The 57,671-nt window shown below is 50.6% G+C and carries 42 protein-coding genes, 1 tRNA gene and 1 riboswitch (1 of these 44 cut by a window edge); of the genes, 38 read left to right on the top strand and 5 right to left on the bottom strand.

Annotation, left to right across the window (positions count from 1 at the left end):
* The first annotated feature begins 176 nt into the window (after positions 1–176).
* The 5 genes from murI to ACLUXO_RS01320 all read left to right on the top strand — a co-directional run bounded on the left by murI (position 177) and on the right by ACLUXO_RS01320 (position 4,578).
* Positions 177–962, top strand: coding sequence for a glutamate racemase (murI, locus tag ACLUXO_RS01340; protein ID WP_412136010.1), 786 nt, complete (start codon positions 177–179; stop codon positions 960–962).
* Positions 963–1,039: 77 nt separating this feature from the next.
* Positions 1,040–2,461 (top strand): C69 family dipeptidase, encoded by a 1,422-nt coding sequence (locus ACLUXO_RS01335; RefSeq protein ID WP_412136009.1) that lies wholly within the window; start codon positions 1,040–1,042, stop codon positions 2,459–2,461.
* A 13-nt stretch (positions 2,462–2,474) separates the two neighbouring features.
* Positions 2,475–3,560, top strand: coding sequence for a M42 family metallopeptidase (locus ACLUXO_RS01330; RefSeq protein WP_003617119.1), 1,086 nt, complete (start codon positions 2,475–2,477; stop codon positions 3,558–3,560).
* Positions 3,561–3,626: 66 nt separating this feature from the next.
* A riboswitch (TPP riboswitch) is annotated at positions 3,627–3,723 on the top strand.
* Between the two features lie 43 nt (positions 3,724–3,766).
* Positions 3,767–4,336, top strand: coding sequence for an ECF transporter S component (locus ACLUXO_RS01325; protein WP_270447387.1), 570 nt, complete (start codon positions 3,767–3,769; stop codon positions 4,334–4,336).
* Positions 4,337–4,446: 110 nt separating this feature from the next.
* Entirely contained in the window at positions 4,447–4,578 is a 132-nt protein-coding gene (locus ACLUXO_RS01320) for a hypothetical protein (RefSeq protein WP_412136008.1), read from the top strand.
* Positions 4,579–4,664: 86 nt separating this feature from the next.
* Here ACLUXO_RS01320 and udk (ACLUXO_RS01315) read toward each other — a convergent pair whose 3' ends face one another.
* Positions 4,665–5,291 carry a uridine kinase gene (udk, locus tag ACLUXO_RS01315; RefSeq protein ID WP_016395746.1) on the bottom strand — a complete coding sequence of 209 codons (627 nt, stop codon included), beginning with the start codon at positions 5,289–5,291 and terminating at the stop codon, positions 4,665–4,667.
* Positions 5,291–5,947, bottom strand: a complete 657-nt coding sequence (gene udk / locus ACLUXO_RS01310; RefSeq protein ID WP_285021383.1) for a uridine kinase — start codon at positions 5,945–5,947, stop codon at positions 5,291–5,293. Before udk (ACLUXO_RS01310) ends, udk (ACLUXO_RS01315) begins: the two co-directional genes overlap by 1 nt.
* Before the next feature lie 544 nt (positions 5,948–6,491).
* Between udk (ACLUXO_RS01310) and ACLUXO_RS01305 the strand changes: the two genes are divergently transcribed.
* From ACLUXO_RS01305 to hpt, 25 genes are all read left to right on the top strand, one after another.
* Entirely contained in the window at positions 6,492–7,232 is a 741-nt protein-coding gene (locus ACLUXO_RS01305) for an amino acid ABC transporter ATP-binding protein (RefSeq protein WP_300616217.1), read from the top strand.
* A gap of 21 nt (positions 7,233–7,253) precedes the next feature.
* Positions 7,254–8,093 carry a transporter substrate-binding domain-containing protein gene (locus tag ACLUXO_RS01300; RefSeq protein ID WP_412136007.1) on the top strand — a complete coding sequence of 280 codons (840 nt, stop codon included), beginning with the start codon at positions 7,254–7,256 and terminating at the stop codon, positions 8,091–8,093.
* Positions 8,093–8,734, top strand: coding sequence for an amino acid ABC transporter permease (locus ACLUXO_RS01295; protein ID WP_412136006.1), 642 nt, complete (start codon positions 8,093–8,095; stop codon positions 8,732–8,734). The genes ACLUXO_RS01300 and ACLUXO_RS01295 overlap by 1 nt, the downstream gene beginning before the upstream one ends.
* 11 nt (positions 8,735–8,745) lie before the next feature.
* The gene (locus ACLUXO_RS01290) at positions 8,746–9,414 is read left to right on the top strand and encodes an amino acid ABC transporter permease (RefSeq protein ID WP_412136005.1); all 669 of its coding nucleotides are present in this window, start codon (positions 8,746–8,748) and stop codon (positions 9,412–9,414) included.
* A gap of 41 nt (positions 9,415–9,455) precedes the next feature.
* Positions 9,456–10,301, top strand: a complete 846-nt coding sequence (locus ACLUXO_RS01285; RefSeq protein WP_412136004.1) for a transporter substrate-binding domain-containing protein — start codon at positions 9,456–9,458, stop codon at positions 10,299–10,301.
* Between the two features lie 207 nt (positions 10,302–10,508).
* A complete protein-coding gene (locus ACLUXO_RS01280; protein ID WP_412136003.1) occupies positions 10,509–12,020 on the top strand; it encodes an exopolyphosphatase in 1,512 nt (503 codons plus the stop codon).
* Positions 12,021–12,023: 3 nt separating this feature from the next.
* Entirely contained in the window at positions 12,024–14,186 is a 2,163-nt protein-coding gene (locus ACLUXO_RS01275; protein WP_412136002.1) for an RNA degradosome polyphosphate kinase, read from the top strand.
* Positions 14,183–15,103 carry an alpha/beta hydrolase family protein gene (locus ACLUXO_RS01270; protein ID WP_412136001.1) on the top strand — a complete coding sequence of 307 codons (921 nt, stop codon included), beginning with the start codon at positions 14,183–14,185 and terminating at the stop codon, positions 15,101–15,103. Before ACLUXO_RS01275 ends, ACLUXO_RS01270 begins: the two co-directional genes overlap by 4 nt.
* 124 nt (positions 15,104–15,227) lie before the next feature.
* On the top strand, positions 15,228–15,473 hold the full coding sequence (locus ACLUXO_RS01265; RefSeq protein WP_412136000.1) for a hypothetical protein: 246 nt from the start codon (positions 15,228–15,230) through the stop codon (positions 15,471–15,473).
* 145 nt (positions 15,474–15,618) lie between these two features.
* On the top strand, positions 15,619–16,116 hold the full coding sequence (locus tag ACLUXO_RS01260) for a hypothetical protein (protein ID WP_412135999.1): 498 nt from the start codon (positions 15,619–15,621) through the stop codon (positions 16,114–16,116).
* A gap of 402 nt (positions 16,117–16,518) precedes the next feature.
* The gene (iscB, locus tag ACLUXO_RS01255; protein ID WP_412135998.1) at positions 16,519–17,847 is read left to right on the top strand and encodes an RNA-guided endonuclease IscB; all 1,329 of its coding nucleotides are present in this window, start codon (positions 16,519–16,521) and stop codon (positions 17,845–17,847) included.
* A gap of 97 nt (positions 17,848–17,944) precedes the next feature.
* Positions 17,945–18,865 (top strand): ribokinase, encoded by a 921-nt coding sequence (gene rbsK, locus ACLUXO_RS01250; protein WP_412135997.1) that lies wholly within the window; start codon positions 17,945–17,947, stop codon positions 18,863–18,865.
* Between the two features lie 15 nt (positions 18,866–18,880).
* Positions 18,881–19,531, top strand: coding sequence for a ribulose-phosphate 3-epimerase (rpe, locus tag ACLUXO_RS01245; protein WP_412135996.1), 651 nt, complete (start codon positions 18,881–18,883; stop codon positions 19,529–19,531).
* 12 nt (positions 19,532–19,543) lie between these two features.
* A complete protein-coding gene (rpiA, locus tag ACLUXO_RS01240; protein WP_003618787.1) occupies positions 19,544–20,236 on the top strand; it encodes a ribose-5-phosphate isomerase RpiA in 693 nt (230 codons plus the stop codon).
* Between the two features lie 95 nt (positions 20,237–20,331).
* Positions 20,332–21,267: a nucleoside hydrolase gene (locus tag ACLUXO_RS01235; protein WP_260265010.1), complete on the top strand. Its 936-nt coding sequence runs from the start codon at positions 20,332–20,334 to the stop codon at positions 21,265–21,267.
* Positions 21,268–21,275: 8 nt separating this feature from the next.
* Positions 21,276–21,998: a GntR family transcriptional regulator gene (locus tag ACLUXO_RS01230; RefSeq protein WP_412135995.1), complete on the top strand. Its 723-nt coding sequence runs from the start codon at positions 21,276–21,278 to the stop codon at positions 21,996–21,998.
* Between the two features lie 194 nt (positions 21,999–22,192).
* Positions 22,193–24,595, top strand: a complete 2,403-nt coding sequence (locus ACLUXO_RS01225) for a phosphoketolase family protein (protein WP_412135994.1) — start codon at positions 22,193–22,195, stop codon at positions 24,593–24,595.
* A 236-nt stretch (positions 24,596–24,831) separates the two neighbouring features.
* Complete coding sequence (locus tag ACLUXO_RS01220) at positions 24,832–29,154, top strand: prealbumin-like fold domain-containing protein (RefSeq protein WP_412135993.1); 4,323 nt, start codon at positions 24,832–24,834, stop codon at positions 29,152–29,154.
* A 293-nt stretch (positions 29,155–29,447) separates the two neighbouring features.
* Complete coding sequence (locus ACLUXO_RS01215; RefSeq protein WP_412135992.1) at positions 29,448–33,968, top strand: SpaA isopeptide-forming pilin-related protein; 4,521 nt, start codon at positions 29,448–29,450, stop codon at positions 33,966–33,968.
* A gap of 290 nt (positions 33,969–34,258) precedes the next feature.
* Positions 34,259–38,524 carry a prealbumin-like fold domain-containing protein gene (locus ACLUXO_RS01210; RefSeq protein WP_412135991.1) on the top strand — a complete coding sequence of 1,422 codons (4,266 nt, stop codon included), beginning with the start codon at positions 34,259–34,261 and terminating at the stop codon, positions 38,522–38,524.
* Between the two features lie 384 nt (positions 38,525–38,908).
* Positions 38,909–40,510, top strand: a complete 1,602-nt coding sequence (locus ACLUXO_RS01205; RefSeq protein WP_412135990.1) for a SpaH/EbpB family LPXTG-anchored major pilin — start codon at positions 38,909–38,911, stop codon at positions 40,508–40,510.
* Positions 40,511–40,712: 202 nt separating this feature from the next.
* Positions 40,713–41,714, top strand: a complete 1,002-nt coding sequence (locus ACLUXO_RS01200; protein ID WP_412135989.1) for an MSCRAMM family protein — start codon at positions 40,713–40,715, stop codon at positions 41,712–41,714.
* A gap of 11 nt (positions 41,715–41,725) precedes the next feature.
* Positions 41,726–42,634 (top strand): class C sortase, encoded by a 909-nt coding sequence (locus tag ACLUXO_RS01195; protein WP_412135988.1) that lies wholly within the window; start codon positions 41,726–41,728, stop codon positions 42,632–42,634.
* A 139-nt stretch (positions 42,635–42,773) separates the two neighbouring features.
* The gene (locus ACLUXO_RS01190) at positions 42,774–44,120 is read left to right on the top strand and encodes a hemolysin family protein (protein WP_412135987.1); all 1,347 of its coding nucleotides are present in this window, start codon (positions 42,774–42,776) and stop codon (positions 44,118–44,120) included.
* A 108-nt stretch (positions 44,121–44,228) separates the two neighbouring features.
* Positions 44,229–44,801 carry a hypoxanthine phosphoribosyltransferase gene (gene hpt / locus ACLUXO_RS01185; RefSeq protein WP_002877987.1) on the top strand — a complete coding sequence of 191 codons (573 nt, stop codon included), beginning with the start codon at positions 44,229–44,231 and terminating at the stop codon, positions 44,799–44,801.
* Between the two features lie 83 nt (positions 44,802–44,884).
* On the opposite strand, the gene ACLUXO_RS01180 is transcribed toward hpt, so the two are convergent.
* Positions 44,885–46,177 carry an APC family permease gene (locus tag ACLUXO_RS01180; RefSeq protein WP_412135986.1) on the bottom strand — a complete coding sequence of 431 codons (1,293 nt, stop codon included), beginning with the start codon at positions 46,175–46,177 and terminating at the stop codon, positions 44,885–44,887.
* A 106-nt stretch (positions 46,178–46,283) separates the two neighbouring features.
* Between ACLUXO_RS01180 and ACLUXO_RS01175 the strand changes: the two genes are divergently transcribed.
* From ACLUXO_RS01175 to ACLUXO_RS01145, 7 genes are all read left to right on the top strand, one after another.
* A complete protein-coding gene (locus ACLUXO_RS01175) occupies positions 46,284–46,970 on the top strand; it encodes a glycoside hydrolase family 25 domain-containing protein (RefSeq protein ID WP_412135985.1) in 687 nt (228 codons plus the stop codon).
* Positions 46,967–48,211, top strand: coding sequence for a DEAD/DEAH box helicase (locus tag ACLUXO_RS01170; protein WP_412135984.1), 1,245 nt, complete (start codon positions 46,967–46,969; stop codon positions 48,209–48,211). Before ACLUXO_RS01175 ends, ACLUXO_RS01170 begins: the two co-directional genes overlap by 4 nt.
* On the top strand, positions 48,204–49,523 hold the full coding sequence (locus tag ACLUXO_RS01165) for a PTS sugar transporter subunit IIC (RefSeq protein WP_412135983.1): 1,320 nt from the start codon (positions 48,204–48,206) through the stop codon (positions 49,521–49,523). The genes ACLUXO_RS01170 and ACLUXO_RS01165 overlap by 8 nt, the downstream gene beginning before the upstream one ends.
* Positions 49,524–49,584: 61 nt before the next feature.
* Positions 49,585–49,659 (top strand) — tRNA-Arg (locus tag ACLUXO_RS01160).
* Between the two features lie 340 nt (positions 49,660–49,999).
* Positions 50,000–51,073 carry a PTS sugar transporter subunit IIC gene (locus tag ACLUXO_RS01155; protein ID WP_412135982.1) on the top strand — a complete coding sequence of 358 codons (1,074 nt, stop codon included), beginning with the start codon at positions 50,000–50,002 and terminating at the stop codon, positions 51,071–51,073.
* A 232-nt stretch (positions 51,074–51,305) separates the two neighbouring features.
* On the top strand, positions 51,306–52,589 hold the full coding sequence (locus tag ACLUXO_RS01150; protein WP_412135981.1) for a uracil-xanthine permease family protein: 1,284 nt from the start codon (positions 51,306–51,308) through the stop codon (positions 52,587–52,589).
* A 112-nt stretch (positions 52,590–52,701) separates the two neighbouring features.
* On the top strand, positions 52,702–53,952 hold the full coding sequence (locus tag ACLUXO_RS01145) for a methionine gamma-lyase family protein (protein ID WP_412135980.1): 1,251 nt from the start codon (positions 52,702–52,704) through the stop codon (positions 53,950–53,952).
* Positions 53,953–54,035: 83 nt separating this feature from the next.
* Here ACLUXO_RS01145 and ACLUXO_RS01140 read toward each other — a convergent pair whose 3' ends face one another.
* Positions 54,036–56,123: a putative ornithine decarboxylase gene (locus tag ACLUXO_RS01140; RefSeq protein WP_412135979.1), complete on the bottom strand. Its 2,088-nt coding sequence runs from the start codon at positions 56,121–56,123 to the stop codon at positions 54,036–54,038.
* A gap of 39 nt (positions 56,124–56,162) precedes the next feature.
* Positions 56,163–56,315, bottom strand: a complete 153-nt coding sequence (locus tag ACLUXO_RS01135; protein WP_412135978.1) for a hypothetical protein — start codon at positions 56,313–56,315, stop codon at positions 56,163–56,165.
* A 546-nt stretch (positions 56,316–56,861) separates the two neighbouring features.
* Here ACLUXO_RS01135 and ACLUXO_RS01130 point away from each other — a divergent pair.
* On the top strand, positions 56,862–57,671 hold the 5' portion of the coding sequence (locus ACLUXO_RS01130) for an APC family permease (RefSeq protein ID WP_412135977.1). It continues 645 nt past the right edge of the window; only the first 810 of its 1,455 coding nucleotides appear in the window; its start codon is at positions 56,862–56,864; its stop codon lies off the right edge, out of view.

The raw sequence follows: 57,671 nt of genomic DNA, 5'->3' as shown, positions 1-57,671 counted from the left end.
CCAGGGTTTAGATATAACAATAACATAGCCCCTAAAAAAAGCAAGCCGGACGGTTTTCCCGCTAAAAAACTAAAGAAAAAATCAAGAAAGTCCGGCTTGCAGGAAAAATATCGGAGTCAATCGATTGAAGAAAGCGGATAAAAGGTTCAAAATTAATAGCTAGAGGAGGTCAAAATATGTCAAAAGAATATGCTGATCGGCCAATCGGCGTTTTTGATTCCGGCCAGGGGGGCCTCACGGTCCTCAGCCGCCTGGTTGATCTGATGCCAAACGAAGACTATGTCTTCTATGGCGACTCAGCCAATGCTCCTTACGGGGTAAAGAGCAAGGAAGAAGTCTACCAGCTGGCCAAGCGGGTAGTTGATGAACTGATTGACAAACACCAGGTCAAGGCCGTCATGATTGCCTGCAACACGGCAACCAGCGCGGCGGCTGACCGCCTGCGCCGGGAATACTCCCTGCCGATCATCGGGATCGAACCGGCTGTCAAGCCGGCAGCTGAAGAAAATCCCGGCCAGCAGGTTGTTGCCATGGCCACTCCCTTGACCCTGGAGCAGGATAAGTTCAACCGGCTGGTTGCCGAATGTGCTGAGCCTGGCCAAGTGGTCAAAGTGCCAGCCCCGAAACTGGTTGAATTGATCGAAAAAGGGCAAACTGACAGCCCGGCCATTTACCAGTACCTGGAAGAATTGCTGGCCCCATATGCCGGCAAGGCGGCAGGAGTGGTTCTGGGCTGCACCCACTTTCCTTTTGCCAAGCAGGCCATCCAGGAGATCTTAGGCCCCCAGGCCAAGGTCTATGACGGAGCCATCGGGGCCGCTGCTGAAGTCAAGCGGCAACTGGCCAGCCGGGATGAACTGAATGCCAGCAGCCAGCCTGGCCAGATCCTGTTTGAAAACAGTGCCCCAGCCGGCGCCGATTTGAGCAAGCGCCTCTATGCCCTTTACCGGCAAAAGCAGTAGCTGGCAAAAGGCGTTTTTTCAGCTAGAATAATAGTAAGAAAGCAGATAATTAGTTTTAGATTATTAGAGGAGGACTTATGCAAAAGCCAGCAGAATGCACGACCATTTTAGTCGGCAAGGACGCCACCATTGATGGCTCCACGATGATTGCCCGCAGTGAAGACGGCGGCAGCACCATTATCCCTGAAGCCTTTATCGCGGTTAACCCGGAAGAGCAGCCAAAGCACTACAAGGCAGTGATCAGCGGCCAGGAAATCGATGATGAAGACCTGCTGCCAAACCCGCTGCGCTACACCAGCGCTCCAGACGCTTCCGGCAAGAACGGGATCTGGGCTGCTGCCGGGATCAACGACGCTACGGTAGCCATGACGGCCACGGAAACCATCACCACCAACAGCCGGATCCAAGGGATCGACCCCTTAGTTGAAGAAGGGGGCCTGGGCGAAGAAGACTTTGTCACTTTGACTTTGCCATACATCCATTCAGCCAGAGAAGGGGTCAAGCGCCTGGGCTACCTGGTGGAAAAGTACGGGACCTACGAAATGAACGGGTCAGCCTTTGCCGACCATGACGAAGTCTGGTACATCGAAACCATCGGCGGCCACCACTGGGCTGCCCGCCGGATTCCGGACGATGCCTATGTGGCAGCGCCAAACCGCTTGAACATCGACTTCTTTGACTTTAACGACGAAGAAAACTTCATGTGCTCAAGCGACTTGCTGGACATCATCAATGAATACCACTTGAACCCGGACTACCAAGGCTACAACCTCCGTCACATCTTTGGTTCATCCACCATCAAGGACGCCCACTACAACAACCCGCGGGCCTGGTACATCCACCGCTACTTCGACCCTGAATGGGAAGGCGAGCCAGGGGACCAGGACCAGCCTTTCATCACTTACGCCAAGAAGAAGATCAGCCCGGAAGACATCAAGTTCCTGGAAAGCTCTCACTACCAGGACACCAAGTACGATGTCTACAGCACGACCAACACTGAAGCGGAAAAGAAGCTCTTCCGACCAATCGGGATCAACCGGAACTTCGAAACCCACATCCTGCAGATCAGAAATGACGTTGAAGAAGGTATCGCCGGCGTGCAATGGCTGGCCTTTGGCCCGAACACTTTTAACTGCTTCGTGCCTTTCTATACCAACGTTACGACTACTCCGGCCAGCTTCCAGACCGGTCCGGACTTTGACTTGACCAAGATCTTCTGGCTCAACAAGCTGAACGCCCAGCTCGGCGACACCAACTACAAGGTTTACAGCGCTTTGGAGCAGGCTTTTGAAGAAAAGACCATGGCTAAATTGCGCCAGATCGAAAACGAAACTGACCGGGCTGTTAAGGGCTTGACTGGCCGCGACTTGCAAGAGAAGCTGGAAGAAGCCAACCAGAAGATGGCTGACCTGACTTACAAGCAGACCGCAGCCTTGACCGGGGAAATGGTCAAGGACGGCCACAGCTTGATGAAACTGAAGTACGACCTATTGGATTAATTGGAGATTATTGATGGAAAAAGCCGCTGAAATTCAAATGCTGAAGGACTTTTCAAATGCCAACGCCACTTCCGGCTTTGAAAATGAATTCGTTGACCTTTTTACCAAGACGGTCAAGGACTACGCCGACCTTGAAGTCGACGGGATGCTGAACGTCTACGCTTCCAAGAAGCAGAACACCGGCAAGCGGCCGGTGATCCAGCTGGACGCCCACTCAGACGCCGTGGGCTTCTTGACCCAGGCTATCCGGCCAAACGGCTTGATCAAGTTCGTGACCCTGGGCGGCTGGAACAATGTGGTTCTGCCGGCCCTCAAGGTCAAGGTCAGAAACCGGGACGGGGAATACATCCCCGGCGTTGTAGCTTTAAAGCCGCCCCACTTTATGTCGGAAGCTGAAAGAAAGTCGGTCCCGCAGGTCGCTGATTTGTCTATTGACGTCGGCTCCTCCAGCCGGGAAGAAACGATCAATGACTACAAGATCGACACTGGCTGCCCGATTTTCGTTGACGTGGACTGTGAATACAATGAAAAGACCGGCCTCTTCTTCGGTAAGGACTTTGACGACCGCTTCGGCGCCGCTGCCATGGCTGACATCCTGGAAAACCTGAAGGATGAAGAAGTCAACTTTGACCTGGTTGCCGCTTTGTCCAGCCAGGAAGAAGTCGGCCTGCGGGGTGCCTATGTCACGGCCCGCAAGATCAAGCCGGACCTCTGCCTGGTTCTGGAAAGCTGCCCGGCTGATGATACTTTTGAACCGGACTGGCTGTCTCAGACTGGCCTTAAGCGGGGACCAATGCTGCGGGACATGGACGTCACTTTCCTGCCAAACCCTAAGTTCCAGCAATACGCCTGCGACTTGGCTGATAAAAACGGGATTCCTTACACCCGGTCAGTCAGAACTGGTGGCGGGCAAGACGGGGCGGCCATTTACTACGAAAACGGGGCCCCGACCATCGTGATCGGGATTCCGGTCCGCTATGAGCACTCCCCATACTGCTTCAGCAGCTACAAGGACTACAAGGCGGCCGTTGACCTGGCCTTGGCGATTATTAGAGATATCGATAAGGAAAAGCTGGAATCCTTTAAAAGCTTTAATTAATTAAGGGAACTTTTTGCCTTGTTAACGCTTTAAGGATCTGCTAGACTAAATTAAGTCAAATTGAATAAATGCCACTAGGGGAGCGAAAGCTGAGATGACGAAAGTCGACCCTTTGAACCTGACCAAGGTAATTCTTGCGCAAGGGAAGTGTTTCTTAAACATGATTTCAAACTCCTAGCCGGCAATTGTTGGATAGGAGTTTTTTTATGCTTAAAAGAGAGAGCAAGTGGAATGTGAAAGCCATTATCTTGATGGCTTTGATTGGGATTATCATGGGGGTTATCTACACCTACGTCTTCAACCCCCTTTACAACTCGACCAAGTTTGCCTTGAACTTCGTCGGCCTGGGGCCCCTGGCTGATGAAATCTATTCTGGCCTTTGGTACATGGCCGCGCCTTTGGCCATGTACTTCGTGCCGACCTTCGGCTCCGGGACTGTCGGTGAAACCCTGGCCGCCACGGTTGAAATGGCCTTTGGCGGTCAGTGGGGGGCAATGACCATCCTGCAAGGGCTGGTGCAAGGGGCCTTCAACGAAATCGGCTTCTTCCCGAAGAAGGAAAACTATGACCGCTTCGGTTGGGGCAGCCTGATCATCGGGGCCATCTGCTGCCATGTGGCTGCTTTTGTAATGTGCTACTTTACTTATGGCTGGAGCGCCTACAAGCCGGCCCTCTTGATTGAAATGTTCATTGCCGGTTTGATCTCATCTGTTGTCTTTGACGCGGTTTTGGTTAAGCTGATCACCAAGCTCTTTGACCGGGTTATGGCCAAGTAGTTTAGTAAAGTTATCATTTTTTTGATAAAAATAATCAAAATGCGTGACAAGCCCTCCTTAAAGTTGTATGATTAAAAACATTATTAGTTATCTTTCAAGGGGGGAGCAAAATGACGCACTTAGTTTTAAGCAGACCAACGAAGATGAACCGGGCTTACTGGAGCACGGTCGGCCTCTTGCTGGCCTTGATGCTGCTGACTGCCTGGATTGGCCTGCATACCTTTGCTTACCTGAATCTCTAAAATTAAAATTTGCCAGAAAAAACGCGTGAACCTGCAAGTTCACGCGTTTTTGTTTTCTTCAAAATATTGAGGTTATTTTGTTCCTCTTAGCCGTTGATAATGGACAAGAGCTTGGAGGAGACCATGTCGATGGCCACTTGGTTTTCCCCGCCCTGGGGGATGATGATGTCAGCATACTTCTTGCTTGGCTCAACGAACTGGTTGTAGCTTGGCTTAACCGTGGCCAGGTACTGGGAGATGATCCAGTCGATTGACCGGCCCCGTTCCTGGGTGTCCCGCTGCAAGCGGCGGATGAAGCGGATGTCGTCGTCAGCGTCGACAAAAAGCTTGATGTCCATGAACTTCCGCAATTCTTCTGAAGCCAAAACCAGGATCCCTTCCAGGATGATGATGTCGGCTGGCTCAACATGAATAGTGTCCTTGGCCCGGGAGAGGATGTTGAAGTTGTAGGTCGGCATTTCAATTGCCTTGCCGTCCAGCAGGTCCTGCAGCTGCTCAATCAAGAGGTCAGTGTCGTAAGCATTGGGATGGTCGTAGTTGATCTTCTTGCGTTCATCCATGCTGAGGGCTGAATTGTCGTTGTAGTAGGCATCTTCAGTCAGAATGAGCACCCGGTCAGCTGGCAGGCGCTTGCTGATTTCCTTGGAGACTGTCGTCTTGCCTGAGCCTGACCCCCCGGCAATCCCAATGACGAGTGGTTTCTGCTTAGCCATTATTCCGCCTCTTTTTCTGCTAAATCATTGCGGCGGAGGATGTCGCGGACTTTCGTGGTCAGCATGTCCAAAGCGACATCGTTGGCCCCGCCTTCTGGCACGATGATGTTGGCGTAGCGCTTGCTTGGCTCAACAAACTGGTGGTAGCTTGGCTTAACCGTGGCCAGGTACTGGTCGATGATTGAGTCAAAGGACCGGCCTCGTTCAGCCATGTCCCGGCGCTGGCGGCGGATCAGGCGGATGTCGTCGTCAGTGTCGACGAAGATCTTGATGTCCATCAAGTTCCGTAATTCTTCTGAGGCCAGAACCAGGATCCCTTCCAGGATGATGATATCAGCTGGCTCAACGTGGACCGTTTCCGGGCTGCGCAGGTGGGTAGTGAAGTCATAGATCGGCATCTCGATCGCCTTGCCATTCAGCAGGTCCTGCAGCTGGCTGATCAAGAGCTCGGTATCAAAAGCATCCGGATGGTCGAAATTAATTTTATTTCTTTCAGCCATGGACATTTCCGGGTGGTTCTTATAATAAGAGTCTTCCGTGATGATCCGGATCCGGTCGTTTTTGAACTGGTCATATAATTCGTGGGCAATGGTCGTCTTCCCCGACCCGCTGCCGCCGGCGATACCAATAATGATGGGGTGTTGCTTTTTTGACATTGTAAAACTCCTTTAGTTATTAATTATAGAGGCCAGCCGGGGCCGGGTCTAGTCAAACTGTGAAAAAACGGGCTTTAAAGCGGTTGCGCGTTTCTAATATAGAAACAGTTGTTGCTAAACTGGGTGAAATCTAATATAATTAAGAATATCTCAGAAGAGGCAAAATAAAATTAATAATATTTGGGAAAGAAGTTAAGATAAGTAAGCAAGTTTTCCGGCTTTTTATTAAAAAAAGCTAAAAAGCTGAAGTGGAACTGACAAAAGACTTGCACGAAAGCCCACTTTCTGGTAAATTTAATAAAAAATTAATCATGCTTAAATAAAAACAACCGCTTACAAAAGCAGAAGGGCAAGTTCACATTCCAGATGATTCGGCTCCTGCTTTTAAAAAGGACCGAAAGATCTGGCTGCTTTGCTAAAACAGAGCAAATAAACGAACTTTTACCAAAGGAGCCGCCTGTTTGATCAATACGGCTTAAGCCAAGAAGGCTGAGCCAAACCAACGGTGATTTAATTAAGCGTTAATAAAACGAGGAGGACCACTATGGCAGCAATTATCGAATTCAAGAAAGTCAACAAGTTCTACGGTGACTACCATGCCTTAAAAGACGTCAACTTAAGCATTGACGAAGGCGAAGTCGTTTCCATCATCGGCCCTTCTGGCGCGGGCAAGAGTACCTTGATCAGAACCATGAACGGCTTGGAAGGCATTTCTTCCGGCGTCTTGGACGTGGACGGCTATGACCTGGGGGACAAGAAGACTGACTTGAACAAGATCCGCCGGGACGTCGGCATGGTTTTCCAGCACTTCAACCTCTACGAAAACCACACCGTCCTGGAAAATGTCATGCTGGCCCCAAGAATCGTTTTGCACCGGGACGAAAAGGAAAACCGGGAAATCGCTGAAAAGCTGCTCAAGCAAGTTGGCCTTTTGGACAAGGAAGACTCTTACCCAAGACAGCTGTCCGGCGGGCAAAAGCAGCGGGTAGCCATCGCCAGATCTTTGGCCATGAAGCCCAAGGTGCTCTTGTTTGACGAACCAACCAGTGCCCTTGACCCGGAAATGATCCAGGACGTTTTGGACGTTATGCAATCTATCGCCGCTGAAGGGATGACCATGGTGGTCGTGACCCACGAAATGGGCTTTGCCAGAGAAGTGAGCGACCGGGTCATCTTCTTTGACCAGGGGCAAGTCCTGGAAGACTCCCACAACCCGAAGGACTTCTTTGAACACCCGCGTAACCTGCGGGCCCAGGAATTCCTCAGCAAGGTAATTGACCACTAATAAAAGGAAGGGAGCGGTTACATGAAACGCACGAAACTATTCCGCAAAGTTGCCGCCCTGCTTTTTCTGCTGCTGACCACTGTTTCACTTTCCGCCTGCGCTGTTGAAAGTGACAACTCAGTGCGTGTCTACAACCACGTCAAGAGCAGCAAGACGATTACCTGGGGCGTCAAATTTGATACGGCTTTGTTTGGGATCAAGAGCGTCAAGACCAACAAGCTGGAAGGCTTTGAAATCGACCTGGCCCGCCTTTTGACCAAGGAGATCCTGGGCAAGGACGGCAAGGCAAAATTCATTGAAGTTACAGCCCAAACCAAGATCCCGCAGCTTAAGAACAACAACCTGGACGCGGTTCTGGCCACCATGACCATCACGGATGAGAGAAAGAAGTCGGTTGACTTCTCCACTCCTTACTTCAAGGCGGGGACATCCCTCATGACCAAAACCAGCAGTCCAGTCAAGTCGATCAAGGACTTAAACCACAAGGGCCGGGTGGTCATCGTGGTTAAGGGGACAACGGCCGCGGACGATATTGCCCGCCTGGCCCCCAAGGCCAAGATCCGCCAGTACAATGACTACGGTGCCTGCACCAATGCCCTCTTAGCCGGGCAAGGGGACGCGGTCGCCACTGACAACGGGATTTTGGCCGGGATTGCTAAGCAGCACAAGAGCCTGCACCTGGTTGGCGGCACAGTTGCCGTTGAACCTTACGGGATTGCCGTTGAAAAGGGGCAGACCAAGATGCTGGAAGCTATCAACAAGGCTTTGAAGGAAGCTAAGGCAGACGGCAGCTACCACAAGCTTGTCAAGAAATGGTTTGGCAACATCCCAGGATTCAGTGTTAAGGAGGCTGAATATTAATGTTGAGTTTACTTGGAGCAAACTGGTCCACCTTTTTGCTCGGTTTTTGGAATACGATTCTCTGCAGTCTGATTTCCTTGTTTTTCAGTTTGATCATCGGATCCGGCTTTGCCATCCTGGAAACCGTGCCTAACAAGTTCTGGCGCGGGGTAGCCAAGGTCTATGTCGAAATCTTCCGGAACATTCCCTTGCTGGTTGTCACCATGGTCTTTTACCTGGTTTTGCCAACTTACACGCCACTGAAGCTGACTGGCTTCCAGGCCGGGACAATCGGCTTGTCCATTTACTCGTCAGCCTTCATCGCTGAAACTGTCCGCTCCGGGATCCAGTCCGTCGGGACCGGCCAGATGGAAGGGGCCCGGTCAAACGGGATGACCTACTGGCAGGCCATGCGCTACGTTATCCTGCCCCAGGCCTTCAGAATCGTGATTCCGCCATTGGGCAACCAGTTTGTCAACTTGATCAAGAACTCCAGCATTTTGGCTTTCGTAGCCGGCTTTGACTTGATGTACCAAGGGGACATCGTGGCATCCAATACATTCCAGACCATCCCAAGCTATGTCTTGGTCGGCCTGTTCTACCTGGTTTTGACCCTGCCGCTCAGCTACTACATGCAGTATCTGGAAAAGAAGGGCGTTTAGGAGGCACATAAATGGAAAATCTTACAGAAGCATTATCCTGGATCAACCTCCGCTTTTTGCTGCAGGGTTTCTGGGTTACGATCGAAGTTTCAGTGATTTCAATCATCTTGAGCTTTGTGATCGGCCTGGCCCTGGGTCTGATCCGCTTTACCAGAATCGACGTCAAGACCACCCGGATTTCCAGAGTGGTCGGGGTGATCATCGACATCATCAGAAACCTGCCGCTTTTGCTGATCATCTTCTTCTCCTACTTTGGCCTGCCGGTCATGGGGATCAGAGTTGATGCCTTCCAGGCTTCAGTAATTGCCATGGTGGTCTTTGAATCAGCCATGATCGCGGAAGTTGTCCGTTCAGGGATCATGGCCGTCGACCCTGGCCAGATGGAAGGGGCCCGGTCAAACGGGATGACCTACATGCAGGCCATGACCCACGTGGTTTTGCCCCAGGCCCTGACCAAAATGATTCCGGCCCTTTTGTCCCAGTTCGTGTCCTTGATCAAGGATACTTCCCTGGCCACGATCATCGTTTTGCCGGAACTGCTCTACCACGCTGAAATTATTTACAACCAAAACACCAATTACATGATTCCGATGTACCTGGCCGTGGCAGTAATGTACTTTATCATCTGCTTTGCCCTGTCCAGCTTTGCCAACTACTTGAGCAAGCGCATCAAGTACTAAGCACGAAGGAAGTAAACCGCGTTTATTGCCGAGGAGGAAAAATGGCACGTAAACTGAGGGAGCTGACCGCCTTTATGGCGGTCTTGCTGTTATCATTAGTTTTTACCGCTTGTTCACACAGTCAATCTAGCAGCAGCTATGACCGGGTTAAGCAAACAAACACCATCACCTGGGGGATGCGGGCCGACACCCGCCTGTTCAGCATGATGGACGTGGACAGCGGCAAGGCCACCGGCTTTGAAGTCGACCTGGCCCGGGCCATTACCAAGCAGATCCTTGGCCCTAAAGGCAAGATGAAAATTGAATACATCAGTGAAAAGTCCCGGATCATGGAACTCAAGATCGGCAACGTCGATGCTGTCATGGCTACCATGACCAACACACCCGACCGGCGCAAGATCATCAATTTTTCCGACACTTACTTCATGGCTGGGGAAACCTTGATCGTGCCGAAAAAGAGCAAGCTGAACTCCATCAAGGATTTCAACAACTCCAAGTACTCCATTGCTGCTGTTAAGGGGTCAACCGCCGACAGCGACGTCCACAAGTACGCCCCGAAGGCCCGGGTCATCTTCTATGATGACTATGGCTCTTGCTACAATGCCTTAAAGGCCGGCAAAGCCAACGCCATGGTCAGCGACAATGCCGTTTTGGCCGGCTTGATTTCTAATGACAAGGACAAGTTCAAGATGCTGCCCGATACCTTTACGGTTGAACCATACGGGATCGGCATCAAGAAGGGGGAAGACAAGTTTACGGCTGAGGTCAACCAGGCCTTGAAAGTGCTCCGGAAGAACGGGACTTACGCCCGCTTGATGAAGAAGTGGTTCAATGGCGTGCCTGGCTTCAACATCAAGTCCTCTTCCCGCTTGAAGGCAAGCGAATAATTTTTATCGATTTAAGCAGCAAGTTCGTTTTTGAACCGGCTGCTTTTTTAGTTCCAAGTAAAATTGTGTTAAAAAATGGATTTTTGCCTGTAAAAAGAAGCCGAAGGGGCAGATTTTTTGTACAATTGAAATAGGTGACTCAGCGCTTACAGCTGAGCTTTAAGGCTCATTTTTAACTATGTGAGAACAACCAGAGGAGAGACATATATGAGCAAAAGACAATTTGGTCTAATTTACATATCATCATATCAAGCCCGCCTGTTCATCGTTGACTTGAAGAAACTGTCAATCATTGAGCAGCTGAGCTCGGCCCAATTTGTACAGGGCGGCAAGAAATTTGAAGTTTATGAAAACGAACTGCCCCGCTTGACTGATGCCTTGATCGGCTTCAAGCGGAAAATCGCGGAATACGGGATCGACAACTACAAGGTTTACGGCAACCGGCAGCTTTTGGACAAGATTTCTGCCCGCTACCTGGCCGACCAGATCAAGGTCAGAACCGGCCTGGAAATCGAATGGCTGAACGGGGCCCAGATTGCCTACTACAAGATCATTGCCGGGATGGCCCTGCCGCAGTTCTCAGAATTGACTGATGATGAATTTACTTACCTGCTCAGCATGGGCAGTGCCATGCTCAACCTCACCTTGTTCAAGGGCCAGCACTACCTGTCAACCTGGAACTTTGCCCTGGGCCCGGAAGAAATTGAAGAAATGGCCGCTATGACCCGGGACACCCCAAGCGATCCGATCGACATCATCGGCGACTACATCTCCCGCAAGCTGGTCAGCTTCAAAACCATTGAGAAGCCGACTGGCAAGGCCCGGATCATCATCCAGCACGTCTCCGGCCGGGGCGAGCAGAGCCTGCGGCCCCAGGAAAAGGCCCGGGTTATCGACCTCAAGCAGTTTGCCGGCGTTTACTCTGACTTCAGAGAAGCCCCGGACCAGTACCTGATGGAAAAATACGAGCTGGATACCGACTCTTTGGCCCGGATGAAGCCGACCATTGTTTTGATCAACCAGCTGGTTAAGATTATCAAGCCGCACATGATGACTTTGACCCAGTCTTCAGCCATCACTGGTTTGATGATCCAGGAAGCCGCCAGATTGAAGTACCGGCCAGATGAATACTCAACCATCGTTTTGACGGCGACCAAGAACATTGCCCGCCGCTACGAATCAGGCGGCAAGCACAGCAACCTGTCCAACAAGTTTGCCCTGCATATTTTTGACCGCCTGGCCCATGCCGGCATGGTTGACCGCCGCGACCGGCAATTGCTGGAAATCGCGGCCCGCCTGCACGACATCGGCAACTTCGTCAATTTCCACAACCACTACGAGCACGCTGCCTACATCGTGGGGGCCAACCAGATCATCGGCCTGTCTGACCGGGAAAACGAAATGCTCTTGAGCATTTTGAAGCACCAGGACATCACCAACTTGAACGCTGATGAACGTGAATACCGCCACCTTGACCCGGCCCTGCAGGTCCGGGTAGCTAAGCTGGCTGCCATCCTGCGCCTGGCCAACAGCCTGGATGCTTCCCGCAAGCAGAAGATCAGCAAGATCGTGGTTTCCATCAAGGATGAGCAAATGCTGATCACGGTGACCAGCAAGCGGGACCTGACCTTGGAACGCTGGGTTTTTGAAAAGAATGTCAATTTGGCTGAAGCCGTCTTCGGCATGAAGATTGCCATGAAGCAGAAGAGGGGAAAGTAAAAAATGCCAATTACCAAGAACAAAAACAAGTTTACCGATCCTAGTTATTACGCCAACCGGGAACTGAGCTGGCTGGACTTCAACGACCGCTGCCTGGACGAAGCCAGAAACCCGGATGAGCCGCTTTTGGAAAGAGCCAACTTCCTGGGGATCACCCAGTCCAACGTTGACGAATTCTACATGGTCCGGGTGGCTTCCTTGAGCAAGCTGGTAGCCGCCGGGGTTAAGAGCCACGATGCCAGCGGCCTTACGCCGCTTGAACAATTGACGGCCATCAACCATAAGGAACACGAAGTGGTTGAAAAGCGTTACTCAACTTACTCCCGGTCATTGCTGCCGCTTTTACGGAAGAACGGGATCAACATTTTGGAAAGCGACGAACTGTCTGAAGACCAGGAAGAATACATCCGCCGCTACTTCTCAAACGAACTCTACCCGGTTTTGACCCCAATGGCTGACGACCAGTCCCGGCCATTCCCGTTCATCAACAATGACTCCTTGAACATTGCTCTCCGTCTCAAGGACCGGGAAAGCGGCGAGCACAAGTTTGCCACGGTCAGAGTGCCGAACATCTTCCCGCGCCTGGTTAAATTGCCAGATGGCGACAATGACTTTATCATGCTGGAAGACATTATCAAAGTCTTTGCTGACCGCCTCTTTGACGGCTACGAAATCCGCCAGGCAGCCTGCTACCGGGTAACCCGGGACATGGACTTGGATGTTTCTGAAAGCGACACTTCCGACTTCCTTTTGGCGGTAAAAAAGCAGCTGGAAGACCGGGAACACGGGCACGTGACCCGGCTGGAAGTGGAAAGCAGCATGAACACCAAGCTGCTCAAGCACTTGATGAAGCGGCTGAACGTCGAAGAAAGCAGCGTCTTCAGCATCAACGGCCCAATCGACTTGACTTTCCTTAAGAAGCTGCCAGGAATGGTGGAAGGCCATGAAGACCTCCGCTACAAGCCAATGCAGGCCTTCATTGACCCGGCTTTGAGAAGCGATCACAATATTTTTGACTCAATCCGGGAAAAGGACTACCTGGTTCAACACCCTTACGACAGCTTTGACGCTGTTTTGAACTTCGTCAAGCAGGCAGCCAAGGACCCAGATGTTCTGGCCATCAAGATGACCCTGTACCGGGTTTCCGGCAACTCCCCGATCATCAAGTACCTGGGCCAGGCGGCTAAAGCCGGCAAACAGGTGACGGTTCTGGTGGAAGTCAAGGCCCGCTTTGATGAATCAAACAACGTCCACTGGGCCAGAACCCTGGAACAGATGGGCTGCCACGTTATCTACGGGCTGGTGGGCCTGAAGACCCACACCAAGGTAACCCTGGTTATCCGCCGCGATGAAGACGGGATCCGCCGCTACCTGCACCTGGGGACTGGTAACTACAACGACGTTACTGCCCACTTCTACACTGACTTGGGCCTCTTCACCTGTGACCGGGACCTGGGCGTTGACGCGACTAACCTCTTCAACATGCTGTCCGGCTACTCCAAGCCGCCATACTTCAGCAAGCTGCGGATTTCACCAAAACTGATCCGCCAGTTCATCTACGAAAAGATCAACAATGAAATTGCCATCGCCAAGGCTGGCCGGCATGCTGAGATCCACATGAAGATGAACTCCCTGTCTGACCCGGACGTGATCGCCAAGCTCTATGAAGCTTCCGCGGCCGGGGTCAAGATCCACTTGATTGTCCGGGGGATCTGCTGCTTGAAGACGGAAATCCCAGGCGTCAGCGACAATATCGAAGTACACTCAATCGTCGGCCGCTTCCTGGAACACAGCCGGATCTACTACTTCTACAATGACGGCAAGGAAGAAGTCTACCTGGCCAGCGCCGACATGATGCGGCGAAACTTGAACCGGCGGGTGGAAACCCTCTTCCCGGTTCTGCAAGAAGACTTGCGGGAAAGAGTTTTGGACATTTTTGCCAAGATGTGGCAGGACAATGTCCAGGCCCGGATCCTGCACAAGACCGAATGGGTGCACGCTGACCGGCGGGGCCAGACCCCATTCAACTGCCAGGAATACTTCATCGCTGAAGCTGCTGAAAAGGTGCGGATCGTTGAAGAAGAGGAAGAAGAAGAGAAGGCGAAGAAGAAGGACGCTTTTGAAGCCATGAAGCCGCAAGAAAGCGAACTGGAAGATGACGAATGAGCAATAAAGAGCTGAGTGACCTGGACCGGGTTGAACTGACCAAGTTGTCTTATGAGGCGCTGAATGTTGGCGAGACAGTCAAAGTTGCCGGCAAAACGATCGGGCAATTGACCCGGGACGTTTATGCCGAGGACGGGATGCAGGCTTTTTTGATCGAAAACAACAATGAGATTACAGTCTTGTTCAAGGGCTCTTACGGCTTTAAGAAGGGCAACGCGACAACCTGGCGGGACGAGTGGCTGAACACCAACTGGCCGATTTTTCTGGCCATGCTGACTAATCAAAGGCAGGTGCCCAGCGCCTTGGTTACGGCCAGCCGCTATCTTAACCGCTGGCTAGAGGAATTCCCGGATGGCCATTTTTACATCTACGGGCATTCCCTGGGGGCGATTAATGCTGAATACGCCCTGGCTAATTGCCGCTTTCCAGATCAGATCGCTGCTGCCTATCTCTATGAGGGCACCAATATCTGGCGCCTCTTGACTCATAAAGAGCGGCAGCTGGTGGCTCAGCTGCGGGGCAGAATCAACACTTATGTTGATATCTATGACCCGGTGACTTTGGGCTATACGGCCAGTAAGCGGATGGTGGGCAAGCTGCACTATGTCGACAGCCTGCCCATGAACCCGGTCAAGCAGCACATGTGGGGCGGCTACCGCTTTGATGGAAACGGGAATTTGCTGGAAAAAGAAGTGGACCAGCGTTTTCTGGACTCCAGCAAAATGCAGCAGGCTTTTTTGAGCCGGACCGGGCGGATGGCCAATTACTTGAGGTATCGCCGGAATCTGCAAGCCGACTGGCAGAAGGAGTCTGACCAGCGGGCGGAACAGATCAGAGAAGAATTGTTCAACCACAGCTTTTTGCAGGATTTCAATGACCGAGACAAAAATGCAAAAGATGGTAAAGGCGGGTCCTAGGGCCTGCCTTTTTCTGTATAATTTTTCTTAGATGACTATAAATACGGTAAATTATGATTGACAGCTTAGTTTTATGATTATATTATTATTAATATCTTAATGTAAAAATAAGGGAGAGATTTGAATGAGTAAAAAGTTGACTTTGTACCTGCTGCCACCGGTACTTTTAGTAGCAATATTCATGATTATTGATTTTGCGAGCGGCCAGCACAATTTGTGGATGTCAGCCGTTGCGACATTAGCTTGGTGGCTGTTTTCCTTTGCAAGTGACCACTTGGCTAAAGGCTGGCAAAAGGCGGTTTTTCTGACCTGTGTTGGCTTTTTGCTCTTGGTTGCCGGCTTATGCATCTACATTAAGTTAAATTCATAAAATAGTTGTTCAAAAAGACGCGTCAGTTGACGCGCTTTTTTGTTAAGAAATTGGAACTACATTTCAAGCAGCAGCCCAGGTATAATTTTCTTAGACGACTGTAAACATAGCAGGAAGAAGAGAAAAATTAGATGAGGAGCATGAAATGAAGATTGAAGAAGTGCTGGCAAAGCAGCTGCTGGCGGAAGATCCCAGCATCGAACGTTTTGAGGAAGATTTTTACGGGGACTTTTACGACTATTTTGTCAACTTTCTGAAGTTTAAGTGCCTCAGTCAGGGTAAGGACCTGGCCAGCCTGGCAAAGCAGAAACTGGTTTTGTACCTGGATTTGTTCAACTCCCAGGACTTCCCGGGCCGGAAGGCTTACCGTTACAAGTTAGTCTTTGACAGCCAGCTCAACTTTTTAGCGGCGGAGTCAGACTTCACCCTCAGCGCCCTTTGCCGGGACTTGCGGGGGCGGGTGGACCAGCTGAGCGACTACGAGGCTGTCAGAAGCCAGGCCTTAGCTTCTTTGGCAGAACGTTTTGATTCCAAGAATCCAGACCCAAATACCAGGATCCAGAACTTTAATGTTGTCCTGGCCGACCTTTACGACCGCTATAATCTCAGCCGCTTCAAGACGGCCTACCAGCTGGTTGGCTAAAGCGCTTTTTTAAAAGACCGGGAATAGTTATAATTGACTTAGGAAGTCAATGGTAACCCCTTACTGAAGTAAGGGGCTTGAAGCGCAAGCTTCAGGTCTCTTATCTTTAGCAGGGAGGCTGGAGAAATCCAGCTTTCATTGTCTAGACTAAGCTATCCATTCGGCTTCGGCTGACTGGATAGAGGAACTACGTTATCCATGTCATCACACCCAAGGATGATGCCCAAGTCTTTGGCTCTGTGGCAGCTCTGTAAACAGTCATGAGGTTAACGTGACAGTCAACTGCGCCTACAAGCATGGATAACATTGTCGATGGGCAGCAACGCAAATCCGGATTGGGTCTCCTGGTTTGGACGAGTGGCAGGAATCACTGTTTCCTGCATTACGGAAAAGGAGAAAAACATGAAGCATGAAAATGCTAATCGGGTGTTTCTTCTCAACAGGGACGGCAAGCCACTAATGCCATGTCGTCCAAGAAAGGCCAGACTGCTGCTGAAAAGCGGCAAGGCTTTTGTGGTCAAGAAATATCCATTCACCATCCAGCTGAAATATGGCTCGTATGGCTATAAACAGAAGGTAAGCCTTGGCGTAGACACTGGGCAGAGACACATTGGCTTTGCCATTGTCAGTCAAAACAAGGTGCTGTATCAAAGCGAGGTAGATCTTCGCCAAGACGTGCACAAAAATCTGTACACCCGCAAGATCTACCGCAGAAGCAAAAGAAACCGCAAGACTCGCTATCGCCAAGCTCGCTTTTTAAACAGAGTGCACGGCAAGCGAGACGGCTTATGGCTTCCGCCGTCAATAAAAGGCAAGGTAAGCCATAACATTGCTTGGATCAAACGCTATCTGGCTGTGTTGCCAAGTCCCGATCTTCACATCGAAGTAGGCAAGTTTGACATGGCCAAAATGGTTAACCCAGAAATTTCGGGCAAGCAGTATCAAGAAGGCTCACTGAAGGACTGGAAGAACTATGAGTATTACGTGCTGGCACGTGACGAGTACACCTGTCAGCTCTGCCATAAACATGGCGAAGGCGTAAAGCTTGTTGTCCACCACATTGTCTACCGCTCACAAGGCGGGACAAACCGGGTGGACAATCTAATAACACTTTGCACGGACTGCCATACCACGAAGAACCACCAGCCAGGTGGCAAGCTCTACAAGTGGATGAAGGCAAAGAAGAAAGTGACAAAGCAGCTGAAGGGTGCAACGTTCATGAACATTCTGCGCAAGCGGATTATGGCTGTCTTCCCAGAAGCAAGCTTTCAGTATGGTTCGCAAACCTATGTAGATCGTAAGAATCTTCTTTTGCCAAAAGGTCACTTTATGGATGCAATCGCAATCAGCGGGATCAAGTCAGTGGGTCAGATGCCAGATACGGTTACGCTGATCAGCCAGTTCCGCAAGAAGAAGCGATCGCTTCACGAAGCAACTGCAAGAAAAGGCAGAAAGCAGCCAAATACGTCATCCAAGCGTAATGAGAAGAATACGAAGCATGCACGTGGCTTGTGGCTAAATGACTACGTTCGTGTGATAGGAAATCATGCCAAGGGCTATGTAAAAGGCTTTATGTCCAATGGATATTACGTTTATCTGACAGATGGCTTAGGCAATTACGTGCTGAACAATGGCAGAAAGTACAGCAACTTAAAGCAGTGTCAGTTGATTACGCATAATAGCAACTGGCAAAAGATAGAACAAAAACTTTCGCTTTACGAATTTAAGTAAAAAGAGGCTGGCAAACCCTATCCCTCCACCCATTGAAATAGGTGGAATTCCGGGCTTGCTAGCCATTGATAATCATTAAAGTTAAGGAGAAAATGCTATGAAAAAGATCGTAGTAATCGGGTCCAGCAACGTGGACACGACCCTGCATGTAGAAAACTTCCCCAAGCCAGGCGAAACCATCAACGCCCACAAGGTCAGCGAGGCTGGCGGCGGCAAGGGGGCCAACCAGGCAGTCGCGGCTGCTAAGAGCGGGGCTGAGACCATCTTCATCTCTAGAGTCGGCGAAGACTCCTATGGGAGCTGGATGAAAGAGCAACTGGCCGGCTACGGGGTCAAGACTGACTATGTCTTGCCAACCGCTGGCGTTAAGACTGGCCATGCCTACATCACCTTGAACGCGGAAGGGCAAAACGACATTATCATTGACCACGGAGCCAACTACAGCTTGACTGAAGCCGATGTTTTGGCGGCTAAAGACGTCATTGAAGCTGCTGACTGCGTCATCGCCCAGCTGGAAACCCCGCTGGAAGCAACTACAGCCGCCTTCAAGCTGGCTAAGGCTGCCGGCAAGGTAACTATCTTGAACCCGGCTCCTGCCATCAAGGACCTGCCAGCTGACCTTTTGGCCGTGACTGACTTGATCACGCCAAACGAAACGGAAAGTGCCCTGTTGACTTCACTGCCAGTTGCAGAAGAGGCTGACCTGGAAAAGAATGCGGCCAAGCTGCACGAACTGGGCGTTAAGCATGTGATCATCACCTACGGCAGCAAGGGGGCCTACCTGTCTTCCCCAGTCTTTACCGGTCTTGTACCAGCCTTTAAGGTCAAGGCGGTGGACACGACAGCGGCTGGCGACACCTTCTTAGGCTTTTTGGCCGGATCTTTAGCCAGCGACTTCAGCAACCTGCATGAGGCTGCCCGCTTTGCCAACCGGGCATCGTCTTTAGCCGTGCAGAAGATGGGGGCCCAGCCTTCCATCCCGGACCGGGCCAGCGTTGCGGCAGCTTTAGCTGAGTAAAGGATGGGTGACTAGATGATTATTGCACCCTCAATTCTCAACGCGGACAACCTGCATTTAGGCCTGCAGATCCAGGAAGCAGCTGCCAGCAGAATCCGCCGCTTCCACATCGACGTGATGGACGGGCATTTCGTGCCCAACCTGTCATATGGTCCCCAGCTGGTCAGTGATTTTAAAAAGCAGTTCCCGGACCTGACCGCGGAAGTTCACCTTATGAGCAACAACCTGCCTGACCTTTTGCCAGCTTTTGTTAAAGCGGGCAGCGACTTGATTGAAATTCACTATGAAGCCGACTACCCAAACCGAATTGACCACTGGCTGGACTACTTAAAGGAAAATGGCGTCTCCCGCGGGTTAGTCCTTAGTCCAGATACTGACATTAAGGTGCTGGAGCGCTACAAGGATAAGGTCGACCAGGTTCTCTTGATGACGGTTTATCCAGGCTTTGGCGGGCAGAAGTTCATGGAAGAAGCAGCAGACCGGATCAAGGCCGCCCGGGCAATTCTGCCAGATCTTCCAATCGAAGTCGACGGCGGGATCAATGCACAGACGGCGGAAATCGCCAAAGATGCCGGAGCTGATGTTTTTGTGGCCGGCTCTTATATCTTCGGCCGTGACTCAGTGGCTAAGCAGGTAGCTGAGCTGACAAGCATTTTGGAAAAATAGCGGAGGCAAAAAATGGACCAAGCAAAGCAAGATGAATTGAAAAAGGCTGCTGCCAAGAAAGCAGCTGCCTTGGTGGAAGACGGGATGGTTTTAGGCGTCGGCACCGGGTCAACGGTGAAGTTTTTCATCGATGAACTGGGCAAGAAGAAAGCAGCAGGCTTGACTCTTAAGGCAGTCGTGACCACCTCCAGCCGCAGTCAAAAGCAGCTGGAAGGCTATGGCTTTACGGTCAGCCCCCTCAGCGAAGTTGACCAAGTTGACCTGACGGTTGACGGGGCTGACAGGGTGGACAAGCAGTTAAACGGGATCAAGGGGGGCGGGGCCGCCTTGACCTTGGAAAAGAACGTGGCCGTCAACTCCAAGAAGAATGTCTGGATCGTGGACGAAAGCAAGGTGGTTGACCACCTCAGCGGCTTCGCCCTGCCAGTGGAAGTTTTGCCGATCTCCTGCATGCAGGTGGAAAAGCGCCTGGCAGACGAAGGACTTAAGCCGGAATTCCGTTTAACGGAAGATGGTCAGCGCCTTAAGACCCACTATGGCAACTACATTCTGGACCTTAAACTGGACCGGATTCCGGTGCCAAGTGGTCTGGCTGACTACCTGGACCACACGGTCGGGGTAGTTGAACACGGCCTCTTTTTGAACATCTGCGACCAGGTCATCATCGCCCGCGACAACGGGGAGATTGAAGTCCGCAGCCGCTAAAGAAATTTTTTGGAAAAGAAGCAACCGCTTCTTTTCTTTTTATTTGCCGGGTGAAATGATAGAATAAAGCTATTCTGAATAATGGAGAACGATTAATGAACAAGAAACCCTTAATTATTTCAACTGATCCCGGGATCGATGACGCGGTCTGCCTGACGATCGCCCTGTTCGCCAAGGAACTGGACGTAAAGCTGATCGTGCCAACCTGGGGCAACGTTTCTTTGGAGAAGACTTTGAACAACACCCTGCGCCTGCAGGCCTTCCTGGGCACCAAGGTACCAGTTGTGGCCGGGGCCAAGCTGCCTTTGGTCAAGGAAGCCATCGATGCTTCTGAAGTCCACGGGGCCAGCGGGATGGACGGCTTTGACTTCCCGGAAGCTGACCAGAGCCTTTTGGTCGAAGGTTTAGCCGCCACCAAGATCCACGAAGTTGTCAGCCAAAGCCCGGAAAAGGTGACCTTGATGCAGATTGGGCCAGCCACGGACTTTGCCCTTTACTTCCGCCAATACCCGGAAGACCTGGACAAGATCGACCGCCTTTACATCATGGGCGGGGCCCTGGGCCGGGGCAACTATGGTCCTTACGACGAATACAATGTTTCCGGGGACCCGGAAGCGGCCAAGATCGTCTTTGACTTGGGCGCCAAGGGCCTGGACATCTACGTGGCTCCTTTGGAAGTCGGCAACCAGGCCTTCGTTGACGCGGCCAGCCTGGAAGAAATCAAGGCTTTGGGCCGGGTCGGGGAAATGATCTACGGACTCAACTCCCAATATGAATTGAACGACGCTGACGCCGATGCCGGCAAGCGGATCTATGACGCCTTGACGGCAGCCATGCTGCTGGCTCCGGACCTGTTTGAAGTCAAGGAAGCTTACGTGGCGGTAGATACCAAGGGTCCTTACACTTACGGGGCTTCAGTCATGGACTTTGAAGGCTTCTTTGGCCAAAAGGCCAACGCCAAGATCGCGGTCAAGGTTGACCGCCAAGCCTTCAAGGACTGGTTCCTGGCTGCGATCGCGCAAGCAAAGTAGGTGGCTGAATGGCTGATTATGTTTACCGGACGGTCATGCATGACATCAAACGCCGGATTTTAGCGGGCGAATATGAGGGGATGCGGCTGCCCGACGAGCGCAGCCTGGCCGAACAGTATCAGGTCAGCCGGTCGTCGATGAAGCGGGCCCTGGAACTCCTTGCCCAGCAAGGCATCGTATTTAAGAAGCGGGGCAGCGGGACTTTTATCAACCCCTTGTACTTGAAGAACCAGGCCATGTTCCGTTATGAAGGGTCCAACTTGGGGCTGACGGACAGCTTTTTAGCGCCAGGCAAGAAGCAGGGGATCAAGCTGCTGGACTTCAAGGTGGTCAAGGCCAGCCCGGAAACGGCCCAGGACCTCTTCTTGAGTGAAAATGACTTTGTCTACCAGTTCAAGCGCCTCCGCCTTTTGGACGGCCAGCCCTTCTTGATTGAAGAAGGCTTCGTGCCGATCAAGATCCTGCCGGAACTTAAAGAAGAGATTCTGCAGGGGTCCTTGTTCAACTACCTGGAAGACGCGCAAAACAAGGCGGTCACCCGGTCTTATTTGACCATCACGGTTTCCCCTTCAAGCGCGGAAGACCAAGAAGCGCTGCAGCTCAAGGCTACTGAGCCGGTCGGCGTGATGGACGGGATCTTCTTTTTGGATGACGGCACGCCATTTGAAGTCTCCAGCATGCGGGTTCACTACAAGTACATGCGCTTCAACAGCTTTGTCAATTTGAATTAAGAGTAAAGAAAGCGGACAGGCATACCTGTCCGTTTTATTTTTCACTTTTTCTATCTTCCATCTTTTCTTCTTTGCAAAGTATTTTAAGGATTTGTAAAATTGGTAGGATCCAATTATTAAATTGATTGACTTATTTTTTGTAAATGGTATGATTGAAACGAGTAAAACAAAGAGTTCCTCAAAGGAGTAAAAAGATGGCAGCAGATTACGATTCAAAAGAATACTTAAAGAGCGTCGACGCTTGGTGGCGGGCCGCCAACTACTTGTCAGTCGGCCAGTTGTTCCTGCTCAAGAACCCCTTGCTTAAGGAAGAACTGACGGCAGACGACGTCAAGATCAAGCCGGTTGGCCACTGGGGCACGATCGCGCCGCAGAATTTTATCTACGCCCACTTAAACCGGGTTATCAAGAAGTATGACTTGAACATGTTCTACATTGAAGGTTCCGGTCACGGCGGCCAGGTGATGGTTTCCAACTCATACCTGGACGGGTCTTACTCTGAAATCTACCCGGAAATCAGCCAAGACGAAGCCGGGATGACCAAGCTCTTCAAGCGCTTCAGCTTCCCGGGCGGGGTAGCTTCCCACGCGGCTCCGGAAACCCCGGGTTCAATCCATGAAGGTGGGGAACTGGGCTACACTTTGTCGCACGCGACTGGCGCGATTCTGGACAACCCGGACGTGATTGCCGCCGCTGAAATTGGCGACGGGGAAGCGGAAACCGGCCCGCTGGCTGCTGGCTGGTTCTCCAACCGCTTCATCAACCCGGTCAAGGACGGGGCTGTCTTGCCAATCCTGCAGGTTAACGGCTTTAAGATCTCCAACCCAACCATTACTGCCCGCATGAGCGATGAAGAACTGACCAAGTACTTTGAAGGCATGGGCTGGAAGCCTTACTTCGTTTCAACTTTCAAGGGCGGCCGCTTTGACGGGATGAAGGACATTGACCAGATCCACGAGGAAATGGCCAAGACTTTGGACGCCATCATTGAAGACATCAAGGCTATTCAAAAGAATGCCCGCGAAAACGGTGATGAATCGTTTGCCCACTGGCCGCTTTTGATCTTCCAATGCCCGAAGGGCTGGACTGGTCCTAAGGCCGATTTGGACGGCAACCCAATTGAAAACTCCTTCCGGGCCCACCAGATTCCGCTTCCGGTTGACCAGAAGCACATGGACCACAAGGAACTGTTGCTGGACTGGCTGAAGAGCTATAAGCCGGAAGAACTGTTTGACGAAAATGGCTACCCAACTGACTTAGTCCTGCAAAACGCGGTTCATGGTGACCAAAGAATGGCTATGAACCCAGTCACTAATGGGGGGATCAATCCTAAGCGCTTGAACCTGCCAGACTGGCGCGACTTTGCCTTTGAAGTTGGCAAGCCGGGCTCCAAGGACGCCCAGGATATGGTGGAATGGGCCAAGTACCTGACCAAGGTGGCAGAACTGAACCCGACTACTTTCCGGGGCTTTGGCCCGGACGAATCCAAGTCCAACCGCTTGTTTGACTTCCTGGACAGCGAAAAGCGGCAATGGGAAAGTGAAATCCACGAACCAAACGATGAAAACCTGGCTGCGCAAGGCCGCTTGATTGACTCACAATTGTCAGAGCACCAAGATGAAGGGATGCTGGAAGGCTACGTTTTGACTGGCCGCCACGGCTTCTTCGCTACTTACGAAGCCTTTGGCCGGGTGGTTGACTCCATGCTGACCCAGCACATGAAGTGGCTGCGGAAGGCTAAGGAACAATACTGGCGCCGCGATTACCCATCATTGAACTTTGTAGCTACGTCAACTGTCTTCCAGCAAGACCACAACGGCTATACCCACCAAGATCCAGGTCTTTTGACCCACTTGTTTGAAAAGAACCGGCCGGATATGATTCATGAATACCTGCCAGCTGACACCAATACCTTGCTGGCTGTAGCTGATAAGGCCTTCCGTGACCGGGAAGGGATCAACCTGCTGGTAACTTCCAAGCAGGAACGGCCGCAATGGTTCACTCCTGAAGAAGCAGCTAAGCTGGTTGACAAGGGCCTAAGCTACATCGACTGGGCTTCAACTGACAAGGATGCCAAGCCGGACGTGGTCTTCGCTTCAACTGAAACTGAACCAACCATGGAAACCCTGGCTGCTATTGACATCCTGCACCAGAACTTCCCAGACTTGAAGATCCGCTACATCAACGTGGTTGACGTGATGAAGCTGATGGCGCCAAAGGATAACCCAGCTGCTATTTCCCAAGAGGAATTCGACCGCCTCTTCCCAACTGACGTGCCAACCATTTTTGCATGGCATGGCTACAAGACCATGATGGAATCCATCTGGTTTGCCCGCAAGCGTTACAACGTTTCAATCCACTGCTATGAAGAAAATGGTGACATTACCACGGCATTTGACATGCGGGTCTTGAACCACCTTGACCGTTTCGACCTGGCCAAGGACGCGGTTGAACAAATCCCAGCTTTGAAGGACAAGAGTGCTGCCTTTATCGACAAGATGGACAGCCTGCTGTCTAAGCACCATGCCTACATCCGGGACCACGGTGAAGACATTCCAGAAGTAACTTCTTGGAAGTGGACTGGCCTGGACAAGTAAGAGCATATATTATTCCGAAAAAATTATTAAAATGTCGTTCCATGAGGGGCGGCATTTTTCTTTTAGCTAGCGAAAAAGGCAAAAACATGGTAAAATAGGACTTGAACAAGATAACTATATTCTTATTTAGGTTTTTGAATAAGAAGTAGCAAACGGATCTGGCATCTCGATGGAAGGATGCAATTAATAGTACCTATTGGTGCGGAAAATATTAAATTGCAACGGGAGAACCTAACATGATGCGGATTATGAAAAAATCCAGAGCTTTTTTGCTGGCTGCAGTGTTGATCCTGCAGCTTATTCTGCTTCCGCTGGCAGAGGTGGGCCGGGCGTCCGCCAGTGAGGTCAGCGACCAGCTTGTCTTCATGCAAGGGCAGAAAGAGCTGACTGGTAAAGATAAGAATGAGTCCTTGAATTTGAAGCTGGGCGGGCAGGAAACGCTCACGCTCAAGCGGACGAAAGACGAGGCCGACCTGGAGGTGAAAATCAGCCTGCCAGACCTGGTGGACTTGGATAAAACCGCCACGGACAAGGCCAATAAGGAATTGAAGATTGACAAGGCCGAGGAGGCCGTCAAGGAAGTTGCCGCTTCTGAAAAAGAAGGCCGGCATCTTTTGCTGCACTTTGCCAAGGGGCAGAGCCAGCTGAAGTTTACTCTGACTGGGAAAGAAGTTGCCAGCGGCCAGCTGATCGCGACTTACCAGGAAGATAGCAAGGAATACTCCAGCTATCCTTTGCTGGTTAAGGTGGAAAATGAAGAAACAGAAGAATCATCATCTTCTTCTGCGTCTACTTCCACTTCTTCTATTTCCTCATCATCAGCAGCAAGTAATTCTTCAGCAAGTACTTCTTCTGAAGAAAAGCAAAGCTCACAGACTCAGAGTTCAAGCTCACAGTCTTCGGCAGAAGAAAGTTCAAAGAGTTCTGTAAGTACTGCTTCTAGCTCAGTTTCTTCAGCAAAGACCAGCTCAAGCAGCAAATCTAGCTCGACTAGTTCAGAAAAAGTCAGCTCAGCCCAAACTAGTTCTTCTAGTTCAGAAAAAGCAGCTTCTGCTAGCTCCAGCAACACTTTGACTACGAACTTGACCCGGTCTAGAGCCATCTTCAACGCGGTTAATGCCCAGCTGCTGGCGACCAGTCAGCTGGCTACTACGCCGGCAACGACTAAGGCCAACAGTGATCTGACTGTTGTGGCTGACTCCAGTCCAAGCACGGTTTGGTCAGGCAGCAATGCCCTGTTTACGGTTAACTTCAAGGTTTCTGGTTCCCGCTATGATGAAGCGGACCACTGGCCGGCAACGCTGACTTTCTCTTTGAAGGATACTGCTGATGGCCACCTGGCTCTTAAGACTGATGTTTTGCCGGAAGTTGCCGGGGTTAAGCCAACGGTTACTGATGGCAAGATCGTCTACACTTTCCAAAAGTCAGACCTTAAAGCAGGCCAAACTTATACGTTCAAGCTGGCGGTCAAGACTGACAATGGTTACATCAACGATGGCACTCCAGCAGAACTAGTCGGGGACTTTAAGGATAATACCGGCTATGAAGTAAAGGCCAGTGACACTAAGAAGATTTCTGCCAGCACCAGCGTTTCAATCAGCACGACCTTCCTTGGCGCTAAAAACGGGTCACCAAACACGGCTCCAGGCACTAGAGACGTCCTGGCCTGGCGGATCAACCTTTCAGTTCCAAATAAAACTGGGCTTAACTTCCTGGACCCGACCCAAAAGCTGCAGGTCAGCTACAAATTAGGCAAAGGCGTATATGATAGCTTTTCAGATTCCGATGGTGATTTGACTTATGTCGGCACTGACAGTAATACCAATACGGTTACCTGGGAACTGCCAACGCCATCTATCGCGGAACAGGCAGCCAGCCTGGCTAATGGCCAGCCGCTGGTGCAGAAATCCTTTATCGTCTACACCAAGCCAGGCACTCGCTGGCTTTCCAGTTGGGGTAAGAATGCCTCTATTACTAATTTTGCTACTCTGACTGGAAAAAACTTGCAAGGCTCCAATCTGGTAGTTACGGATGAAGCAACTGGCCAGATCGGCAAGGTGATTACTGGTACGGTCAACCCAAACGGTACTGTTCTGTATCCCAACTTCTACGGGCCAAAAGACGGTGACGGCAACATGGCTAAGCAGCCGTTGACTACGGTTTATGATACCGCCAGCTTGCTTTATGCTAACCAAATCTTCTCTGGTACCGACCTGTCAACTACTACTGAGCAGTACAATAGCAGTGGTCGTTTTGTCAAAAACATCTCTCCAGATACTTTCGACAGTACAATTATTAACAGCTTCCGCGATGTTGGTTTGCAGAAGTCAGTCGTTCATTACGAAATCGACCCGCACATTATTATCAAGACCCTGGAAATCCGAACGCCGTGGCTTCAGCTGTATACTGGTGAAGGCTCTTCCCACTATCCGGCCGGAACTGGTCCAGGAACCCTGGTTACCCTCTATGTCAGAAATACAGAAACGGGCAGCCTCAGAGCGGTTACTAAGTACGTGACTAAGGAAGGGCAGCTGCCACTGTCTTACTACGGCGTTAACTCAAACGAGCGCCTGGTTAGTGCTGACTTCAGTATTCAGCACGAAGACAGCAGCCAATTGATTGACGCCAGATCTGCCGGTGCCATTTTCCTCCGGGGTGGGGTCGAAGAAGGCTTTGTTGGCCAAGCTACGGTAACTACCCAGTTTTACGTGGTGACTGAGGACGGGACCAAGTACGTCCACTACTCAACGACCAACCAGCCGACTGTCTATGGTAACTTCAGTCCAATCGGCCCACGGACAATTGACGTCATTGCCAAGCCAAGCAGTACGCCGATTGGCCGGACTGACGTTTCCTTTGCCCAACATGCTAAGGACGGGGAAACTGTCATCCAAAAGAATGCCTCCAACCGGGTTATCGCTGACTTCTACAACGTGACTAACTCACCAATTTCTACGAAGTCACCAACGATTTTGTCAGTTCTTTTGCCAAAAGGGGTTACGGTTGACAATGCAAACACCGATGTCAAGATGTACCTGGTTAACGACAGAACTGGTCAAGAGACGCTTCTGGAGCGGGGGACTTCAGCAGGTAACTGGTCTGGTGCTTATACTTACAAGCAGACCTTGAAGAATAAAGACAGTGTTGATACAGGTCAGCAGTACGTCAAGTTTGTTATGGGTGAAGGACAAGGTGGTCTGCAGCCAGGTTACCACCTGCGCGGTGAATTCAACGTCAATGTTGGTGACGTTAGCGGGTCTGTAACCTTGAAGTCCTACGGGGCTTCTTACAGCCAAAAGCTGCTGGCTCCAACGGGCTACTCCTTGATTAAGGACAAGGGCGCTGACAATGTCAGTGACGGTCAGGCCTACAGAGAAGTTGCCGACCTCTTTGGAGATGGGAACTTGAAGGTGGCTGTCGCCAGCCAGCAGTCCTACAGCTTGTCAAGTTATGGCATGCTGAAGACAGAAAAAGAAGTCAAGGGTGACCTGGATAGTGACTACTCCAGCATGGCCCACGCCAGCCTGGGCGGGCAGATCTCCTACCGGCTCAAGTTCAGCAACACTGATGGTCAAGCCATTACTAAGCTGACTTTGCTGGATGTCCTGCCAACTGTTGGGGACTTAGGCATTACCGACAATGTTGACCGGGAAAGTAAATTTACTCCTGTTTTAACAGGCCCGATTACTTTGAACAATTCCAACCTGGAGATCAAGTACTCAACTTCCAGCAAGCCGAGCCGGCAGCTCTTGAACAACTCAGTAACCAACTGGCCAGCTGGGGCGCAAAAGCTGCAGGATCCATCCGGAGCTGAAAATCCAACTTGGCTGACGCAAGACCAAGTGACTGACTGGTCCAAGATCCGGTCCTTCACGATTACTTTGAAGAGCGGGCAAATGATTAAGGCCGGTCAAGCCATAACGGTTGAGTTCACCATGCAGGCACCAAAGCGGACCGACTTGACTGCAAGTCAGCTGCAGACCCTGCTTAACCCAAGCACGGCTGAAACTAGCCGGGCCGCTTGGAATAGCTTTGCGGTAACGACTAATAACCTCTTGCCTGTCGAACCAGCCAGAGTCGGGGTGGTGCTTGAGGATGCATCAGCAACCATCATCAAGAAGGATGCAGTTTCTGGTAAGAACCTGTCCGGCGTTGAATTCAAGCTGGCTGACAGCGAAGCCAACGCCAAGGCGGGTAAATTCCTCCGCCTGGTAGACAGTAAAGTTGTAGCACCAAGTGATTCTAACTACTCTTCTGGTCAGGACTATGTCTTAAAGAGTGATGGCAACGGTCAATTGCTCTTTACTGGCTTGAAGGAAGGGCAGACCTACTACGCTGTAGAAACGAAGGCGCTTGACGGCTACCAGCTGGATGCAACTCCGCACGCGGTCAAGGCCAGCTACCAGACTGGACAAGCAACGGTTACAGTTTATAACCAAAAGCAACAGATTCTGCCGCAAACCGGTGGTCCAGGTGCTTTGATCTTTGTCCTCTTAGGTTTGCTCATGCTTTCCCTGGCTATTTTAGGCTTAAGGAATTATGGTATTAGAAAACAGTAATGTACAAAATGGACTAAAAGCGTTGTGCCTCTAAGGCGCAGCGCTTTTTTGACCTATTGACAAAGAAATATAGAACAAGCAATGATATTATATTGAATTTTCTATGATGTGATGGTACAATTCAGATGGATTAGAAAAAAATCAAATTATGAACAAGATAGCCCTTTCCTCACACTTTTAACTTGAAACTTAAATAGGAGGGGGGTAAACGGATCTGGCATCTCGATGGAAGGATGCAATTGCTAAGTGCCTTATGGCGCGGAAAGTATCAAATTGCAACGGGAGAACCTAACATGATGCGGATTATGAAAAAACCAAAGACCATTATGGCTGCGCTATTGCTGATCTTTCAGCTACTAGTGCCGCTTACGCAAGTAAAGGCTGTAGATAATCAGGTGACTGATCAGCTGACTTTTTATCAAAAGGATCAGCCTTTATCAGGGAAAGATGTTGAGGACAAGCTGAAGGTTAAGGCCGGAGATACTGCCGTCCTAAGCTTGAAGCGGAAGAATAAGGATCAGGCGAGCAAAGTTAAGGTAGCTTTGCCTGAACTTTTTGCTTTTGAAAAAGACGATACGATCAAGGCAAATCAAGAGCTGCTAGATAAGGGCAGCGAGGACTTGAAGAAGCTTGATGCCGCTAGTTTGGTTGAGTTGAAAAAAGAGAACGAGACTAGCTACTTGCTCTTCCACTTTAATGCGGGACAAGAAGAGATCAAGTTTGCGCTGAAGGGCGTGAAAGAAGGTAGCGGCCAGCTGCTTGCGGCCTACAAAGAGGGCGATCAGGACTACATTAGCTACCCGGTTAGTGCGGTGGTGGAGATTGCTGAAGCAAAGGAGGATGGTGATACTTCTGCTACTAGCAGCGCTGACGGGGATGCATCTACGGCAAGCTTTAGCAGTGCTAGCTCAAGTTCACAAAGCTCAGAAAATGCCACTGAAAAGTCTTCTCAAGAACAACCTTCTAGCCAAAACAGTGAAGACAGCAGCTCTAGCGCAAGCTCAAGATCATCTTCAGCAAGTGCTAGTTCATCATCTAGTGCTACGTCTTCATCTTCATCAAGTAATAATGATGCAAGTGCGCAGAGTAGCTCTGAAGCTAGTGCAAGTTCTAGCTCTTCATCAAGCCAAAAAGAAGACAGCAAGCAAATAACTCAAGCAAGAAGTGAAAATAGCACTAGTGAGTCTGCTTTGACTAGTACAGGCGTAAGTGCAGACAAAAAGTCGACTGAAAATGAGACCAATGTACCAGCTTCTTCGGCTTCACCAGTAGTTAATGTGCCAAAACTGGCTTTTAGAAGCCGGATGCTGGCTATGGCAACGTCAAGCACTGCGGTAACTAGCGATGCCAATGTTGACTTGACGGTGAGTGCTGATAACGGCACAAGCGCGGTTGCTTCCGGGGATACTGTACTTTACACGGTTAACTTCAAGGTTTCCGGTTCTAAGTATGACGAGGCAAACCGCTGGCCAGCTACTTTGACTTTTAGCCTTAAAGACACTGCCAACGGACACCTCTACTTCAACACTGACACGGTGCCGACGATTGACGGAATCAAGCCAGTTGCCACAAACGACAAGCTTGTATACACCTTCAACAGTAAGGACGAGCTCCGTGCTGGACAGGCATACGCTATGAAGCTGGCGGTTAAGACGGATAATGGGTATCTAAACAACAATACGCCAGTTGATGTGGTTGGTAGCTTCAAAGACGCGACTGGTTACCAAAAGTCTGTTACTGCTAATGCAAAAATTAGTGCAACGACTAATGTCTCAATCACCAAGTCTTTTTTAACTGCTGAAAGTGCCAAGCCGAATACGGCCCCGGGCGCAGAAGATACGTTAGCTTGGAGAATTTCGGTATCAGTTCCAAACAGAAGCAGAGGCCTTAACTTTTTAGACCCAAGCAAAAAGATTCAGATTGTTGACACGATTAGTGGTGGTTCCGTTTCTAAAATTGTAGCGGATGATACATTTTCTGTAAAAAGTATTTCTGGTGAAACAGCTACTTTTGAACTGACAACTCCGACGCTTGCAGAACAAAAGACTAACCTTGATGCTCCTGCAGTAGCCCCTTGGCCAAAAATGCCAATTTATACTAAATCATTTATTGTCTACACCAAGCCGAATGGTTCTTGGCAGGGCACAAAGGTAAGCAATAGGGCAACTATTAACGTCCAAAACTTGCAGGGTGAAACTCACTCTGCTACTGCAAATGCTACAGCAGAACTCGGTGTAGCAATTGGATCAAATGGGGATTCAGATGGTAAATATCTGATTCCAAACTTTGAGGGACCATCAGATGGTGAGAGTGATAGCCATTTCGGACTTAATCCGATCACAACGGTTTATGATACTGCCAAAATAGGCTATTACACTGACTTCTACCCTGCTGCTTCTGATGATATGATCATCAAGAAATATGACAGCTCTGGAAACTATGTTGGAGATATTCAGGGGGGATGGGTACAAGAAAAGGTAAGAACAGGGTTTAGAGAAAGATGGCAATGGAACTATTACACAAAAGGTGAATACTTCAACAATAAAATAATGGAACCGGAAGTCAATAATGGCTTACGCAAAAAGATTGTCCACTATGACATCGATCCACATATTATTATTAAGAATATTCAACTTAGAAGTCCGGGATATCAAATCTATGCTGGTACACCTGTTATAGACCAGCCTGCCTCAGTTCGGCCAGGTGTCTTAATTACTTTGACAGTTAAAAATATGAAAACTGGAGCAACCAGAACGCTTGAGAGCAAGTACATGAATATTGACCAAAATTACTGGCCACTTTCATACTTTGGGGCAACTGAAGACGAGCGTTTGATTAGTGCCGATTTTAGTATTCAGCACGAGAACCCAGAGGAATTAATCGATGCTCGGACGATGTCTGTTGTTTGGTTGCGTGGTGTTGTGGAAAAAGGTTTTGTTGGCGATGCTGTGGTTACCAACAAATTGACAACTGTGATGGCTGATGGGACGACGTATACTCGTGAATCAACCGATCCAAACAATAATATTGGCCCACGTACCCTGAGAGTTATCAAACCAGGAAACACTCTTCCGGTTGCCAGAATCGAAACTGCCTTCCAAAAAGATGCTCCAGAAGGCAAGGGGATCGTGACTAAAAATTCTCCTAACCGCGTTATCGCCAACTTCTACAACGACTCTAGCTCTCAAGCAGACATGAAGTCACCAACGGTCTTCTCCGTTTTGCTGCCTAAAGGGGTAACCCCGTCATCAGAGACTAATCTCCGACTTTACTTGGTAAATGACGCGACTGGTGAAGAGAAAGAGCTTTTGTCTGGTAATGGTCCACGGGTTAGCCCGGGCACTGGCAACTGGGCCGGTTCTAGTTATGAATACTCTTATGACGTGAAGGGTGGCTCTAAATTTAACACCGGGCAAAGATACGTTAAGTTCGTTTTGAACGACGGAACTAACCTTAAGCCTGGCTGGCACCTGCGCGGAGAAATTGATGTTGACATTGGCGATGTCTCCGGCTCTTTGACTTTAAAGGCCTTTGGTGGTTCCTACACCGGTCAATTGATCGCACCAACGGGCTACACTGTCCTCAAGAATAAGAGCGAAAGTGAAGTTTCTGATGGTCAGCCTTACAATGAAGTAACTTCCATCATGGGTGACGGCAATATCAAGCAGGTCGTTACTAACACGAACATTTATCGCTTCTCCGACTATGACCAAGTCAAGATCCAGAAGTTTGTCAAGGGTGATCTGGACTCCAGTTATTCCAGCATGGCCCACGCCAGCCTTGGCGGGCAGATCTCCTACCGGCTCAAGTTCAGCAATACTGATGGTCAGGCCATTACTAAGCTGACTTTACTGGACGTGCTGCCAACTGTTGGGGACTTAGGCATTACCGACAATGTTGACCGGGAAAGCAAATTTACCCCAGTCTTGACTGGCCCGATTACTTTGAACAATTCCAACCTGGAGATCAAGTACTCAACTTCCAGCAGGCCGAGCCGGCAGCTTTTAAACAACTCAGTAACCAACTGGCCCTCTGGGGCGCAAAAGCTGCAGGATCCATCTGGAGCAGAAAGCCCAACTTGGCTGACGCAAGACCAAGTAACTGACTGGTCCAAGATCCGTTCCTTTACGATTAGCTTAAAGAGCGGGCAAACGATCAAAGCCGGCCAGACTACAACGGTTGAGTTCACCATGCAGGCACCGAAGCGGACAGATCTGACAGCTAGCCAGCTGCAGACCCTGCTTAACCCAAGCACGGCCGAAAGCAGCCGGGCAGCTTGGAACAGCTTCGCTGTAACAACTAATAACCTCTTGCCTGTTGAACCAGCCAGAGTTGGGGTAGTATTGCAGGATGCATCAGCAAGCATCATCAAGAAGGATGCAGTTTCCGGTAAGACCCTGTCTGGCGTTGAATTCAAGCTAGCTGACAGCGAAGCCAACGCCAAGGCGGGTAAATTCCTCCGCCTGGTAGACAGTAAGGTTGTAGCACCAAGTGATTCTAACTACTCTTCTGGTCGGGACTATGTCTTAAAGAGTGACAGTAATGGTCAATTGCTCTTTACTGGCTTGAAGGAAGGGCAGACCTACTATGCCGTAGAAACAAAGGCACTGGACGGCTACCAGCTGGATGCAACTCCGCACGCGGTAAAGGCCAGCCACCAGACTGGACAAGCAGCGGTTACGGTTTATAACCAAAAGCAACCGATTCTGCCGCAAACCGGTGGTCCAGGTGCTCTGATCTTTGTTCTCTTAGGCTTGATCATGCTTTCCCTGGCTTACATCGGTCTTAAAAAGCGGTCTATTTCAAAAGAGTAATAGCAGAAAATAGCTAAAAGCGTTGTGCCTCTAGGCGCAGCGCTTTTTTGCCCTATTGGCAAAGAGATATAGAATAAGCAATGATGTTATATTGAACTTTATATAGTGTGATGGTACAATTCAGATGGATTAGAAAAAATCAAATTATGAACAAGATAGCCCTTTCCTCATACTTTTAACTTTGAACTTAAATAGGAGGGGGCAAACGGATCTGGCATCTCGATGGAAGGATGCAATTGCTAAGTGCCTTATGGCGCGGAAAGTATCAAATTGCAACGGGAGTACCTAACATGATGCGGATTATGAAGAAATCCAGAGCTCTTTTGCTGGCTGCAGTATTGATTCTGCAGCTTGTTCTGTTTCCGCTGGCAGAAAGCGGTCAAGCCGCCGCCAGTGAAATCAGCGACCAGCTTGTCTTCATGCAGAAAGACAAGGAGCTGACTGGTAAAGATAAGAATGAACCCTTGAGTCTAAAGTTGAGCGGGCAGGAAACGCTCACGCTTAAGCGGACAAAAAACGAGGCTGACCTGGAAGTTAAAGTCAGTCTGCCGGACTTGGTAGCTTTGGACAAAACTGCCACAGACAAAGTCAATAAGGAAGAAAAGGTCGACAAGGCTGAAGAGGCCGTGACTGAGGTAGCCGCTTCTGAAAAAGAAGGCCGGCATCTTTTGTTGCGCTTTGCCAAGGGGCAGAGCCAGTTGAAGTTTACCTTGACTGGTAAGGAAGTCGGCAGCGGCCAGCTGATCGCGACATACCAGGAAGACAGCAAAGAATACTCCAGCTATCCTTTGCTGGTTAAAGTGGAAAATAAAGATACTGAAGAGGCAGTATCATCTTCATCTATGCCATCTTCTGACTCTTCTTCATCCTCAACAAATAGTTCTGCAGTAAGTGATTCTTCAGTAAGCAGTTCTTCAGCTAGTTCTGCAGAAGAAAAGCAAAGTTCACAGTCTTCAGCAAAAGAAAGTTCAAAGAGCTCTGTAAGTACTTCCAGCAGCTCAGTTTCTTCAGCAAAGACAGCAACTAGTTCTTCTGATTCTGAAAAATCAGTTACTGCTTCGACTAATGAGCTGACCACCAACTTAAGCCAGGCGAAGTCTGCCTTCAGCGCGGTTAATGCCCGCTTATTTACCAGCAGTCTGCTGGCTAGCACAACGGTAACGACTAAGGCGAATGCCGACTTGACAATCGCGTCTGATAACGCCGGATATATGGTTTGGTCAGGCGATACTGCCTTGTTCACGATCAACTTCAAGGTATCTGGTTCCCGCTATGATGAAGCAGACCGCTGGCCAGCTACCTTGACTTTCAATTTGACGGGTAATGCTAACGGACACTTGAAGCTGAAGACTGATGTCTTGCCGGAAGTTGCTGGCGTTAAGCCAACGGTTTCTGACGGCAAGGTCATTTATACTTTCCAAAAGTCAGACCTTAAGGCTGGTCAGTCTTACAGCTTTAAGCTGGCGGTCAACACCGACAACGGCTACATTAATCATGCTACCGCCTTGGAACTTGCCGGCAGTTTTAAGGACAATACCGGCTACGAAGTAAAGTCCAGTGCCTACACCCAGGTTGCGGCAAATACCAGTGCTTCAATCAGCACGACCTTTTTGGGTGCAAAAAATGGCGCTCTAAACACGGCTCCTGGCAGAGGGGACACTCTGGCCTGGAGAATCAGCTACTCGATCCCAAACAAGACCGGGCTCAATTTCCTGGATCCAAGCCAAAAGCTGCAAATCAGCTATCTGCTGCAAGACGGCGTCTATGACGGTATTACAGATCCAGATGGCAATTTGACATATGTTGGCACTAACGGAAAAACTATTACCTGGGAAATACCAACGCCATCTATTGAGGCGCAGGCGGCCAGCTTGGCCAGCGGTCAGCCGCTAGTGACAGGATCCTTTATTGTCTACACTAAGCCGGGTAATAGCATATTTTCCAGATGGGATGCTAACGAAGTAATCACCAATATGGCCACGCTGACTGGAAAAAATCTGCAAAATAACACGATTTCCGTTTCCAGCAGTGCGACTGGGCAAATCGGGCAAGTCATCAACGGGAATGTAAATTCAAATGGTGACGTCCTTTACCCGAACTTCTACGGGCCAAAAGACGGTGAAGGGAACATGGGCCTCAATACCTTGACGACTGTTTATGATACGGCCAAGCTGCTTTTTGCCAGCCAGTACTTCACCGGGACTGACGGGATTGCAACTACTGATCAATATAGAAGCAGTGGCAGATTGGCTAAAAGCAATATCAGCTCTGGCACTTTCAACGGTTCGATTATCAATGGCTTGCTTAACACTGGCTTGCAAAAGTCGGTCGTTCACTACGATATCGATTCGCATATCATTATCAAGACTTTACAATTCGCTACCCCATGGCTGCAACTTTATGTTTCGGAAGGCTCCACCAGCTACCCAAGCGGGATGGCCCCAGGAACCATGGCAACTTTGTATGTCAGAAATACAGAAACTGGGGCTCTCAGAACGATCAATAAGTATGTGACTAAGACCGGCCAGATTCCGCTATCAGACTTTGGTGTTAAAGACAATGAACGCCCGGTTAGTGCTGACTTCAGCATCCAATATGAAGACACCAGCCAGCTGATCAATACCAAAACTGCAGGCGCGGTCTATATGCGGGGCGGCGTTGAAGAAGGTTATGTTGGCAAGGCTACGGTAACTACCCAGGCCTACATCATAACTAAGGACGGGACCAAGTACGTCCACTATTCAACTACCAATAAGCAGACCGACCAAGGTGAATTCAGCCCGATTGGCCCGCGGTCCATTCAAGTCATTAAGAAGTCCAGCTCAATTCCAATCGGCCGGACTGACGTTTCTTTTGCCCAGCATGCCCCAGAAGGAGACACTGTCATCCAAAAGAACGCTTCTAACCGGATTATCGCTGACTTCTACAATGTGACTAACTCACCGATTGCCATGAAGTCGCCGACTGTTATGTCCGTTCTCTTGCCAAAAGGGGTTACGGTTGACAGCTCCAACACTCAAGTGAAGATGTATCTGGTCAATGATGCTACTGGCCAAGAGACCCTCTTAGAGCGGGGAACATCAGCAGGTAACTGGTCTGGTGTTTATACTTACAAGCAGACTTTGAAGAATAAGGACAGTGTTGACACTGGCCAGCAGTATGTCAAGTTCGTCATGGGTGAAGGGCAGGGGAATCTCCTGCCTGGCTACCACCTGCGCGGGGAAATCAACGTCAATGTTGGGGATGTTTCTGGCCCTGTAACTTTGAAGGCCTATGGGGCTTCTTATAGCGGGCAAATGTATGCCCCAACTGGCTACAGCTTGATTACTGACAAAAAATCCAGTGATGTCAGCGATGGCCAGGCCTACAGAGAAGTTGCCGACCTCTTTGGCGACGGGAACTTGAAGGTGGCTGTTGCTAGCCAGCAGGCTTACAGCTTGTCAAACTATGACATGCTGAAGACAGAAAAAGAAGTCAAGGGCGACCTGGATAGTGACTACTCCAGCCTGGCTCACGCCAGCCTGGGCGGGCAGATCTCCTACCGGCTCAAGTTCAGCAACACTGATGGCCAGGCTATTACTAAGCTGACTTTGCTGGATGTTCTGCCAACTGTTGGGGACTTAGGCATTACTGACAATGTTGACCGGGAAAGTAAATTTACACCTGTTTTAACAAGCCCGATCACTTTGAATAACTCCAACTTGGAGATCAAGTACTCAACTTCCAGCAAGCCAAGCCGACAGCTCTTGAACAACTCAGTGACCAACTGGCCAGCTGGGGCGCAAAAGCTGCAGGACCCATCCGGAGCTGAAAATCCAACTTGGCTGACGCAAGACCAAGTAACTGACTGGTCCAAGATCCGTTCCTTTACGATTAGCTTAAAGAGCGGGCAAACAATCAAGGCCGGCCAGACTACAACGGTTGAGTTCAGCATGCAGGCACCGAAGCGGACAGATCTGACAGCTAGCCAGCTGCAGATCCTGCTTAACCCAAGCACGGCTGAAAGCAGCCGGGCAGCTTGGAACAGCTTTGCGGTGACGACTAATAACCTCTTGCCTGTCGAACCAGTCAGAGTTGGGGTAGTATTGCAGGATGCATCAGCAAGCATCATCAAGAAGGATGCGGTTTCCGGTAAGACCCTGTCTGGCGTTGAATTCAAGCTGGCTGACAGCGAAGCCAACGCCAAGGCGGGCAAATTCCTCCGTCTGGTGGACGGCAAGGTTGTAGCACCAAGTGATTCTAACTACTCTTCTGGTCAGGACTATGTCTTAAAGAGTGATGATAATGGGCAATTGCTCTTCACTGGCTTGAAGGAAGGACAGACCTACTATGCTGTAGAAACAAAGGCACTGGACGGCTACCAGCTGGATGCGACCCCGCACGCGGTAAAGGCCAGCTACCAGACTGGACAAGCAACGGTTACGGTTTATAACCAAAAGCAACCAATTCTGCCGCAAACCGGTGGGCCAGGTGCTCTAATCTTTGTCCTCTTAGGCTTGATCATGCTCTCCCTGGCCGTTTTAGGCTTAAGAAATTACAGTATTACAAAACAGTAATGTACAAAATGGACTGAAAGCGTTGTGCCTCTAAGGCGCAGCGCTTTTTTGCCCTATTAGTAAAGAAGTATAGAAAAACTAATGATATTATATTGAACTTTTTATAGGGCGATGATACAATAATGATAGATTCGAGCATATGAATAAATTACAAAAAAATAATCACGAAAAGGTATAGCTGACCGCCCCCGGCCTGCACTTGCAGGTAAGCAGAATTGCTGATCCAACTTGTTCACGAAAACGGGAGCTGCCATTGGCGGGCATTTTCCATCACGCGCCCGCGCTATACCAATTGCTATGCCACTTTTAGGAGGTGACAGGACTTTAGGGAATAAGACGGAGATTGCTGATACTAGTGTGAAATTTAAGAGACGGAGAAAGACCATGAAAAGAGGAAAATTAGCAACTTTGCTGGCTGCCTTTACTTTGGCAGCCGCACCTATCCTGTCTAACGCTGGCCTGGTTAGCGCCGCTGAAGACAACTATTCAACTACTAAGCCTAACGAAGTAACTGTGGCCATCCACAAGTACAAGACCACCAGCGACTTGTCAGGCAAGACCAAGCAAAACGCTGACTTTGACACCAAGTCAACCAGTGACTTGAAGAACTTGCTGGGTCTTAGCGACAGCGACAACCTGGAACCAATGGCGAACGTTAAGTTTGAATACTTCAAGGTTAACGACAGCGACAAGCTGGCAGACCTGGCTAAGAAGTCAGTTAAGGAACTGGAAGCAGCTTACTCAACTAACGGCACGATGACTACCGATGCTTCTGGTTTGGCAACTAAGGTTATTCCAGAAACTGACTACGGCAAGTACTACTTTGTCGAAGTAACTAAGACTGACTCAGCCTTTGAAACTGCACCATTCCTGCTGGAAGTTCCATCATACATTTCCGGCAAGGGTTACGCTAAGACCATGAACGTTTACCCGAAGAACAAGGTTACTACCCCAACTCCAGGCAAGGACGTCAGCGGTCTAGGCACTAACGACGACTCAGCCAAGGTCGGTGACCAAGTTAAGTGGTTCTTGAAGGGTACTATTCCTGCCGACATCGACACTTACCAAACTTACGAATTCATCGATACTTTGGATTCAGCTTTGACTTACGACAAGTCATTCACTCCAGTAGTTACTGTCGGCACTAAGACTTTGAAGGCCGGCGACGACTACACGGTAACTGAACCAACTGCTGACAGCAATGTCTTCAAGGTTACCTTGACTGAAGCAGGTAAGAAGAAGGCCTACGACGCTTACCAAGCAGCTGGCCAAACTCCAAGTGCTGAAGAAATCAAGGATATCGCCAAGAACACTGACGAAAACCCATTCATCGAAGTTGAATTCGCAACTACTATCAACGAAAAGGCCGTAATGGGCAAGACTATCGACAACAAGGTTACCTTGAACTACCACAACGGCGGCAATGTTTCTGGTCGGCCAGAATCAGACACTCCAGAAGTTCACACTGGTGGTATCCGCTTCATCAAGAAGGACGCCGTTAACAGCAACGTTCTGGAAGGCGCCGTATTCGAACTGTACGAAGCAGACGGTACTACTCCAGTTAAGTGGACTCAAGCCATGATCGACGCCAACGGCTCAACTGGCTTCAAGGACCAAGCAGTTGGCAACCAAGTTAAGCTTGTTTCAAAGAAAGACGGCACTTTCGAAATCAAGGGCCTGAAGTACGGCGAAGCTGGCAAGAACAACGACGAAGCTTCTACTAAGTACGTTCTTAAGGAAGTTCAAGCCCCAGAAGGCTACAACCTGCCAGACAACGCTACTACTACTGTGACTGTAAACAAGACGTCCTACTACAAGGACCCAACTGTTATTACTCCTGTAGCAGCTGACCCGGTAGAAATCTTGAACAACAAGACTCCAAACCTGCCAATGACTGGTGGCATCGGTGCCCTGATCTTTGCGCTGACTGGTTTGGCAGCCGTAGGCTTCGCCTTCTACGAAATCAAGAAGCGTCGTCAAGCCTAATTGATTAAACTCAATTGATTTGATCACAATTTGTTACTTTGAAAGCGGGAAAGTCATTTGACTTTCCGCTTTTCTAAAGCAGGAAAGCTGGCCCTGAGCTTGCTTGCTTTAGAAAGGTTAGTGCTGAAAGTTCGGCAACTTGTGGAAGAAAAATAGAGCAGAGTGTAGAGTATAAAAGTAGGGTGAGAAGGGAGAATTACTTATGGCGACTCTTTTACGGCGCGGCCGCTTGGCTTTGAGCGGGCTGCTGGTCTTGCTCGGTCTGGTCCTTACGGCCGGCCGGGCCCAGGCAGCCAGCCAAGAGCTGACCCTGGTCAACCCCAGCCCAAATCAGACGACTAGTTTCGTCTTTAAAGGCTGGAAGGTTGACGACCAGACCAAGCTGGCGGACTTAAACAAGCAGACTAGCGAGGAGCTGGACCAGTCCAGCCAGGCCGTTTTCCAGGAAAAAATGGCTGCCGGCCAGAGCCAGCTGAAGCTTTCCTTGGATCCCGGCCGCTACTACATCAGAGAACTGACCAAGCCGGGAGTGACAGTCCAGCCGCTGTTATTGTCTTTGCCTAGAAACGGCAGCGACCAGCTGACGGTCTACTTAAAGACTGAAGCAGTAACTGGCCAGGTCCAGCTGACCAAGCTGGGATATGCCAGTGACTCAGCTAAGGGGAAAGCCTTAGCCGGAGTCAGTTTCTACCTGTATCAAGAAGGCAACAGCCTTCCCTTAAGAGTGGATGCCCTAGGCAAGCTGTCAACGGATGACCGGGATTCCCGCCTCCTTTTAACTGACAAGAGCGGCCATATCAAGGTAACTGGCCTGCCAGCCGGCAACTACTACTTTGTCGAACAGGCAACCCTGTCTGGCTATGTAAAAAATTCCACTCCGCAGCACTTTACCGTCAAAGCCGGGGAAACGGCCTATGTGACCGTGAAGAACTACAAACCGACCGTGCCGACTCAGCCGCAAAAGCCGTCTGTGCCAAAGAGTTCAAGCTCCAGCTCGAGTTCAACTTCCAGTTCAAGTTCCAGCTCAAGCCAGCCAAAGGTACCGACTCAGCCGCAAAAGCCTAACGTTCCTAGTCAAAAGAAGAAGGGCTTCCTGCCGCAGACTGGTGAAATTGTTAGCTGGCTGGCTGTCTTTGCCGGCCTGGTCCTCCTCGTCTTTGGCCTCTTCCTGGCTGTCAAGAGCCGGCGGAAAAAAGACCAATAGGATTTACGGAAATGAAAAAAGAAGCACAAAAGCAGGCAAATAAACAAAAAACGCAAAATAAGAAAAAGGGGCCGATCTGGCCCTTTATTTTGCTTTTACTGGTCGGCTTAGGCCTCCTAGCCTATCCGCTCTCGACCCAGGTCTACAACTTCTGGCTGTCTCACCAGAAGATCCAGTCCTTCCAAAAGGCGGCAGGCAAATTGTCAGATGCTGAAGTCAAAAAGCGCCTCCGCTTGGCCCGGGCCTACAACGCCTCGCTCCTGTCCCCAGGCCAGCAGGCCGGCTTTGATGACCCCTTTAGCAAAAAAGAGAAAAAAGCAGGCGTGGCAGCTTATGCCAAGATGCTGGAATTAGAGGAAAACATCGGCTACATCGACCTGCCGAAACTCCATGAGGAATTGCCGATCTATGCCGGGACCAGCGAATCGGTCCTGCAGAAGGGGATCGGCCACCTGGCCGGGTCATCCCTGCCAGTTGGGGGCAAGAGCACCCGGGCGGTCTTGACCGGCCACCGGGGCCTGCCCAACTCCCGCCTTTTTACTGACCTGCCCCGGATGAAAAAAGGGGACGTCTTCTACGTCCATAATCTGGGTCAGACCCTGGCTTATAAGGTGGACCAGATTAAGGTTATCAAGCCAACCCAGGTCGACCAGCTCAAGATTGTCAAGGGTAAGGACCTCTGCACCTTGATGACCTGCACTCCTTACATGATCAACACCCACCGCCTGCTGGTCACCGGTCACCGGATTCCTTACAATCCAAAGGCCGAAGCCAAGGCTAAGGAGAGAAGCCGGAACCGCCTCTTCTGGATCATCATCGCCATCCTTTTACCGGTCTTGGCGATCATCATCTTCATCTGGCACAAGAAGCGGAAGAAGAAGAAGAAGGCTAAGGCAGACAAGGAAAAAGAACAAGAATAAGCAGGCAAAACGGGCCGTCCGGATTTTCCCGGACAGCCCGTTTAATATTTTCCGGGATTAATGTAGTTTGTGAAAAAAACTCCGCAAATGATGATAGAATAAAGGTAAATAGTTCAATTGGAGTAATAGGTGAATTACAGTGACGACAACACAAATCTGGATTAATTTACTAGCAATCGTTGTGATCTTTGTTTTTGCCTCCTTCTTTGTCGCGGCGGAATTTGCCCTGGTGCAAGTCCGGCCCAGCCAGTTGGAGGACATGATCGCCAACGGGCAGGGGAACGTGAAGAAACTTAAGCGGGCCCTGCACATGTCGCATAATTTAAATGAGTACCTGTCAACCACCCAGGTTGGGACCACCTTGGTCGGGGTTATCCTGGGCTGGTTCGGGGCGGACACCATCGCCAGCATTTTTGAAAGGCTGCTGGCCCTGACCCCCATGTCTAAAAATTTAGTCAACTCAGTCGGAGCCTTGATCGGGGTCATTGCCTTGACCTACTTGGAAGTGGTTTTGACGGAAGTCGTGCCGAAAAATATCGCTATCGATGCTCCGGTTAAAATGCTGATGTGGATCGTCAATCCCCTCCAGCTCTTCCATACCCTGGTTTATCCCTTTGTCTGGCTTTTGAACGTCAGCTCCTCTGGCATCTTAAAGATGCTGGGCTTTAACCCGGCCGATGAAGAAAACCAGGTCTACTCCCAGTCAGAAATCATCCGCTTGAGCAAGAACGCGGTGCATGGCGGGGCCCTGGATAAAGAAGACTTGACCTATATGGAAAGAGCCTTCCAGCTGAACGACAAGACGGCTAAGGACATCATGACTGACCGGACCCGGCTGACAGTTTTAGATGCCAGCGAAAACATCAAGACTGCCCTGGACAAGTATCTGGAAGACGGCTACAGCCGCTTCCCGGTCGTGCGGGAAAATGACAAAGATGATGTGGTCGGCTATGTCTACGCTTATGACATTGTTCAGCAGAGCCGGGTGGATGACCGGGTACCGGTGACCCGGGTCAACCGGACCATCATTACCGTGCCAGAATCTATGCCCATCCAGGACATCCTCCGCTTGATGATCAGCAAGCACACTCCGATCGTGCTGGTTGTCGATGAATACGGCGGCACCAGCGGGATCGTGACTGACAAGGATATTTACGAAGAGCTCTTTGGGTCAGTTAAGGATGAAATCGACGACGTTTCTGATGACTACATTATCAAGGACGCCGAAGGGAATATCCGGGTTTCCGGCAAGACCACCCTTTATGACTTTGAGCGCTACTTCCACCAGAACCTCAAGAGCTTCCAGAACAGTGATATCATCACTATCGGCGGCTATATGATGGAACGGTATCCCGACTTGAAGAAGGAAGAGTCAATAGAACTGGAAGGCTTCCGCTTCACCTTGGACGATATCCAGCAAGGTTTCATGCGCTGGTTCATCGTTGAAGGGCCAAAGACAAACGATCAAGCCAAAAAAGAAGAATAAGATTCAGAAAAAGGAACGTTTTTTAGACAAAAGCCGTTCTTTTTTGTTAAAATAATGGTATAATCTTGATATATCATTTTGAAAGCAATTAGTAATCGAGGAAACCTAATGAAAAGTATTCATGACGCAGTTGATCATAAGTTGTACAGCGAAGAAGACATCGCGGAAATGACCAAGCGGCTTGGTCAGCAATTGACCAAGGACTACGCTGGCAAGCGGGTCCTGGTTGTTGGTGCCTTGAAGGGGGCTATCTTCTTCCTGACTGACCTCCTGCGGGAAATGGACCTGGCTTGCGACATTGACTTCATCGACGTTTCCAGCTACGGCAACGGGACTGAATCCAGCGGCAAGATCACGGTAACCCATGACCTGGAAGCTGACGTGACCGGCCGGGACGTTTTGATCGTCGAAGACATCGTGGACACTGGTTTGACTTTGAAGTTCATGAAGGACGAACTGCTCAGCCGCGGCGCCAACTCAGTCAAGTGCTGCGTCTTGCTGAACAAGACGGCCCGCCGGACGACTGAAGTAGATGTTGAATACTACGGCACCCACGTGGGCAACGAATTCGTCATCGGCTACGGGATGGACTTTGCGGGTCTTTACCGGAACCTGCCTTACATCGGCGTCATCAAGCCAGAAGTCGTTGAAGAATTCAGCAGCAAGCACGAACACGACTAATTTTTCCTAAAAGAAAATGGATCATCCAGACGGATGGTCCATTTTTGTTTGATTTTCTTTTATTTTGTCTGTTTTTTTTTGCTCTAATGAAGCTTTTTCCAGTAGTAGACGGGCAGGCCCAGGAGGGTGATGCCCAGGCCGATTACGGAGAGGGTGAACTGGTTGATGACGGTCATCACGATGATGAAGAGACCCCCGATGATGGAAATCAAGGGAATGACCGGGTAAGCCGGCGTCATGAAAGGCCGGGCCAGGTCCGGCTCTCTTTTTCTCAGCAAAATGACGGCCACTGACAGGAGGGTGGTGAAGGTCCACATGACGAAAACCAGCATGTCGGTCAAGATTTCAAAGTTGCCCAGGGAGATCATGAGCAAAGCGATGGCCTTGACCAAAAGGGCGGAAAAGACCGGAACCCCGCTTCTGACAGAAGTCTTGGCCAATTTCTCAGAGCCGGGCAGGCGGTTGGCCTGGGCAAGGATATATGGCGTCCGCATCCCCGTCAGCATAAAGCCGTTGCAGGCCCCATAAACCGATAGAAGAATACCGACCGTGACGATCTTCCCCCCGGCCTGGCCGAAGAGCTTGAGGGAAGCATAGTAGGCCGTATTGTCATTGCCGACGATCTTGTCAAAAGGCAAAACCGCCATAAAGGCGTAGTTGACCAGGACATAGACGACTGTGACTAAGGAGAGGCCAAGGATGATGGCCCGGGCCAGGTCCTTTTTCGGATTCTTCATTTCCTTGGCTAGGTTGGTCACCACAATCCAGCCTTCAAAGGCAAAGAGGGCAGACAAGAGCCCCTGGCTGATTCCGGCCAGCCAGCCGCCGCTGTTATCCACTGTAACGGGCCAGAGGCTGACGGAAACTTGCGGGTGGATGATTGCAAAGACGATGATCAAAAAGAGAGGGATGAGCTTGATGACCGTGATCACCGACTGCATCCAGGCCGAGGCTTTGGTCCCCAGCATATTGATCAAAAAGAGCAACAGGACCACGCCAGCGGCGATCCACTTGCTGCAGTAGGCCGGCAGGCCCGCCAGGACCACAAACTGCTGGCCGAAAATCGAAGCTAAAGCCGCGATCTGGGCAGGGAAGTAGACGGTCATTTCCGCCCAGCCGAAGAGAAAGCCCCAGATATTGCCATAGCTGTAGTCCAGGTATTCAATGGCCCCGTTGACATTCAAGGCGGCCGCGATTTCTGACACGGTCAAGCCTGAGCAGATCGAGATGACTCCGGCTAAAAGCCAGACCAAGATGGTGGCTGAACTTGACCCGGTGCTTTGGGAGATGCTGCCGATCTTGAAGAAGACCCCGGCCCCGATAACTGAGCCGATAACAGTTGCCAGTGCCTGGCCAAAAGAAATCTGTTTTTTCACGAAATCCCTCCAGTAAAACAAGTCTAACCCTTAAATTATACAAGAAATCTTTCTGCTTGGTATAGGAGGATTTCTCGGCTAAAATGGTAGAAGGAGGTTTTGGGCGATGGGGCAAAAAAAGCATTTCCAGCATCCGGCGACACTGCCGGCCCTTTTGATTCTGCTGGCCGCGATTATCGGCCTTTTGGCATATGGCCTGTACAATTATGCCAGCCAGACGACCCTGCCAAAAGGAGCCAGCCAAAGCGCGGTCGGCCTGAAGGTCAGCCAGGCGGATTTTGACCTCAGCCGCCTGGAAAAGGGCGGCTTGTCTTTCGTTTATCTGCCGGTTGACCAGAATTTTGCCGCCCGGCGCGAGCAGGTGGCCAAGACCAAATTGGCCTATGGCAGCATCATTGAGGTGGCCGGGGAGAAAAATGCGGCAAAGCAATTATCCCGGGCTAAGAGCCTGGCGGCTGGGCATTGGGGGGCCTTGCCCATCCTGCTGGATAGCGGGCAAGATGACCCCAGCGCCGCCAATTTAACGGCGATGAGCAAGCTGGCCTATTCCCTGGTCAAGAGTCATGAGGTTATGGTCAACGCCCCGGTCAAGTACAAGAAGCTTTTTCCAGCGGGATGCAAGTTCCTGGCCACCTCGTCGTCATCGCCAAGTAAGCTGGACTACTGCTTCTGGCGCTATACGGAAAAGGGCCACGTGGCCGGGGTCAGCGGGATCGGCTGCAAGAATGTCATGTACGCCTATATCGGGACCAGCCAGCAATATAAAGAAAAGTATGGACAATTAGCACAATGATTTACACAGAACAAATTCAAGCAGTTTTGCAAAAGGAAGGCAAAAGCCAGCCAACCTTGATCCAGAAAGAAACTTATGAGGCCATTAAGAACGGGGCCAGCCTGGTCGCTTTGGCCAAGACGGGGACAGGCAAGACCCTGGCCTATGCTCTGCCGGCTTTAGAGCGGGTCATCCCGGGGGAGAAAAATTCCCTGGTGATTTTGGCCCCAACGACTGAACTGGCCGTCCAGATCAGAAATGCCATCCTGCCTTTTGCCAAGGCCCTGGGTCTGAAGACTTTAGCCTTGGTTGGGGCCGGCAACCGGCAAAGACAGGACGAGCGGCTGAAGAAGGACAATTGTGAGGTCCTGGTCTGCACTCCGGGCCGCTTCTTTGACTTCTTCTCCTCGGGCCGGATCAAACTGGTCCAGATCAAGACCCTGGTGATCGATGAAGCTGACGACATTTTGGAATTCGCCAAGCTGGAGCTTTTGAGTTCTTTAGGGCAGAACCTGTCTGCTTCCAGCCAGATCCTCCTCTTTGGGGCCACTGAATCCCAGATTACCCAGGAGGCAGAAGAAATTTTTGCCCGCCACTTCCTTTTAGTCGACGTCCGCCCCGACCAGGGCAGCCGGACTGAACACGTCTTTTTGCAGGTAGACAATGAGCACAAGCTGGAATACCTGCAGCGCTTGTGCAAGCTGGATGGCTTCCGGGGCCTGCTCTTCTTTGACTCAAATGAGGGGATGCTGCGCTTTGCCAGAATTTTTGCCCACAGCAAGACCCGCTTTGAAGTTTTGGCCAATAATTTCTCAAAAGACAAGCGCCAGCAGGCCATCCGGGACCTGGCCAAGGGCAAGGTCAAGCTGCTCTTAGCCACTGACCTGGCGGCCCGGGGCTTGGACATTCCAAAACTAACCTACGTGGTTAACTACGAAATCCCGACTGATGCCAATACCTACATGCACCGGGCAGGCCGGACCGGCCGGATGCAGCAGGAAGGCAAGGTGGTGTCTCTGGGTAACGACCACGACCTGCGCAAGCTGAAGAAGCTTTTGGAAGGGGAAGTGACCGTCGACCGGGTCTACTTTGCCGGCTACCACTTAAGCAAGGAAAAGCCGGTCAAGAAGGAAAAGGCTGAAGACAAAAATAAGCTAGCTGTAATTGAGCAGCCAGTCAAGAAGAAAAAGAAGTCCAAAAAGAAAAACAAAAACAAGGGTTATCACCCGCATTATCTGAAGGGGAAGAAGCAAAGTGAATAGCGTGATTGACTGGCTGGAGCGGCACTTGTTGCCCTTGGCCAATAATCTGGCCTCGGTCCGCTGGCTGGTGGCCCTTAGGGATGCTTTTATTTCCACCCTGCCGATCAGTTTGACTGGGTCAGCAGCCGTTTTGATCAAGAGCCTCATCGTTGCCGCCAACCGCAACTGGGGCTGGCATGTTTTTTACCAGCTCATGCAGCCCCTAATCTCCATCTGCAACTTCGTCTGGCGGGGGAGCGTGGCCATGTTTGCCCTCTTCTTCGTCCTCAGCTGGGGCTACCAGTTGGCCAAGGCCTGTGAGGTGGACCCCTTGGCCGGAGCGATGACGGCTCTTTGTTCTTTCATGATGAGCATCGCCAACTATTCTTACCTCATGCAGGGAAATAAGCGGATCAAGCTGGACCAGGCTTTTAACATCAAGCAGCTGTCAACGACAGGGATGTTTACGGCCATTCTCTTTGGCGGCCTGGGCGTGGCCCTGTACATCCTGGGGGTCAAGGCCCGGCTGGGCCTGCATATCCAGACGGCCATGCCCCCGGCCCAGACCTTAGCCTTTGAAGCAGCGATCCCGGTTATGCTGGCCCTCTTTATCGTGGGCGGCCTGAACTTTCTCTTCCAGACTATTACCGGCCAGTATTTTGGTGACTGGCTCTTAGAGATCATCCAGCTGCCCCTTTTGAAACTGGGCCAGGGCTTTATCATGGTGATTGCCATTACGGCTTTAACCCAGCTCTTCTGGTTCTTCGGCATTAACGGGGCCAGTGCTCTGGCTCCGGTTGTCGGTTCAATCTGGGCCACGGCCCAAAACGCCAACCTTTTGGCGGCGGCTAACGGCCATAAGATCCCGTATTTGTGGACCAACACTTCTTTTGTGGTCTTTGGGGTCAGCGGGGCCTGCCTGCCTTTAGTCATCGCGATTTTGCTGACCTCCAAGCGCGGCGACCACCGGACTTTGGCCAAGGTGGCCCTGGCTCCGGCTGTCTTCAACATCAATGAGCCCATGCTGTACGGGCTGCCGATCATCTTGAACCCGGTCTGCTTTTTGCCCTTTACCCTGGCCCCTTTAGCCAATATTTCCTTGGCTTATCTGGCGACCAAGCTGGGCTGGATTAACCGGGTCCAGGCCTCGGTGCCCAATATCATGCCCCCGGTCATCGGCCCATATCTGGCCACTAACTATGACTGGCGGGCCCTGGTTTTGTCCCTGGTCAACCTGGTCATCGCGGTCTTGATTTGGCTGCCCTTTGTCAAGGCAGCTGACCAGATTGGGCAGACGGATGAACCCCGTCGCTTTTTCATGCCGCAATACTGATGACTTAAGCGAAAGCACTAGCTTTTTCAACACATTTTTTGTAGAATAAAATGTGTTGTATGGCCCGGTAGCTCAGTTGGATAGAGCACTGGTTTCCTAAACCAGGTTGTCGCGAGTTCAAATCTCGCCCGGGTCATATCTGCCCCCCACGGAAGTGAGGGGTTTTCTTTTTGCCTTTTTTCTGCTTTTAATTTCTTTTTTTCGCTTATTGTATTGCTTTTCGCTTTTAACTTTGTCAAAAGTGAACGGCTTTTTAACAAAAAATTAAAGAAAGTAAAGCATCCAGAAAAAGAAAGCGGATTTTTGCTTTTCGATATGAAAATTATGAAAGTGTTGACGAAAAGCATTGCAAAGGCTGGGAGCTTCCTCTATAATTCAAGACATCAGTTTATGAGAGAGAAATTAAACGTTATTAGATATCTCATAATCTGCGTCAATGTAATTATAATTTTCTACCGTTAGGAGGCGGAGACTATATGTCTGAAACAACTCAAACAAAAGAAACAGTTGGATCATTTACGATGAAAGTCCTTAATGGTTCAGCGACTGCCATTATCGTGTCACTTTTACCAAGTGCCATTTTGTCAACCTTCTTGACTCCCTTCGCAGGAAGCAACGCGATTGTGGCCAATCTTTTGCACATTGTGACCGTCTTCCAATACTTCTTCGCCGTAATGTGCGGCTTCTCAACCGCCAAGCAATTTGACCTGGGCTACACTGAAGCAGCCTGTGTGGGCGGGGCAGCCTTCCTGGGCTCCGGCTGTGTGACCGCGGTAACTACCACGGTTAAGGGCGTAACTACCACCAGCTTCCAATTAGCTGGGATGGGGGACGTTATCAACACTATGCTGACGGCAGCCGTTGCTGTTCTCTTTATCAAGTGGGTCGGCGACCGCTTCGGCTCACTGGGGATCGTCTTCTTCCCAATCCTGGCCGGGACTGGCGTCGGTTTCCTGGGCAGCTTGACCAAGCCTTATGTATCCCTGGTAACCACGGCCATCGGTGACGTGATCAACACCTTCACCAAGCTGGCTCCATACCCAATGTGTATCTTGATCGCTATGTCCTTCGCGATCATCATCGTTACCCCGCTGTCAACTGTAGCCATCTCCGTGGCCATCGGCCTGGCCGGCATGGGTTCTGCCGCAGCTGGTTTCGGTCTGGCAAGTACCGCTGCCTTCCTTATCTGGGCAACCCTGAAGGTTGACAAGCCAGGTGTGCAAGTTGCCATCTTCTTAGGCGCCATCAAGATGATGATGCCAAACTTCCTGAGATACCCAGTGATCGGGATCCCGATCGCTTTAACAGCGGCTATCTCAACTCTCTCCGTGCCAATCCTTGGCATGCAGGGGACCCCGGCTTCCGGTGGTTTCGGCCTGATCGGGGCAGTTTCTCCTTTAGCAGCCTACAATGCCGGCTTCCACAACGTGCTGGTGCTGGTCATCGTCTGGGTAGTCGTACCATTCGCGGTTGGCTACCTGATGAAGAAGATCTTCGTTGACTGGACCAAGATCTGCAAGCCGGAATACTTCATCACTCCGGCCCGTTAATTGTCATTAAAATACTCCTTAATCTATTCCAATAAACCATATTTTTCCTCAGATAGTTCAAGTCCGCGGCTGAAGCTTTGTCAGCCGCGGCTTTTTCGTCTTCCTTGACAAAAAATAATATTATTAGTAGGCTAAAGTAAGTTAAATGTTAAGGAACCTTTAAATTCAGTCCCGTGAGGCTGACAAGGACATTTCTGTTCCGGGTTCCAGTATTTGGAAAGGAAGATTTCTTTTGAAAGAAGACAAGACATTCCGGAACCCTGAAGCGGTTTTGGACGTCCAGGACAAGCCGAAGTTCGGTCCCTGGCTGCTGCTCTCAATCCAGCACCTCTTCACCATGTTCGGTTCGACCGTCCTGGTTCCGCTTTTAATCGGCTTAAAGCCAAGCATCGCCCTCTTCTGTTCAGGGGTGGGGACCTTGGTTTACATCCTCTGCACCCAGGCGAAGATCCCAGCCTACCTGGGCTCCTCTTTTGCCTTTATCGCTACTATGCAGGCCTTGATGAAAAATTACGGCTACCCGGCCGTAGGGCAGGGGGCCATCGCGGCTGGTCTGGTCTACGTCATCGTGACCCTCTTGATCGCCCGCTTCGGTTCCCGCTGGCTGGACAAGATCCTGCCGCCAATCGTGGTTGGCCCGATCATCATCGTTATCGGCCTGTCACTAGCGACGACCGCGGCTAACGATGCCATGTTCAACGCCAGCGGCAAGTACAGCCTGACTTACTTCGGGGTAGCGATTTTTACCCTGGTGATTACCATTATCTTCAACATGTTTTTGAAGGGCTTCCCGAGCATGATCCCGGTTTTGCTGGGGATCATCTGCGGCTACCTCATGGCCCTCTTCTGCGGGATCGTTGATCTGTCCGGCGTTGAAAGCGCCAAGTGGTTCTCTTTGCCGGCCTTTGATGTTTTAGGCGTCAGTTACAAGTTCAAGTGGTACCCGGCCGCCATCATCACTATGGCGCCAATTGCTTTTGTTACGATGACTGAGCACATGGGCCACATCATGGTCTTAAACAAATTGACCAAGCGGAACTTCTTTGAAGACCCGGGCCTGCACCGGACCCTGCTGGGCGACGGTCTTTCCAGCATCATCGCCGGCTTTTTAGGCGGCCCGCCAACCACCTCCTACGGGGAAAACATCGGCGTTTTGGCCATGACCAAGGTCCACAGCGTCTTCGTCTTGGGCGGGGCAGCCTTCTTTGCCATCGTCTTCTCCTTCGTCGGCAAGGTGTCAGCAGTGATCGAATCCATCCCAACCCCGGTTATCGGGGGGATCTCCTTCCTGCTCTTCGGGATGATCGCGGCTAACGGCCTGCGGATCCTGGTTGACAACAAGGTCGACTTTGAAAAGAAGCGGAACCTGGTCATCGCTTCCGTCATCCTGGTTATCGGGATCGGGGGCACCTACCTCAAGATCGGCTCATTCCAGCTGACCAGCATCGCTTTGGCTACGGTCTTCGGGATTCTCTTGAACCTGATCTTGCCGGAAAAGGCAGCCAGCGAACAATAGAACTTTTGCAAATAGCTTTCCATAATTGCCTGGAAGGCTATTTTTTATTTAAAAAGCTGCCTTTTTGGTTTAAGATAGGTAAGTAACAAAGAACAAACAGAGGGATTTTTTGATGAACAATTTACCAGAAGAATTAGCAAAAATTGTCAAGGAAGTCGACGAGCAGATCGCCGGCCGCCTGCATGAAATCGACGAACAGGTTATTTACAACCAGGCCAAGGTCCTGGAAGCCTTCGTGGACAACGCGGTCGCTGAATCTGACTTGAAGGGAACCAACGGCTACGGGGACGATGATGAAGGCCGGGACAAGCTGGAGCGGGTCTACGCCCAGGTCTTCCACACTGAAGACGCCCTGGTGCGGCCGCAATTCGTGTCCGGGACCCACACCTTGATGACGGCTTTAGACGGGAACCTGATTCCTGGCGACACTCTGACTTACTTAACGGGGATGCCTTACGACACCCTGCAGCACGCCATCGGCCTGACCGATGACAAGGCCGGCACCTTGATTGAAAAAGGAGTCAACTTCTCTTATGTACCACTTAAAGAAGACGGCAGCGTTGACTTTGAAGAGGGGGAAAAGATCTTAAAGCGGGACCAGCCGAAGATCGTGGCTATTCAGCGGTCCCGGGGCTATGATACCCGGGAAAGCTTCCCGGTTGCCAAGGTCAAGGAAATGATCGACTTTATCAAGGAAGTCAGTCCAAAGTCCTTGATCTTCGTTGACAACTGCTATGGTGAGTTTTCAGAAAAGCATGAGCCGACTGAATACGGGGCCGACTTCATGGCCGGTTCTTTGATCAAGAATGCCGGGGGCGGGATTGCCCAGACTGGTGGCTACATCGTCGGCAGAAAAGACTTGATCCACCGGGCAGCCAGCCGGCTTTTTGCCCCGGGGATCAGCGACTCAGAAGGCCCAACCTTAAACAGCCTGCATGAGTTCTACGAAGGCTTCTTCCTGGCGCCAAACGTGACCGGGGAAGCCATCAAGGGGATGATCTACTCAGCGGCCTTGATGGAAAAGCTGGGCTTCGACGTGTCTCCTAAGTGGGATGCCCCGCGGACTGACTTGATCGAACTGATCACCTTCAACGACAAGGAAAAGATGATCAAGTTCTGCCAGGAAGTGCAAAAGAACTCACCGGTTGACTCCTTCGTTACCCCAATTCCAAGCCACATGCGGGGCTATGAAGATGAAGTCATTATGGCCGGGGGGACCTTTGTCTCCGGGTCAACGGTTGAATTCTCAGCTGACGGCCCGATCCGTCCGCCTTACGCTGTCTACATGCAGGGCGGTTTGACCTACGCCCATGACAAGATCGCTGTGACCAACGCGGTCAAGGCAGTTCTCTTTGGCGACTAAGGGAAAAAGGCGAAATAAAGAAAGATATAAAACTAGATAACGAAAAAACGTTGACACGAGCTTGTGTCAACGTTTTTGTCATATTAATCTTCTTTGAGGACTTCAGCCCAGACTTCGCCGCCTTCTTGGTAGACCCCTTGGATTTCTGGATCCAGGCCCGGGAACTTTTGGGCAGCGCCGATCAAGACTTGGAAGTAGGAAACATCCAGGTCCTGCCAGCGTTCACCCGGTGCCACGATGAAGACGCCAGGCGGGTAAGGGAGGGCGCCTTCCAAAGCAACCCGGCCCTTGGCGTCGGCCAGTTTGACCAGTTCACTGTTGCCGTGGACGAATTCGCGGTCAGCTTCTTTTGGCGTCAGCTCGTAATTTTGGAAGCTGTCTTTTAAGAAAAGAGCCTGCTGGAGCTTAAAGATCTCATGCTCTTGGTAGTAGTGGTGGAGCTCCTGGCAGAGCTGGTAGAGGGTATAACCCGCGTAGCGGTCAGGGTACTGGGCTACTAATTCCGGCATGATGGCAGACAGGGGCGCCTTAGTCAAGTAGGCGTCTTCAAAGGCCATTAAGGCCGAGAAGAGGCCGTTCATGTCGACTTGCCCCTCACCTGGCGTGAGCAGGTAGAGGGTGGAGTAGCTGTCGGACTTTTCCGGGATGATGTGCTTTTCATGCAGGTAGAGGGAAACGATGGCGCCAGGGATGCCTTCTTCGGTGAAGGCAGCTTTTGCCAGGTCAATGCCGGGCGTCATCAGGGTGACTTTTACCGGGCTTAGGGCAACTTCACCGGGAGCGATCAATTTGAAGCCGTGCCAAGGCTCATCTGGGGACAGTTTCCAGGCTTCCGGGTCCTGGGCCAAGACATCAGTTGGCAGGTCCTCCCACTTTTGCCCGCGGACAGTTGGGGGGACGAGGGGCTTAAAGAGCTTGCTTTCCTTTAAGAGGCGCTTGCGGAAGTCGATGCCCAGTTTGACTGTTTCCTCCCACCAATTATTAACGGCCGGTGAAGCAGCCATGGCGCTGTTGGCAACTAAAGAAGCGTAGACCGGGTAGGAGTAGCTGGTTGTGACGTACTTCATGTAGGCATGGTTGAAGTGCTTGTGGTCGACGTAGCGCTTTTGCCCCTTGATGTGGCTGTCTTTTTTCAAAATCTGGGAAGCCTGGCCCACGCCGGCTTGCTGCTTGTGGACGGACTGGGTGACCAGGATGCCTGGGTCGTTAGGACCGTAGGTCTGCTGGAAGGGAGAGTAATCTTTGAGGATGTCGATGAATTGTTCATAGCCGCCCCAGGCGCAGTCAAAGAGGATGTAGTCACAGAGGCGGCCAAGCTTTTCTAAGATGAGCTTGGCGTCGTAGAAGATGCCGTCGTAAGTTTCCAGCTGCAAAACAGCCAGGCGGAAAGGCCGGTCGAGCTTGGCTTTTTCGGGATCGACTTTGGCGATTTCAGCTCTGATGTAGTCTTCATCCAAGGCCTTTGCAGTCAAAGGCCCGATTAAGCCGTCGGCGTTGCGGTCAGTGGGCAGGTAGACCGGCTTGGCCCCGGTCATGACTAAGGCGCTGTTGTAGATGGACTTATGGTTGTTCCGGTCAAAAAGGACCAGGTCGCCTTCATCTAAAAGGGCGGTCGTGCAGATAGTGTTGGCGCTGGTTGTGCCGTTAGTGCAGAAGTAAACCTTGTCGGCGTTGAAGGCCTTGGCCGCTTCTTGCTGGGCTTCTAAGGGCCCGCCGGTGTGGTTCATCATATCACCGAGTTCTGAAACGCAGTCAGAAGTGTCGGCTCTGAAGTAGTTGTCGCCAAAGAAGTTGCGCAGGACTGCTCCAGCAGGGTGGCGGTCATAGAAGCGGCCGTTGTGGTGGCCAGGAGTATCAAAGACCAGGTCGTCTTGGTCAGAAAAAGTGGTCAGCTCCCGGATGAAGCGGGGAACGTTGGCTTCTTCGTAGGCCTGGGCCAAGCGGCTGATTTCAGCTGGAGAGGTCTCAGGACTAAATTCGATCAAGGGCAAGTCCAAGCCCAGCTTTTCCTTCATGGTCTGGTAAATGCCCCGGGACCGGCTGTCTTTTTCGTCGATGACCACGGCAGCCAGGCTGGCCGGGTTGACCAGCTCGGTCAGTTCAGCTTTGGGCCAGTCGATTGGCAGATAGGGCAGGAGCTCTTTTTTAGCAGCGATTGCTAGATAATGCATTGAAAAATTCCTTTCTGTTTCATGGGTTGACGGAAGTTGCTACTTATACTTGCGGTCACGTTCATCGCGGAAAAAGTGATCAAAGAACCAGTCGTATTGAGAGAGAAACAAGAGGATGCCGACGATGGCCGCGACTTGAAGCCAGACCGGGATATCGTAATCGCTGGTCAGCTTAAGAAAAGCAACTCTCAAGTAGGAACGGCCAACAAACAGCCAATACAAAGCGTCGAGAATAGCTGCAGCGGACAAAAGCGTCGCGGCTACTCGCAAAAACTTTTTCATATCTATTCCTTTCTGTTACTTAGTATTTTTATAAAAGCGCTTACCGCCGAATTCGGTACCTTTATAAAAATTGTAGTAGGCATAGGTAAATTATACACTTTCAAGCTTTTTTTGCCAAAAAGCATTCTCAATTGCCGCCTTTAGTGATGTTTCCTTTTGGCGCATTTATTTGCACGAAAAAGGCCTGCTTTTCTTGTCAAGAGTAAATTAAGCATATATTTTTTACTAAAAGCAAGCTAATGACCGGTATGTAGATAACTTTTGCTTAACATTTGAAAGAATTTTCATTGAATTGAAGAAGTTATAGAATTTTCAAAACAATAGGAATAAAATGAAAACGACACTTTTTGATTGGAGACGGTGCAGTGACCAGCTTTTTAAAGCGCCAGAACAAGCCCCCGTCCAGGCAAATTGCCGCTTAAGACAATTTGACCAATAAGGAGCTTGATTTATAGAATGATTGAAGAAACCCCAAAGAAACACTACATGGCCTGGATGACCCTGGCGATGCTCGACTTCGTCACCATCATCCGCTTTGAAGATGTTTTCTACCCATACCAAAACCAAGGTCTGTCCGTAATTTTTTCCTGGATTTTCCTTTTGATTTGCTACCAATTACCATATACCTTGATCGCCACCCAGTTGGGTCTAGCCTACAAGGACACTGAAGAAGGGGGCCTGGCCTCCTGGATCCGGCGGGGAACAGGCAGTGACGTTTTAGGCTACGCCACCAGCTGGATGTACTGGGCCCAAACCGTGCCCTACCTGGTGGACGTGTCCAACTCCATCATCGTCTCCATTTCCTGGATGATCCTGGGCAACAACACTTTAGGCAAGCACATGTCGTCCTTCATGTTCGGCCTCTTGACCTTTGTCATCATCTTGATCTTTATCTTGTGCGAAAGTGCGTATAAAAACTCCCTGGACCTTCTGTCCTTGATCGGGGGGATCGCCATGTTCGCCATGTCAGTGATCTTCGTGATTTTGATCATCTGGGCCCTCATGCACGGCGGCCACATTGCCACCAAGATGGAATGGTCCAGCTTTAAGCCTAACTTTAGCGTCCACTACTTCTCCACGACCGGCCTCTTGATCTTTGCCATGTCCGGGGCGGAACTGGCCGCGCCTTACGTTACCCGGCTGAAGAACCCCCGCAAGGAATTCCCGAAGTCAATGTGGATGCTTTTTGCCATGACGGTCTTCATGACCTTGACCGAAACTCTCGGTCTGGCCGTCCTCTTTGACGCCAAGCACATCCCGCACGAC

This window comes from Lactobacillus delbrueckii subsp. bulgaricus (genome assembly GCF_046938665.1).
Taxonomy (GTDB): Bacteria; Bacillota; Bacilli; order Lactobacillales; family Lactobacillaceae; genus Lactobacillus; species Lactobacillus delbrueckii_C.
Note: the sequence above shows the minus strand (reverse complement) of the source record. Positions and strands in the feature narration are given on the sequence as shown.

Excerpts from the sequence above, each read along its gene's own strand:
- ACLUXO_RS01220 (WP_412135993.1), top strand. The coding sequence starts at position 24,832 with ATGATGCGGATTATGAAAAAATCCAGAGCTTTTTTGCTGGCTGCAGTG.
- rpe (WP_412135996.1), top strand. The coding sequence starts at position 18,881 with ATGATTATTGCACCCTCAATTCTCAACGCGGACAACCTGCATTTAGGC.
- ACLUXO_RS01320 (WP_412136008.1), top strand. The coding sequence starts at position 4,447 with ATGACGCACTTAGTTTTAAGCAGACCAACGAAGATGAACCGGGCTTAC.
- ACLUXO_RS01280 (WP_412136003.1), top strand. The coding sequence starts at position 10,509 with ATGAGCAAAAGACAATTTGGTCTAATTTACATATCATCATATCAAGCC.
- ACLUXO_RS01265 (WP_412136000.1), top strand. The coding sequence starts at position 15,228 with ATGAGTAAAAAGTTGACTTTGTACCTGCTGCCACCGGTACTTTTAGTA.
- ACLUXO_RS01145 (WP_412135980.1), top strand. The coding sequence starts at position 52,702 with ATGAACAATTTACCAGAAGAATTAGCAAAAATTGTCAAGGAAGTCGAC.
- murI (WP_412136010.1), top strand. The coding sequence starts at position 177 with ATGTCAAAAGAATATGCTGATCGGCCAATCGGCGTTTTTGATTCCGGC.
- ACLUXO_RS01205 (WP_412135990.1), top strand. The coding sequence starts at position 38,909 with ATGAAAAGAGGAAAATTAGCAACTTTGCTGGCTGCCTTTACTTTGGCA.
- ACLUXO_RS01230 (WP_412135995.1), top strand. The coding sequence starts at position 21,276 with ATGGCTGATTATGTTTACCGGACGGTCATGCATGACATCAAACGCCGG.
- ACLUXO_RS01325 (WP_270447387.1), top strand. The coding sequence starts at position 3,767 with ATGCTTAAAAGAGAGAGCAAGTGGAATGTGAAAGCCATTATCTTGATG.
- ACLUXO_RS01155 (WP_412135982.1), top strand. The coding sequence starts at position 50,000 with ATGTCTGAAACAACTCAAACAAAAGAAACAGTTGGATCATTTACGATG.
- ACLUXO_RS01215 (WP_412135992.1), top strand. The coding sequence starts at position 29,448 with ATGATGCGGATTATGAAAAAACCAAAGACCATTATGGCTGCGCTATTG.
- ACLUXO_RS01170 (WP_412135984.1), top strand. The coding sequence starts at position 46,967 with ATGATTTACACAGAACAAATTCAAGCAGTTTTGCAAAAGGAAGGCAAA.
- ACLUXO_RS01200 (WP_412135989.1), top strand. The coding sequence starts at position 40,713 with ATGGCGACTCTTTTACGGCGCGGCCGCTTGGCTTTGAGCGGGCTGCTG.
- hpt (WP_002877987.1), top strand. The coding sequence starts at position 44,229 with ATGAAAAGTATTCATGACGCAGTTGATCATAAGTTGTACAGCGAAGAA.
- rbsK (WP_412135997.1), top strand. The coding sequence starts at position 17,945 with ATGAAAAAGATCGTAGTAATCGGGTCCAGCAACGTGGACACGACCCTG.
- rpiA (WP_003618787.1), top strand. The coding sequence starts at position 19,544 with ATGGACCAAGCAAAGCAAGATGAATTGAAAAAGGCTGCTGCCAAGAAA.
- ACLUXO_RS01270 (WP_412136001.1), top strand. The coding sequence starts at position 14,183 with ATGAGCAATAAAGAGCTGAGTGACCTGGACCGGGTTGAACTGACCAAG.
- ACLUXO_RS01305 (WP_300616217.1), top strand. The coding sequence starts at position 6,492 with ATGGCAGCAATTATCGAATTCAAGAAAGTCAACAAGTTCTACGGTGAC.
- ACLUXO_RS01335 (WP_412136009.1), top strand. The coding sequence starts at position 1,040 with ATGCAAAAGCCAGCAGAATGCACGACCATTTTAGTCGGCAAGGACGCC.
- udk (WP_016395746.1), bottom strand. The coding sequence starts at position 5,291 with ATGGCTAAGCAGAAACCACTCGTCATTGGGATTGCCGGGGGGTCAGGC.
- iscB (WP_412135998.1), top strand. The coding sequence starts at position 16,519 with ATGAAGCATGAAAATGCTAATCGGGTGTTTCTTCTCAACAGGGACGGC.
- ACLUXO_RS01140 (WP_412135979.1), bottom strand. The coding sequence starts at position 56,123 with ATGCATTATCTAGCAATCGCTGCTAAAAAAGAGCTCCTGCCCTATCTG.
- ACLUXO_RS01195 (WP_412135988.1), top strand. The coding sequence starts at position 41,726 with ATGAAAAAAGAAGCACAAAAGCAGGCAAATAAACAAAAAACGCAAAAT.
- ACLUXO_RS01290 (WP_412136005.1), top strand. The coding sequence starts at position 8,746 with ATGGAAAATCTTACAGAAGCATTATCCTGGATCAACCTCCGCTTTTTG.
- ACLUXO_RS01330 (WP_003617119.1), top strand. The coding sequence starts at position 2,475 with ATGGAAAAAGCCGCTGAAATTCAAATGCTGAAGGACTTTTCAAATGCC.
- ACLUXO_RS01175 (WP_412135985.1), top strand. The coding sequence starts at position 46,284 with ATGGGGCAAAAAAAGCATTTCCAGCATCCGGCGACACTGCCGGCCCTT.
- ACLUXO_RS01210 (WP_412135991.1), top strand. The coding sequence starts at position 34,259 with ATGATGCGGATTATGAAGAAATCCAGAGCTCTTTTGCTGGCTGCAGTA.
- ACLUXO_RS01285 (WP_412136004.1), top strand. The coding sequence starts at position 9,456 with ATGGCACGTAAACTGAGGGAGCTGACCGCCTTTATGGCGGTCTTGCTG.
- ACLUXO_RS01225 (WP_412135994.1), top strand. The coding sequence starts at position 22,193 with ATGGCAGCAGATTACGATTCAAAAGAATACTTAAAGAGCGTCGACGCT.
- ACLUXO_RS01235 (WP_260265010.1), top strand. The coding sequence starts at position 20,332 with ATGAACAAGAAACCCTTAATTATTTCAACTGATCCCGGGATCGATGAC.
- ACLUXO_RS01275 (WP_412136002.1), top strand. The coding sequence starts at position 12,024 with ATGCCAATTACCAAGAACAAAAACAAGTTTACCGATCCTAGTTATTAC.
- udk (WP_285021383.1), bottom strand. The coding sequence starts at position 5,947 with ATGTCAAAAAAGCAACACCCCATCATTATTGGTATCGCCGGCGGCAGC.
- ACLUXO_RS01295 (WP_412136006.1), top strand. The coding sequence starts at position 8,093 with ATGTTGAGTTTACTTGGAGCAAACTGGTCCACCTTTTTGCTCGGTTTT.
- ACLUXO_RS01300 (WP_412136007.1), top strand. The coding sequence starts at position 7,254 with ATGAAACGCACGAAACTATTCCGCAAAGTTGCCGCCCTGCTTTTTCTG.
- ACLUXO_RS01260 (WP_412135999.1), top strand. The coding sequence starts at position 15,619 with ATGAAGATTGAAGAAGTGCTGGCAAAGCAGCTGCTGGCGGAAGATCCC.